This window comes from Curtobacterium sp. MCLR17_045, assembly GCF_003234405.1.
Classification (GTDB): Bacteria; Actinomycetota; Actinomycetes; order Actinomycetales; family Microbacteriaceae; genus Curtobacterium; species Curtobacterium flaccumfaciens.
Genome location: NZ_QKTB01000001.1, coordinates 168,809 through 223,682 on the forward strand (window position 1 = coordinate 168,809; position 54,874 = coordinate 223,682).

Sequence of the window (54,874 nt, forward strand, 5' to 3'; positions counted from 1 at the left end):
TCGGTGCCGCTCCCCCACGACTGGACGACCCCGCCGGCGACGAGGACGATCGCGAAGACGAACGCGCCGGGCAGCAGCAGACGGCCGAGGCCGCGCACGATGTCCACCCACACGTTGCCGAGCGTGCCGGACTTGCGACGGGCGAACCCACGCACCAGGGCCACGGCGACCGCCAGGCCGACGGCCGCGGACAGGAAGTTCTGCACCGCCAGGCCGGCCATCTGCACCGTGTAGCCGAGGGTGACCTCGGGCGAGTACGACTGCCAGTTCGTGTTCGACACGAACGACGCCGCGGTGTTGAACGCGAGCGACGGTCCGACGCCGGGCAGCCCGAGGTCACCGGGCAGGACGACCTGGATGCGCTGCAGCAGGTAGACGAGCAGGAGCCCGGCGACGCTGAAGAGCAGCACGCCGCGCAGGTACACGGGCCACGACTGCTCGGCGTCCGGGTCGACCCCGATCAGCCGGTAGACCCCGCGCTCGACCCGGTTGTGGCGGACGGGCGTGAAGACCTTCGCCATCCAGTCACCGAGCGGGCGGTACGCGACGACGAGCAGCAGGACGAGCGTGGCGACCTGGGCGATGCCCGCCCAGACGTCCGCGGCGCCCACTAGAAGCGCTCCGGACGCACGAGCGCCCAGACGAGGTACACGACTGCGGCGATGCCGAGGACGGCGGCCGCGATGGTGATGCCGATCACAGCCGTTCCACCCCCTTGGCGATCAGTGCCACCACGCCGAACACGGCGAGGACACCGGCGACGACGAACACGTCGAACACGAGGGACTCCAGAAGATCTGCGGTGTCCGCGCCGGGTGACGCGGACCGGCACCACGAGTGGTGCCGAACCGATGCTGCGTCCTGCGCCGGGCCTCCAGGCCGCTCCTAACGGATCCCTGACGCCGCCCTGGCGGACGCATGCACGCTCCTAACGCGAGTGACCGACGCGGCTCAGTCAGCCGCGGTCGCGAGTCGAGTCGACAGGTCGCGGACTGCGCCACGCAGCGCCTCCGGCCCCTCGACCCGGATCGGCACGGCCAGCCCGGCGACGACTCCCGCGAGCCCGTCCCACGACCACGATCCGAGGGTGACGCGGGCCCGGTCGTCCTCGAGCTGCTCGACCACGGCATCCTCGGGCAGGTACGGCGCGATCCGCCGCGCATCGTCCGCCGTCGTGGTCACCGAACCGGTGCACGGCCACACGTCGTCGACCGCCGATCCCTTGAACCGCGCGGACACGAACGCGGCCGCATCGCCACCGGGGATCGGTCGCGGCGTGAAGGGGACGCGGGTGCGCATCCGCGGCGTGATCCGGTCGATGCGGTGCGTGCGCCAGTCGTCGCGATCGGCATCCCAGTCGAGCAGGTACCAGCGGCCGTTCCGGGCGACGACGGCGTGCGGTTCCACCCGGTGCGGGGTCTCGTCCTCGCCGTACCCGAAGCGGAAGACCTCCTGCAGGTGGACGGCCTCGCTCACCGCCACCAGGACCTCCGGGTCGGTGGTGGTCCGGCTCGTCGCGGTCACGGCCTGCACCGCGTCGACCCGGGACCGCAGCCGCGCGGGCATCACCTGCCGAACGGTCGCCAGGGCGCGGGCCGCCGACTCGGCGACGTCCGCCCCCGAGGCCGGTGCCACGGCGAGCGCCAGGGCGATCGCCACCGCCTGGTCATCGTCGAAGAGCAGCGGGGGCAGGTCGGATCCGGCCTCGAGCCGGTAGCCGCCGGCCGGTCCGCGGAGCGCCTCGACCCGGTACCCGAGCCCGCGGAGCCGATCGACGTCGCGGCGGACGGTGCGGGGACTGACGTCGAGCCGCCCGGCGAGCTCGTCGCCCGGCCAGTCGCGGTGCACCTGGAGCAGGGAGAGCAGCGCGAGCATCCGTGCGGAGGGTCCGGCCATGGCGTCCATCTTCGTCCGAGAAGCGGACATGATCTGACCGCATTGCCCGAGATCCTCGTCCCATGAGCATCGAAACGACAACCCACCTCAACTTCGACGGCGACGCCCGCGCGGCGCTCGACTTCTACGCATCGGTCTTCGGCGGCGAGGTCACCGCCGCCACCTACGGCCAGATGGGCGCCCTGGACGACCCGGCCTGGGCGGACCGGATCGTCTTCGGTCAGGTCGCCACGGCCGCCGGCTTCCGCGTCATGGCCTTCGACGTCTGGCCCGGGCAGCCCTACGACCAGGGATCGAACGCCTTCTACGTGTTCGTGCACGGCGACGACACGGCCGAGATCGAGCGGTACTGGGCCGCACTGTCCGACGGAGCCGAGATCCGGCAGCCCCTGGAACCCTCGGCCTGGGCACCGTTGGCCGGGCAGCTGCGCGACCGCTTCGGCGTGGTCTGGCAGCTCGACGTCGCCCCCGCTGGCGACTGATCCGTCCTGACGGTCGCGGTCAGCGCGTCGGCGACCACGTCGACACGGTGACCGCGGCCGTCACCGTCGCCGGCTCGAACTCCGTCTCCGCCGCGACGTGGTGGTGGCTCGGCCCCATGTGCACGACGTCGTGGACGTCCTCCGCCGACAACTCCATGGTCCACGTCAGGTCCTCGGAGGACCGCAGCGCGAACGACGGCGTCAGGGAGTCGTGCAGCCGGCGCTCCTTCTCCGGGTCCACGCTGATCGTCGCCTCGGCGAGCTCCACCAGGTGGCCGGTCCGCGGGGTCACCACCGCGAGCACGCCGTCCGCGTGCAGGACGCGGGCGTACTCGGTCTGGTTGCGGGGTGCGAAGACGTCGAGCAGGACGGCGGCAGCGCCGTCGACGACCGGGAGGCGCTCGGTCACGTCCCCGACGACGGCCCCCGCGCGCTCGTGGGCGCGTGCCGCACGCCGGATCGCGACGGCCGACAGGTCGAGCGCGACCCCGAGCCTCCCGTCCGCCGCGCGCAGCGCATGCGCCAGGTAGGTCCCCGGGCCGGAACCGACGTCGAGCACGATGCCGGGCGCGGTCGCGTCCGCGACGATCGCGGCGAGCGCCCGCTCGACCGGCGCGTAGTGGCCGCGCCCCAGGAACCGCAGCCGCGCGTCCACCATCTCCGGGGTGTCCGCGGTGAGTGCGCGGCGCTTCGCGGGCAGGAGCGTCAGGTGGCCCTGCTTCGCCTCGTCGAACCGGTGACCGTTGGGGCAGCCGACCTGGCCGCCGTCGACGCGGCCGAGGGGCTCGGCGCACACGGGGCAGGCGAGCATCGGCAGCAGGTCGTCACGCACCGGCCCAGCGTACGGGCCTCGGTACCCTGACCGGATGTCGCTGCAGCAGCTCTTCGGCCTCGACGGCCGCACCGCACTCGTGACGGGAGGCAGCTCCGGCATCGGCCGAGCGATCGCCACCGCACTCGCCGACGCGGGTGCCCACGTCCTCGTCGCCGCCCGGACGCCCGCGACCATCGACGCCACCGTCGCCGGCATCCGCCACGCGGGCCGCTCGGCTGACGGCATCGTCGCGGACCTGTCCTCCCGCGCTGGCGCACACGCACTCGCGGACGCCGCCGGGGACGTCGACGTGCTGGTGAACTCCGCCGGGATCAACCTGCGGCCGCCGATGCCCGAACTCGACGAGGCGACCTGGGACGCCACGATGGCCGTCAACCTCGACGCGCCGTTCGTGCTCGGGCAGCGGCTCGCACCCGGCATGGCGGCCCGTGGGTACGGACGGATCGTGTCGATCAGTTCGCAGCAGGCCCACCGCCCCTTCGCCGCCAGCGGCGCGTACGGGGTCTCCAAGGCTGGTCTGGAGGCGTTGGCCCGGTCCCAGGCAGAGGCCTGGTCCGCGCAGGGGGTCACCTCCAACGTCCTCGTCCCTGGTTTCGTGCGCACCCCGCTCAACGAGCGACTCGGGTCCGACCCGGCGACGGTGGCGGCCCTCGCCGCGCGGACGCTGGTCGGCCGGAACGGGCTGGCGTCGGACTTCGCCGCGGCGGCGGTGTTCCTCGCTGGACCCGGGTCGGCCTACGTCACCGGGCAGTCCATCGCGGTGGACGGCGGGTTCTCCGTCCACTGACCTCGAGGGACGCCGACGGCAGTGTGCTGCGCAGCAGTACGGTCGGGTCATGGCAGTCATCGAGCAGGCAACGCTCCGCCCCTCCAAGGCCGAGGCGCTCGCCGCCTGGCTCCCCGACCAGGCGTGGAGCGGCGTCGTCGCGGGATCGCCGCTCCAGGTCGTCGGGCAGTTCCGGTTCGACGACCCCGCTGGCGAGGTCGGCGTCGAGGTGCTCCTCGTCCGCACCGACGACGGCCGGGTCCTGCAGGCGCCACTGACCTACCGGGACGCACCACTGCCCGGCGCCGACGCGTTCCTGGTCACCGAGATGGACCACTCCGTGCTCGGGCGACGGTGGGTCTACGACGCCGTGGGCGATCCCGTCCACGCTGATGTCCTGCGCCGGGCGATCGTCACCGGCGGACACGAAGCGGAGCTCGAACTGGCCAACGGTGCCGGACAGCGGCCCAAGGACGCCTGGGCCAGCGGGAGCGGCTCCGCACCCGCCTCCCCCAGTGTCACCTCGGTGCGAGCGACCACTGCGGACGCCCTGACGTCGATCGCGACCCACCACGGCACGATCGTCATCGCTCGGGTCGTCGGTACGGCCCTGCCCGAGGGCGAGACGCTGACCGGGACGTGGACGGACGGCTCCGAGGTGCTCGCCGTCCTGCTGCCCGAACGCGCCTGAGGTACTGGCAGGGCCTGCCTGTGCCGGGGACCGGCTGGCAGGATCGACGGCGTGAAGACACTGGAGTTGCCACAGACAGACCTCACCGCCTCCGACGTCGTCGTCGGACTGATGCGGATCAACGACATGAGCGACGAGGACATCCGTTCGCTCTACAGCGCCTCGCGTGATGCGGGCGTGAACATGTTCGACCACGCCGCGGTCTACGGCGAGTGGCACGGCTGCGAGGAGCGGTTCGGCGCCGCCGTCACGCTGACGCCCGCGGAACGCGCCGAGATCGTGCTGCAGACCAAGGTCGGCATCCGACCGACGCCGAAGGGCGCCTACTTCGACTTCTCGTACGAGCACATCCTCGAGTCCGTGCACGAGTCGCTCGAGGCGCTGCAGACCGAGTACGTCGACGTCCTGCTGCTGCACCGCCCCGACGCCCTGGTCGAGCCGGAAGAGGTCGCGAAGGCATTCGACGAGCTGCACGCCGCCGGCAAGGTGCACCACTTCGGCGTCTCGAACCACACCCCCGGCCAGGTCGACCTGCTCAAGAAGCACGTCCGCCAGCCGCTCGCGTTCAACCAGGTGCAGCTGAGCATCACCCACGCCAACGTCATCTCGCAGGGCCTGACCGCGAACATGGGCGGCCTCGAGCAGTCGGTCGACCGCGACAACGACATCCTCAACTACTCGCGCATGAACGACATCACGCTGCAGGCCTGGTCGCCGTTCCAGAAGGGCTTCTTCGACGGCGTCTTCCTGGGCGACCGTAAGCAGTACGCCGAGCTGAACGACGTGCTCGAGGAGGTCGCCGCCGCACACGGTGTCACCCCGACCGGCATCGCGGTCGCGTGGATCACCCGCCACCCCGCGCACTTCCAGGTCGTCCTCGGCACGACGAACCCGCAGCGCGTGCGGGACTCGGCAGCCGGCTCGGACGTCGAGCTGTCGCGCGAGGAGTGGTACCGGATCTTCACCGCGGCTGGACACACTGTTCCCTGAGCAGGAACGGCTCGGTCGGGTCGGGCAGGGTGGGGTCGTGCTCCACGATCTCGCCCTGCCCGTCCGCCTGACCACACGCTCCGGCGAACTGACGCTGCGGAACGCGGTGGACGAGGACCTCGATGCGCTCATGGCGCTGCTGTCCGACGACCCGATCAGCGCCGCACGGGGTGACGTCGCCGCGCCGGAGGACCGCCCGCAGTACGCCGAGGCACTCCGGTCGATCGTGGACGACCCGGCGAACGCGCTGCTCGTCGCCGAGGACGCCGACGGGCGGCTCGTCGGGACGCTGCAACTCACCCGGATCCCCGGGATGGCTCGTCGTGGTGCCACCCGGCTGCTCGTCGAGGCGGTGCGGGTCAGCAGTGCGCTGCGCTCCGGCGGCATCGGGAGTGCGCTGATGCGCTGGGTGACCGACGTCGCGGCGCCGGCCCTCGGGACCCCGCTCGTGCAACTCACCTCGGACGCTGCACGGACCGATGCGCACCGGTTCTACGAGCGCCTCGGCTTCACCGGCTCGCACGTCGGGTTCAAGTACCGGGTCCCCGACCCTTCCGCCATCCCGCCTGATATGTCACACTGAGACCAGTCGCCCCATCGAGGTGGGTGCGGAAGTGATCCCCGGGAGCTCCTGCGGTATAGCGGGGCCCGGGGATTCGCGCGTTCACCGGAGTTCCAAGATCAAGTGCTCAAGAGCGAGACGGCGACGACGCTCGCTCCGGACGGATGGGTCGGTCACGCTCACGACCCCGATGGCTGCAAACGGATGGTCGCACAGCATCCCGACGATCCCGGTGCGGTGCCGGGCGTCGCTCTCGGACCAGTGCAGCTTCCGCGCCGATCGTGGCTTGATGGCGCAGAGCGAGTCCCGGAACCGCTCAGCATCGCTGTCGGCAACTGTGACCGCCCCGAGGATGTACGCGCCGGGGTCACGTTCGTCTCCGGGCTCGGATTCGTCCACGTACGCCGTCGGTACCATTCCGGAATACTACCGGTCGGATGGGACCGCGCGGCCGCTGCAGCCGGGCGCGCGCTAGTCGTCGGAGTCGGCGCCAGCAGACCTCGGCGTCGGCACGTTCACGTCGACCGGGGACACCCCGGCGGGATCGGCCGAGGCGCCACCCACGACGTCGAACGAGATCCCCAGCATCGCCGGGTCCTCGTCGAGTTCGAGCCCGTCCTGACGGACCTGGTCCTCCGGGATTGCACGGCCACCGGACGGGTCCCACGAGTTCGCGATCGACATGCGCACGAGCATGCCCGAGCCGCTTGGCAATCGCCCAAGAAAGCCCGGAGGACCCCCGGAACGGTCAGAGGTCGTCCGGGTGGAGCCGCTCACCGGCGTGCGGACGCCGGAACACCGGGCCGCCGCCGGCCTCGTCCTCGTCGTGGTGACTGACGGGCGAGACGCTCGGGTCGGCGGAGTCGTCGCCGACGTCGGCGCCGCGGTCCTCCTCCATCTCGAGCTCGGACTCGTCACTGCCGTCCACGGGGATGGACCGGCCCTGCTGATCGGGATCGAACGGTGCGCTCATCGACATGGGGCGAGCATGCTCCCGCTCGGTGAACGCCGGGTCAACGCTGTCCGTCGGCCGCGATGAGCTCGAGCTGCGTCAGCGTCAGGTCGGTGCCGGCGGTGAACGTGAACGACGAACCGCCGCCGAGGATCCGGAACACCCGGGTCTGGCCGGCCCACGAGAACTCGGCGCCGTCGACCGCCGTGACGGCGTCGTCGAGGCCGACCTGCCACGAGTAGGACCCCGGCGATGCCACCGTCACGGTGTACAACGAGGCGGCGGGGCAGGACACGTCGAAGGACACGGACTCCCCCGCGGCGAGCGCCGTGACGGTGCCGCCGGTGTCGTCGGTGAGCGCCGAGGCTCCGACGGGCAGGACGTCCACCGGGGCGTCCCGGTAGCCGTGCACGTCGGAGGCGGAGACGGGGCGGGTGTCCGACGCCCATCCCTGCGGTTCGTCGGACAGCGTGAACTCGATCCGCGACGCGGCCACGACCACGCTGTGCGGGATGGTGACCGAGGTCCAGGGCGAGCCGTCGACCGTCACCGACGCCACGTACGAACCTGCGGAGCCCGCGGCGATCTCGATGACCGTGGCCGCGCCTCCAGGCTGTCGCAGCACCGTCCTGCGGACCGACGGCGGCACGAGTACGTAGGTGCCGGTCGACGGCGCCAGCGGGTACAGGCCGATGGTCGCGAAGACGTACCAGGCGCTCATCTCGCCGTTGTCCTCGTCGCCGGGGTACCCCTGGCCGAGGTCGGACCCGACGAACAGGCGCTCGAGCGACTCGCGGACGATGCGGTGCGCGTCGTCGTGCCGCCCGGTGAACATCGGGAAGAAGGGGATGTGGTGCGCGGGCTGGTTCGACAGCCCGAGCATGCCCATCCGGACGTCGCGGGCCTCGGTCATCTCGTGGATCGGGAAGCCGTACGAGCCGGAGCGCGCCAGCGCGCCGGTCTCGGGTGTGGCGAAGAACGCGTCGAGAGCGGCATCGAACCGCTCCGGCCCGCCGTGCAGGTCGACGACGCCGGCACCGTCGTGCGGCGCCGTGAACGCGGTGCCCCACGCGTTCGTCTCCGTGTAGTCGTCGCCCCAGTCGCGCGGGTCGAACTCGGTGCCGACCCGCCACGAGCCGTCCGGGTCGCGGCCGATGAAGAACCCGCGCTCGGAGTCGAAGACGTGCCGGTACTGCAGCGACCGACGGGCGAACCACTCGGCCTCGGCCTCGTAGCGGGACAGGTCGGCGGGCGTCCGCGCCCGTGACGCGAGCAGGCCCGCCATGACGGCCAGACCCCAGTCGTTGATGGCCGCGTCCAGGGTCCACGACATCCCCTCGTGGGTCGCCGTGTCGACGTGGCCGCGGAAGGCGCCCGGGAGGCTCCCCTTGCGTCCGACGCGCTCGTCACGCGGCGGGACGGTCGCGTTCCGCACCGCGCTCCGGTACGCCTCGGCCAGGTCGAAGCCGCGCACGCCCTTCACCGCGAGGTCGGCGAAGACGGTGTCGCTCGTGGTGCCGGTCATGCAGTCCTCGGCGCCGGGGGCACTCCAGCGGGGCGTCCACCCGCCGTCGTGGTGGTGCTCGACGAAGCCCTGCGCGAGCTCGCCAGCGGTCTCGGGGGTCAGGAGTCCGAGGAGCGGCCAGGCCGTGCGGTAGGTGTCCCAGAAGCCGTTCGTGGTGGTGAACGGACCCTCGACGATCTCCGGCCCGGGCTCGTCGCGGATCGGGTCCGCCAGCACGTCGCCGTACGGGGAGCGGTGCCGCGGGGTGCCGGTCAGGGCGGTCTCCCCGGCGCGGTTCGGGTAGAGGAACAGCCGGTACAGGCCGGAGTACAGACTCGTCAGCTGGTCGGGGGTCGCGCCGTCGAAGGACAGCGTCGCGAGCTTCTCGGTCCACAGCGCCTCGGCACGGGAGCACATGGCGTCGAACGAGCCGGCGGCGTCGAGGTTCGCGCGGGCGTCCTCGATCGAGACGGTCGAGATGCCGAGCAGGACGTCGACCGGGCCGGCCGTGCCCCCGGCCTCCCCCACGGACAGCCAGCCGCGCAGCTCGTGCTCGCCGATAGTCGTGTGGTCGGCGGTGACGCCCGCGACCCGCAGGTGCACGTGGTGCGGCGGGGTGCCGGGGCGGTCGTCCAGGAGAGCCTCGACCACGACGGTGCCGTCGGTGATCGTCACGGAGACGTCGGACACCCGGCCGTGGTGGTCGAGCACGATGCTGCGGGTGCCGGTGAACCGGAACCCGAGGGCGAACTCCCCCGCGGTCAGCTCGGCCGTCACACCGTGTTCGAGGGCGACCCGGTAGCGGTGCGGGCCGTCCTGCTCGTCCTCGTGGTCGAACCCGAGCGCGCGGGCGGACCGGTCGACATCGGGGGTGTCGAGTGGCGAGGGCATCACCTGGAACACCCCGCGGTCGCCCATCCACGGCGACGGGATGTGACTCGTCGCGAAGGCCTGGATCGCCGGACGGAGTCGCCCCTGGTCGTCGAGCCGGTCGTGCTCCTGGTACGCGTACGGCCAGCGGTTGCTCGAGGCGTCCGTCATCGGCAGGCCGAACACGCCTCCGTGCGGGACGCCGACGAGCGGGGCGTTGTTGCCGCGGGAGAACCGGGAGGACGCGTGGGTGCCACGGGTCGTCCGGACGTGGCCGAGCGGGGTCGTCGGGGCCGGACGCGCGGGACCGATCCGGACGGCGTCGAGCCAGCCGCGCAGTGCGGGACGCTCGCCGTCGGCGGCCGCAGCCGGTGCGTCGGAGCCGAGCCGGGCCTCCAGGCGGTCGACGACCAGCCCCGCGAACGGCGTGAGGTCGACCGCGCGGCGGTTCCACTGGTCCACCCACTGCTTGCGGGCCGCGTCCTGCGCGTCCGGGGTGACCGCGTCGCCGTACTGGTCGCCGACCGCGGCGTCGTCACGCAGCCGCGAGCCGTCGGTGAAGACCACGTCGACGGCGAAGGCCGTGGCGTCCCAGAAGTGCGGCAGGTCTGCTTCCGTCGGTTCCGACGCCCCGTCGGGCAGGGTCCGCTCGGGGAACCAGACCCAGGACAGCTCGTCGCCGGTGGTGATGGTGCGTCCGGTGCAACCGGGCACGATCGCCTCGGCCACGGACGCTCCCGCTGGTCGTTCGACGAGCCAGGCCTCTGCCGAACCGAAGCCGACACCGTTCCGAGCGGCCACGGCCGTCGTCGGACCACCGCTCCGTTGCAGTTCTCGCACGGGGCGAGCCTATTGCTCCAGGGACTGGACGAAAACCCGGCGTGTCAGTCCTTGTTCTGCCCGGGAGCGCTGCCGGACTTGCCGGGGGCGGTGTCCGACGTGGTGTCGACCGCGCCGGTGTCGGCCGCGCCCGTGCCGTCCTGCGGCTCCTGCACCGGGTTCGATGCCGGAGTGCTCGGCTCCGGGCCGACGGGCGGGTCCTGCGTGGGCTGCTCCGGCTCGGTCGGTTCGCTCGGCTGCTCGCTCGGTTCCTCGGCGGGCTGCGACGGCTGCTGCTGCTCCTGCTCCTGCGAGGGCTGCTGCTCGGCGGGTTCGCTCGGCTGCTGTTCCTCGCCCGGCTCCTCGGACGGCTGCTGCTCGGTCGGCGCGGTCGACGTGGTGTCCGTCGGGGCCGGGGTGCCGTCGTCGTCGCCGTTCAGGGCGAACACCGCGACTCCGATGCCGATGAGCACCAGGACGATCACGATGATCGCGGCGATGAGCGGTCCGCGCTTCTTCTTCTCCGGCTGGTCGTCCGGCCGGTCGGCCCGGACCGGGCGGGGCGTGACCGGCGGCGGGGTCGGCCCGCTCGGGCCCGATGCGCCGCGGCCGTTCGCCTGGGCGCCGAGGACGGTCGTCGAGACGTCGTCGGCGGCGTTCGGACGCTGGGTGTCGAGCACGCGGGTGGCGTCGTCGCCCGGACGCGCGCCGCCGTTCGGCAGTTCGCTCGCCGGCATCGCCTGCGTCCGGTCGTCGGCGTTCGCCGCTGCGGCGGCACCGGCGCCGACCGCGGCACCAGCCGCACCGGCGGCCGCGGACGTCACCGCACCGGGCGTGCCGGGCAGCAGCTGCGTGGCGCTCGTCGGCTCGTCGCGGCCCAGCGCACGCAGGCGCTCGGCGGCCTCGGCAGCCGTCGGTCGCTCCGCCGGGTCCTGCGCGGTCATCACGTGCAGCAGGGTGCGCCAGGCCGTGGGCAGCTGCCGGTCGATCTCGGGCGAACGGGTGAGCCGGGCGGTGGCCGACTCGACCGCGCTGCCCGGGAACGGCTGGCGGCCGGTCATGCACTCGAGCAGCACGAGCCCGAGCGAGTAGACGTCGGCCTTGCCGGTGATCTCCTTCGCCAGGACCTGCTCCGGGGCAAGGTACGCGGCCGTCCCCATCACGGTCCCCGTCCCCGTCACGCGTGAGGCGTCACGGAGCAGGGCGATCCCGAAGTCGGCGAGCTTGACGTGCCGGCCGTCGCTCTCGAGCAGGACGTTCGCGGGCTTCACGTCACGGTGGACGATCCCCTGCGCGTGCACGGCGGCCAGGCCGTCGGCGACCTGCGCACCCAGGCGGGCAGCGGTCGCGGGGTCGAGCGGGCCCTCGCGCAGACGGGTCGCCAGGTCACTGCCCGGCACGAGTTCCATGACGAGGTACGAGTCGCCGTCGACGTCGTCGAGAGCGGCGTCGTAGAGCGTGACGAGCTCGGGGGCGCGCAGCGTCGCGAGGGTCTGGATCTCCGCCTCGGCGCGGGCGCGCTCACCGCGGTCGACGGGGCCGATGCGGAACACCTTGACCGCGACCTCGCGACCGAGTTGCTCGTCGACCGCCCGGTACACGGACGCCATGCCACCGTGTCCGAGCGTGCCCGTGACGCGGTACCTGCCGCCGAAGACCCGTTCTTCCATGCCCGGCAACCTACCGGTCGCGGCTGACGGCGCTCTGCCGTTCGGGGGGCCCGGCGACTTCGTGAGCAGAAGATGTCGGGTGCGGGCGAGCAACCCGACGTCTTCTGCTCACGAAGTGATGCGGTCGACGTCCGGCGCGGGCTCGGCACCGTGGTGGAGCGCCGTCAGGTACAACCGGTGCGCCGTGATCACGAGGGCGAGCCAGGCGAGTCCGAGCGCCCACGCCGCCAGCACGTCGGTCAGCCAGTGGTGCCCGAGGAACACCCGCGACGCCCCCACCGACAGCACGAACAGGGTGCCGACGACGATCGTCCACACCCGGGTGACGACGCGCGACTGCCGCAGGAGCAGGAGGTACACGATCGTGCCCACGATCACCGTGGAGTTGAGCGTGTGGCCCGACGGGAACGACGGCGACGTCTCGTACGGCGGCACCGCGTCGGACAGCGGCGGACGGGCGCGACCGATCAGGTCCTTGCCCGCGATCGTCATGAGCAGCGAACCACCGCTCGCGGCGACCAGGAGCACCAGTGGCGTCCACGCACGTCGTTGGATCGTGAAGCCGACCAGGAACCCGAGCGCGACGATCGGCATCCCGATCGTGCCCGCGATGTCGGTCCACCAGGTGACGAGCGTGTCCGCCGTGGGTGATCGGAGGGTGAGCGCCCAGTCGAGGACGGGTCGGTCGAGCACCGCCACGTCGTCGGCTTCCCGCACGGCGTCGTAGACCTCGGAGGCGATCCACGTGGCGAGGACGGCGACGCCGAGACCCACGGCGAGGGTCAGCAGCAGGACGGGCATGGCGCCGAAGCGCTTGCCGAGCGCGGTCCACGCCTCGGCGACACTGCGACCGGCACGGGAGCGCCAACGGGTCAGGTCGACTTCGCCGACGGTGCGGTCGGCGGCGTCCCCGTGTTCGGTGTGCATCCGTCCACCCTGCCCGAAGCCGCCGGGAGCCGTCCCGGCTGCCTGGCTACGAGCGCCGAGCGACCACGCGACCGATCGCGCTGGCCACACCGTCGGCATCATCCGAGGTGGCGAGGAAGACCTGTCCGTTCAGTCGAGCAATGCGCACGGCGCGCTGGCCGTCCGCTGCCAGGAGCAGACCACCGCGGCGGCTCCTGCCCTTGATGCCCCACCCACCGAAGTCCTCCATCGGTCGCACGTCCGCGCTCGCCACCGACGCGACGTCGTCGATCTTGACCCGGACGCCCCAGAACGGCGCCGCAACGAGCCAGAGGGCGTTACGGGTCGCGATGATGGCGACCGCCGGGGTGCTGAGCATCAGCACGATCGACGCGGTCCCGATGCCCAGCATCCACCAGCCGCTCGCTTCCGGGAACTCGGCCAGTGAGAACACGCAGATCAGCACGGGGCCACTGCAGAGGATGAGCCGCAACCCGATGTCGAACCGTTGCCAGGAGAGGACACGCATCGATCCGTCCGATCGTTTCTGGGCACTCGGAGGGAGAGCACCGGACAACAGCTGCTGCTGGAACACTGACATACGTGTTTCAGTGGCACAACTCGGCGGCACGTGAGCCCCGGCCGCCTCAGTCCTTCGCCTCCGAGTACGCCCCCACCACCCCGACCGACAGCGGGAACGTCACCGGGAAGTCCTGGAACAACAACCGTCCGGCATCGACCGCAGCCTCCCGGATCTGCTGCGCCACCCACTCCGCGTGCTCCGCCGGGGCGTGCACCACGATCTCGTCGTGCACGAAGAACACCAGGTGCGGCCCGTCCGTCACGGCTCCGGGGAAGCGCGCGATCAGCCGCGAGCGCAGGGACCCCATCCACGCGAGCGCCCACTCGGCCGCGGTCCCCTGCACCACGAAGTTCCGGGTGAACCGCCCCCAGCTCCGGGCGCGGGACTCGACCGCACGCTGCATCGCCGGGGTCCCCTCGACCGTGTAGGCCTGGTTCCGGGCCTCGAACCACGAGTCCTCGGGCACCGGTGACGTCCGCCCGAGCAGCGTCGTCACGGGTTCGCCGCGCTCCCCCGCACGGGCCGCCCGTTCCACCATGTCGAGCGCCTGCGGGAACGCCCGGACCAGGCGCGGCACGAGCCGACCGCCCTCGCCCTGGGTCGCCCCGTACATCGCACCGAGCATCGCCACCTTGGCCTGCTGCCGGGTCTCGACCGCCCCCGACGCCACCACGCCGTCGTACAGGTCGCGCCCGTCGCCGGCCGCGGCCATCGCCCGGTCGCCGGACATCGCGGCGAGCACCCGGGGCTCCAGCTGTGCGGCGTCCGCCACGACGAGCTTCCACCCGGGGTCGGCGATGACCGCCCCGCGGATGCCCTTCGGCAACTGCATCGCTCCCCCGCCGTCGGCCGCCCAACGGCCGGTGACGACACCGCCGACGACGTACTTCGGGTGGAACCGTCCGTCGCGGATCCAGTCGTCGAGCCAGGTCCAGCCGTTGGCGGTGAGCAGTCGCGCCAGGCGCTTGTACTCGAGCAGCGGCTCGATGACGGGGTGCTCGATCTCCTGCAGCTCCCACTTCCGCGTGCTCGTGACCATCAGGCCGGCCCGGCGCAGCGACTTCAGGACGTCGGCGGGCGAGTCCGGGTTGAGACCGGGGTCGTCGAGGCGCTCGCGCACGACGGCGGCGATCTCCTCGAGGCGTCGCGGCCGCACCCCGTAGGGCACGCGCGGCCCGAGGGCGTCCTCGAGCAGCCGTTCGTGCACGTCGGCACGCCACGGCAGCCCGGCGTGCAGCATCTCGGCCGCCACGAGCGCACCGGCCGACTCCGCGGTGAGCAGCAGGCGGAGCGCACCGGGAGCGCTCGACCCCGCCACCGCAGAGAGCTGCGCCCGGAACTCCGCCACCGGGTCGACCTCGTCGTCGGGCGCGGCGGCGGTGAACAGGGCGTCGTCGAAGAGCTGGGCCTGCGTCGGCCGGACCACGCGGGCTTCCGCGACCGGGGCGTCCAGGGCGTCGGCCGGCGCGGCCGCGAGCGCGGATCCCCGCGCCGCCAGCGCGGCCCGCAGGACACGACGGCCGAGGCGCAGGTCGACGCAGCGACCGACCCGACCGCCCGCGGCGAGCACGGCCGGGTACCAGCGGGCGGTGTCGTCCCACACCCAGCGCACGCCCGGTGCGTCGTGGGCCGCGACGAAGGCCGGGAGGCCCGGCTCGTCCAGGCGGATCGGTTCACCCCCGGCGGTCCCCGCGTCGGTCAGGGGCGTCGCGAGGACGCCGCCGTCGACGCGGCGGAGGACGAGGTGCACGACACGATCATGCCGTGCCCCACCGACCCCGGCGGACCAGGGCCGGAACGGGTGTCACTCGCCGGGTCGGACCGCCGCGGTGTCGGCGACGTCGATGCGGACGTCGCCGTCCTCGGCACGGGAGACCTCGACCCGCGGATCGGCGTCGTGCTCGTCGGATCCGGACATGCGGCGGAACGTGTCCTGTCGGCGTTCCTCGAACGTCATGTCGACGCCGTCGTCGAGGTGGTCGTGGTCGGGCTTCGTCATGCCGTGCACGGTACGCGGCCGCGGCTGCGGGCGGTCACGCGACCGGCGCCGTGCCGGTCCGCTCGGTCCAGTGCCCACCGCTCGCCCACCGGTCGAGCACGGCCGCGCGCAACCGACCGGACGGCGCCGCGGACCGCGCGGTCGCCAGCGGCACCCCGAAGACGAACTTCGCGACGCTGGCGTCCCCCTCGGTCGCGTCGCGCTCCCCCGGCGGGACGAGACGGAAGCGCCGGGCGAAGCGCACGAGGTTGGCATCGGGGCCGAGCGCGGCGGGCAACCCCGGATCGAGCATCCAGGAGCGGCACTGCCACCGATCGGCAGCGAGCTGCGGTGCGAGGCCGCGCAGGACCTCGGGTGCGCGGGCGAACGAGCGGTCGCAGGCCACCGGGTCGAGCGGCCCGGTCTCCGGCACGTGCACACCCCAGGCCGGCGTGCCGTCCGCCAGGTGGTCACCGAGTTCGAACTGGAGGCGCCCCACGGCCACCACACGCCCGGTCACCACGGCGACGAGCCACTCCACCCCGGTGCCGTGCAGCCCGTAGCGTGCGAGCTTGCGGTCAACGTCGGCGACGGAGGCCTCGGCGAGCGCGCGCGGGAGGCCCCGCTCCGCGAGCGCGTCGGCGCTGTCCGGCACCGCGGCGCGGAGCGCCGCGACCAGCAGCTCGTCCCGCTCCGCGGGCCCGGCGTCGGCGACGGTGGCGGCCAGTGCAGCCGCCACCGTCGCGGAGTCGTCCGGTGACCCCACGGCGGCGGCGAGGACCGCGACGGACGCGGGGCGGGCCTCCAGGCCGGGGGTCGCGGTGGTCACTTCAGACCGGACGACGCGAGCCCGTCCATCACCCGACGCTGCAGCACGACGAACATGATGAGCACCGGTGCCATCGCCATCAGGCTGGCGGCCATCAGCACCGGGTAGTCGATCGTGCGGTCACTCGACAGCGTCGCGAGGCCGGCGGCGAGCGGCATGTCCTCGGCCCGGGTGGAGACCACGAGCGGCCAGAGCAGCTCGTTCCACGACCACAGCACGGTCGTGATCGCGAGCACGCTGATCGAGGGACGGGCCAGGGGCAGCATGATCCGCCAGAACGTCTGGAACGGGTTCGCGCCGTCCATCCGCGCTGCCTCTTCCAGCTCGGGCGGCATGTTCAGGAACGCGGTCCGCATCAGGAACGTGCCGAAGGCGCTGAACAGCCCGGGTGCGACGATCCCCATCAGGGTGTCGAGCCAGCCGAGCCCCTGCACGATCTGGTACTGCGAGATCAGGTAGACCTGCGAGGGCACGAGCAGGATCGACAGCACGATCGCGAGCAGTGCCGCCCGGCCGCGGAACCGCATCCGGGCGAAGGCGTACCCGGCGAGCGTGCACAGGACGATCTGCGCGATCGTGCGGATGATCGTGACGTACACCGACGTGCCGAGCTGGCTGAGGAACGGCAGGCGTTCGAACACCTGCGCGTAGTTCTGCCACTGCAGCTCCCCCGGCCAGAAGACCGGCGTGACGGACTGCACCTGCGCGTTCGACGACAGCGACATGATGATCTGCCACAGGAACGGGAAGGCCATCGCGAACCCGCCGATGCCGAGCACGACGTGGATCCACCAGTGGCTGCCGCCGCGACGGCCGGGCCGACGCGCGGTCCGAGGCGGTGTGACGGTGGCGGTCATCCCTGCACCCACTTCCGTTGGACGCGGAACTGCACGAGCGTGACGATGCCGATGAGCAGGAAGATCACCATCGCGATCGCGGCCGCGAAGCCCTTGTCGTTGTCGATGAACCCGGCGCTGTAGAAGTAGAAGACGAGCGACATCGTCTTCGGGATCACCGGGTTGGTGCTGCCGAGGATCGCGTACAGCAGGTCGAACAGCTGGAAGCTCGAGATCGTCGTGACGATCACCACGAAGAAGATGCTCGGGCTGAGCAACGGCACGGTCACCGAGCGGAACTGCCGCCACCGGCTCGCGCCGTCGAGCTCCGCGGCCTCGTAGAGCTCCGGCGGGATGTCCTTGAGCCCGGCGCCGAGGATGATCATCGAGAACCCGAGGGACGACCAGAGGCCGACCAGGCTCACCGCGATCAGCGCGAAGCCGGGGGTCGAGATCCAGTACGGGCCGTCGATGCCGAAGTTCCCGAGGAACCAGTTCACGATGCCGTAGTCGCCGTTGTACATGATCCGCCAGACCAGGGCGATCGCCGCGGGCATGGCGACGTACGGCAGGAAGAAGAGCACCCGGTAGAACTGCGCGAACCGCAGCCCCGGGGTGTTCAGCAGGCTGGCGAGCCACACCGCGATCGGGATCCCGGCAAGGACGATCACGGTGTAGATCACCGTGTTGAGCAGCGACTGGTACAGCTGCGGGTCACCGACGAGCCGGACGTAGTTGGCAACGCCGGTGAACGTGGCGCCCCCGAAGACGCCCCAGCTGGTGAACGAGTACCAGAACGTCTGGATGATCGGCCAGATGTAGAAGGTGCCGACGCCGACGAGCAACGGGAGCACGAAGAGCCACGGCCACCAGCCGTCGGTCCGTCGTGGCGCTCGGCCGCCGTCGGCTCGCGGAGCGGGGGCACCCCGCCCGGACGAACGTGTCGTCCGGGCGGTGGCGGCTGCGGCCGGGGGCCGCTCGGTGTTGATCGTCACGCGCGGGTCCTACTTTTCCTTGGCGAGGGCGGCGTCCATCTTCTGTGCGAGGTCCTCTGCCACCTGGTCGACGGGCTTCGATCCGTCGAAGGCACTCGGCAGCAGGGTGGTCTCGAGGGTGTTCCAGGCCGCGGTGTTCTTCGACACCGGCAGCGGCTTCGCGTAGTCCACCGCGTCGAGGAACACCTGCAGGTCGGCGTCGGGCATCGTCTTCGTGAAGGCGCTCTGCGTGCCCTCGTACGCCGGGATGACCGCGCCCATGTCGCCCTGCTGCTGCTGGGCCGTCTTGCCCGCGAGGTAGACCTGCAGCGCCTGGGCGGCTGCCTTGTCCTTGCTCGCCTCGGACACGACGTTCGAGACGCCGTGGATGACGGTCGCCTGCTCCTTGCCCTTGGGCAGCGGGTAGGCGACGACGTCCTTCTCGAGCTCGGTGCCGGTCAGCGCGGAGCGGAACCAGCTGCCGCCCTGGTACATCGCGAGCTTGCCCGAGGTGAACCACTGGTCGGCCGTGGTGTCGGTGAGCTGCTTGATCGAGGGCGATGCCCCGGAGTCGATCAGGTCGGTCCAGAACTGCAGGCCGTCCTCGGAGGCCTTCGTGGCGTACTCGGACTCGGTGCCGTCCGCGTTCACGACCGATCCCCCGGCCTGCAAGATCGTGTTGTAGTACGTCGTCTGGCCGTCCATGCCGCCGGCCGCCCCGTAGGCGCCCTTCGACTCGAGCTTCTCGGACAGCTCGGCGCCGGTCTGCTGGAAGTCGTCCCACGTCCAGTCCTTGGACGGCAGGTCCATGCCGGCCTGCTCGAACAACGACTTGTTGACCCAGACGCCGATGGTGTCGAAGTCCTTCGGCACGCCGTACTGGGTGTCGTCGTACGTGTACAGGTCGTTGAGTGCGCTCGAGTACTTCGACGCGTCGACGTCACCCGACTCGACCTCGCCGGTGATCGGCGCGAGCTTGCCGTTTGCCGCGTACAGCTGGAAGTTCGGGCCGTTCATCCAGAACAGGTCGGGCAGGGTGTTGCTCGAGCCCTGGGTCTGCAGCTTCGTCCAGTAGTTGGCGAACGGCGTGACGTCGACGCTCACCTTGATGTCCGGGTACTCCTCGTTGAAGCCCTTCAGGTTGGCCTTGATGGCCTTGACCTGGTTCTCGTCCCAGACGGCGTAGGTCAGGGACGCCTTGGTGTCCTTCGGCGCGGCTTCGTAGTCGCCGCCGGAGCCGGACGCGCCGGACGACGAGGAGCAGCCGGCCAGGAGTGCTGCCGCGCCGAGTGCGGCGACGGCGCCGAGGAGGACGCGGCGCACGCCGGTTCCTCGGGTGGGGATGTGTGCGGTCATCGGGGTGTCCTTTCGCACGGCCGTCAGGAGCCGACGGTCTGGGCGGGATGCGGGGTGGAGGGGGTGGAGTGCGGGGCGTTCGACGTGAAGTGCGCGATGGTCTCGGCCGGCAGGGGCGGGACGTCGATGGGGACGGACCCGTTGCGGAGCGAGCGCGTGGCCAGCGCGCCGGCGGCGACCGCGGCACGGGCCGCGATCGGGGAGAGCTCCGACGGTTCGCCGAACGCGACGGACCGCAGGAACTCGGTCATGGTGAGCAGGTCGGCATCGGCGTGACCGTCCTCGACGCCGTCGATCGGGTACTCGCGGTCCCCCGCGGTGTCCCAACCCCGGCGGTGCGTCCAGACCTTCACGACGCCACCACCGGTGTCGCCGATGTTCTCGAGGCGTCCCTCGGTGCCGATCACGGTGTAGTTCCGCCAGTAGTCCGGAGTGAAGTGGCACTGCTCGTAGCTGGCCTGCACCCCGTTGTCGAGCGTCATCATCACCATCGAGACGTCCTCGACGTCGACGACGGGGTTCAGCCCGGTCTGCGCGAGCGGCGGCCAGTTGTCGTGGGAGAACCAGTCCCCCATGAGCTCGCCGCTGCGGTCGCGCCGGTCGGTGACGTCGCCGTAGACCGACAGCGAGCCCATCCCGACGACCCGGGCGGTGTCGCCCCCGCCGAGCGCGTGGATGACGTCGAGGTCGTGGCTCGCCTTCTGCAGGAGCAGGGAGTTCACCTTGCTGCGGTCGGCGTGCCAGTCCTTGAAGTAGTAGTCGCCACCGTTGCCGACGAAGTGCCGGCACCAGACGGCCTTGACCTGGCCGATCTCGCCGCGAGCCACGATCTCGCGCATCAGGCGGACGACGGCGGCGTGCCGGAAGTTGTGCCCGACGTACAGCGGCGTGCCGGTCTCCGCCGCGGTGTTCAGGACGGCGTCGGCGTCCTCGACCGTGATGGCCAGCGGCTTCTCGAGGTAGACGGCGATGCCCGCGCGGAGCAGGTCGATCGCGATCTCCGCGTGGGTCCAGTCCGGCGTGGTCACGATGGCCGCGTCGACGTGGCCGGTGAGGTCACGGTGGTGTTCGACCACCAGGGCGTCCGGGTACTCGTCGCGCCCGCGGTCCCGGCCGGCCGCGGTGACGTCCGCGACGGCCACGACCCGGGCCTGCAGCGCCGGGTCGTCCGCGGTCGCCTCGGCCACGTGGCGGGCGATGGCGGACCGCTGGCCCATCCCGATCACCGCGACGCGGAGTCCTGCGTTGTCAGCGCCCATGCTCATCGCTCCCTTGCGTGAATGTGACGCCCATGATGCCGAATCGATCATGAATGCACAATATGCGCTCACGGATCGCTCACGCATCCGTGCCGGGGAGGGTTTTACACGATCGAAACGTCCGGACCGCTCCGGGGTGGCCGCAGGGGGTGCTCAGTCGGCGACGACGAGCTCCACGCCGGCGCTGGCCAGGTCAGCAGCGAACGAGGCAGGCACCGGCTGGTCGGTGACCAGGACGTCGATGCGGTCGAGCGGGCAGATCCGGGCGAAGGTCGACCGTTCGATCTTGGTCGAATCGGCGACCACGACGACGCGTCGTCCGACCGAGGCGAAGTGGCGGCTGACCTCGGCCTCGCCCTCGTGCATGGTGGTCGCGCCGTACTGGCCGGTGAGACCGTCGACGCCGAGCACCACGAGGTCGAGGGCGAACTCGTCAAGCGTGTCCCGGACGAGCGGCCCGACGAGCTCGTAGGACTGCCGCCGCGCCACTCCACCGGTGACCACGATCTTCACGTTGGCGCGGACGGACAGCTCGTACCCGACGTTCAGCGCGTTCGTCACGATCGTGATGCCGAACTCGCCGTCGGCGCGGATGAACCGCTCGCTCTTGCCGAGTTCACGCGCGACCTCGGTCGTGGTCGTCCCGCCGTTGAGGCCGACGGTCTCCCCCGGCTGCACCAGTCGGGCGGCCGCGCGGGCGATCGCCGTCTTCGCCTCGGCCTGCCGGGCGATCTTGTACTGCAGCGGGAGCTCGTACCCGGCCCCGAGTGCTGCCGCTCCCCCGTGCGTGCGCGTGACGAGCCGCTGGTCGGCGAGGGTCGCGAGGTCACGGCGAGCCGTCGCGGCGGAGATCCCGAGCAGCTCCCCGATCTCGGCGATCGACACGTTGCCGCGTTCGCTCACCAGTTCGAGCAGGGCGTTCAGCCGCTGTTGGGGGGTCATGACGGTCATCCTACGGCGTCACCACCGTCCCCCGGTGATCGGAAATGACGTTTTCCCCTTCCCTTGCGCACGATCGCTCGCTACGCTTCCTGATCATCGATCACCCGGATCGATCCGGACCCGGAAGGCTCCCATGACCGACACCTTCGTGAGCGCTGAACTGGCCTCGCAGCCGGAGACCTGGCGTGCAGCCGCCGCGCTCCTGCCGACCTTCGCCGACGCGCTCCCCCAGCCGGGCGAACGCGTGGCCGTGATCGGCTGCGGCACGAGCTGGTTCATCGCCATGAGCTACGCCGTCGCCCGTGAGCAGGCGGGCCTCGGTGTGACCGATGCCTTCGCCGGATCCGAGTACCCCGCATCCCGCGAGTACGACCGCGTGCTCATGATCAGCCGCTCGGGCACGACGACCGAGATCGTCGACCTGCTGCAGGCCCTGCCGTCGCAGCGGACCGTCCTGATCACGGCCGTCGCCGACAGCCCTGCCGCGGCCGTCGCCGACCAGGTGGTCGCCCTGCCCTTCGCCGACGAGCGCTCGGTCGTCCAGACCCGCTTCGCCACCACGACGCTCGCACTGCTGCGGGCGTCCATCGGTGACGACGTCGACGCGCTCGCAGCCCAGGCCGAGACCGCGCTGACGGTGCCGATCGACGACCTGCTCGACGCCGAGCAGGTCTCGTTCGTCGGTCGTGGGGCCGCAGTCGGCCTGACGTTCGAAGCCGCGCTCAAGACGCGTGAGGCCGCGCAGTTCTGGGCTGAGTCCTACCCGGCGATGGACTACCGGCACGGTCCCATCGCGATCGCCCAGCCCGGCCGGCTCGTCTGGTCGCTCGGCACGGCACCCGAGGGCCTGGCCGACGAGGTCGCCGCCACCGGCGCCCGCTTCGTCCAGCACGACCTCGACCCGATCGCCGGGCTCGTCGTGGTGCACCGGTTCGCCGTCGCCCTGGCTGAGGGACGCGGGCTCGACCCGGACAACCCCCGGTCGCTCACCCGGTCGGTCATCCTCACCTGATGGGTGGCGCAGGCGCGGTGCTCGGGGTCGACGTCGGCGGCACGGGCATCAAGACCCGGCTGACGACGGCCGACGGACTCGTCCTCGACGAGACCCGGGTACCGACGCCGCGCGACGACCCGGGCGCCGAGCGCCTCGCCGCCGTCGTCGCCGAACTGGCCGCACAGGCCACCCGACGGGCGCCGCTCGGAGCCATCGGGGTGGTGACCCCCGGCGTCGTCGACGAGACCCGCGGCACCGTGGACCTGTCCGTCAACCTCGGGTGGCGCGACGTCCCGGTGCGTGACCTCGTCCGTGCCGAGCTCCTGCGTCACGGGATCGACGTGCCGCTCGCCTTCGGCCACGACGTCCGCGCCGGCGCCCTGGCCGAGGTCCGGGCCGGTGACCCGGCGCTCTCGCGGGGGTCGGTCTCGTTCGTGCCGGTCGGCACCGGGCTCGCGAGCGCCCTGGTGGTCGACGGCGTCGTCGTGTCCGGCGGTGGCTGGGCGGGGGAGATCGGGCAGGTCCGCATCCAGACCGGTCCGCACGCGGGCCACCGCGTCGAGGAGATCGCGTCCGCCGGGGGAGTCGCACGTCGTTCCGGCGCGCCGTCCGCGCACGCCGCCATGCTCCTGGTCCGCCAGGGCGACCCCGCTGCCCGTGCGGTCTGGGACGACTGCGTCGCGGTCCTGGCCGACGCGCTCGCCTGGACGACCGCGGTCGCCGGGGTCCACACCATCATCGTCGGCGGGGGACTCGCCGAGTCGGGGCCGCTGCTGCTCGACCCGCTGCGCGACGCCGTCACGGAGCGCCTGCAGGGCGTCCGTGTCCCCGTCGTCGTCCCCGCCCGGCACGGCGACGCAGCCGGCGCCATCGGAGCGGGGACCCTCGCACGCGCGCTGCTCGAGACCGAGACCGGGGTCCTGCTGTGACCACCCTCGTCCGGGCCCATCGCATCGTCACGGCCCAGGCAGACCTGCACGACGGCTGGCTCGTCATCGGTGACGACGACACCGTGCTGGCGACCGGCACCGGGTCCCCGATGCGCACGGACACCGCCGTCACCGTTGACGGCGCAGTCGTGCCCGGGTTCGTCGACCTGCACGCCCACGGCGCGCTCGGGCACGACTTCGCCGGGTGCTCCGCCGAGGACGCCCGTGCCGCCGCTGGGCACCACCGGTCACGGGGCACGACCACCCTGGTCGGGTCCATCGCCACGGGCGAGCGCGCGGACACCGTGGCGGCCCTCACCCGGCTCCGGCCGCTCGTCGCGGACGGCACGCTCGCCGGACTGCACCTGGAGGGGCCGTGGCTCGCGCCCGCCCGTCGCGGGGCGCACCGCGTGGACCTGCTGCACGCCCCGGACCCCGCCGAGGTCGACGCCTACTGCGACGCCGCGGGTGGCGCGATGCGGATCGTCACGCTCGCGCCGGAGCTCCCGGGTGCACTCGACGCCGTCGCCCGTTTCGTCGACGCCGGGGTCGTCGTCGCCATCGGCCACACCGACGCCACCGCCGAGCAGACCCGCCGCGCGGTCGACGCCGGGGCCTCGCTCGTCACCCACCTGTTCAACGGGATGCCCCCGCTGCACCACCGTGCGCCCGGGCCGGTCGGGGTTGCGCTCTCCGACGACCGTGTGCTGCTCGAGTGCATCGTCGACGGCCACCACCTCGACCCGGTCGCCGTCGACATCGTCCAGCGCAGCGCTCCGGGCCGGATGGTCCTGGTCTCCGACGCCATGGCGGCGACGGGCTGCCCCGACGGGGCGTACACGGTGGCCGGATCGGCGGTGACCGTCCGCGACGGGCTCGCCGTGCTCGCCGACGGTTCGTCGCTGGCGGGCAGCACGATCACGGTCGCCGACGCCGTCCGCCGCCTGCTCGACGCGGGGATCGACCTGCCCGAGATCGTCGCGGCGTCCGCGGGGCGTGCGGCACGCCTGCTCAGGGCCCCGGCACCGCTCAGCGTGGGCGCCCCCGCCGACCTGGTCGTGCTCGACCCGGAGCGCGGCAGCGTCCGAACCCTGCCGACGGCGGTGGTCGCGTGATCCTCGTCGTCACCCCGAACCCGGCCGTCGACGTGACCTACCGAGTCGCCGAACAGCGCATCGGCGAGACCCAGCGCGTGCTCGAGGTCCAGCGGTGCCCCGGCGGCAAGGGCTTGAACGTCGGACGGGTCCTCGCAGCCACCGGTGTCCCGACCCACGCCGTGCTGCCCCTCGGCGGCGACGGCGGGCACTGGATCGCCCATGCCCTCGACGACCTCGGGCTCGTCCACACCGACGTCGCTGTCCGTGGCGAGACCCGCACGACCGTGACGGTGGTGGACGACCTCGCGCACCCGACGATGTTCGGCGAGCCCGGGCCCGTGCTCAGCTCCGACGAGTGGGACGCGGTCACCACCGCGGTCGAGACACTGCTCGACGGCGATGTCGGCCGTACTGGCGGTGCCGACGGCGCCGCCGGTACCGCCGGTGCCCCGGTTGCCGCGGCCCTGGTCGTGTCGGGCTCACTGCCCCGCGACACCGACCCCACGGTCGTCGCCCGCTGGGTCACCGCCGCCCGCCGCCGCGGTGTGCTCTCCGTGGTCGACTGCTCGGGAACGGCACTGCTGGCTGCCGCCTCGGCCGGGGTGACGGTCTGCAAGCCCAACCGCGAGGAACTGCTCGAGGCCACGGGCACCGACGACGAGCGCTCGGGGGCACTCCGGCTCCTCGGACTCGGCGCGACGGTCGTCGTGGTGTCCCGCGGATCCGACGGCATCGCCGCCCACACCGCCGAGCACGTGCTCGAGGTGCCGGCCGTCCCCGGGGTCTCGGGCAACCCGACCGGCGCCGGGGACGCCGCCACCGCCGGGCTCGTCAGTGTGCTCGTCGATGTCCTCGTCGGTGCTGGTCTCCCCGGGCCTGACGGCAGCGTCCCGGCCCCCGACGACGCCACCCTGCTCCGAGCCCTGCGGTCCGCCGCCGCACACGGTGCCGCGGCCGTCCTCCAGCCGGTGGCCGGCGTGGTCGACCCGGCAGACGTCGACCGCTTCCTGTCCACCCCGCCCGCTCCCGCCCACGACCGAACGAGGACCCCCGCATGATCACCGACCTCGCCCTCACCGGCCTGCTCGACACCGCCCGCACGGCACGCCGCGGGGTCGGTGCGTTCAACGTGGTGCTGCTCGAGCACGCCGAGGCGATCGTCTCCGGCGCCGAGCTGGCCGGTCTGCCGGTGATCCTGCAGATCAGCGAGAACTGCGTCCGGTACCACGGCGGCCTCGCACCGATCACGACCGCGACCCAGGCGGTCGCTCGTGCCGCCGACGTCGAGGTCCTCGTGCACCTCGACCACATCGAGGACCCGGAGCTGGTGGCGGCCGGCGTCGACCTGGGCGTCGACTCGGTCATGTACGACGGTTCGCACCTGGACTTCGCCGCCAACGTGGCAGCGACCCGCCAACTCGCCGCTCGGTGTCACGCCGCGGGGGTCGCGATCGAGGCCGAGCTCGGCGAGGTCGGCGGCAAGGACGGCGTGCACGCCCCGGGCGTCCGCACCGATCCGACCGACGCCGCCGCGTTCGTGACCGACACCGGGGTCGATGCCCTGGCGGTCGCGGTGGGGACCTCGCACGCGATGCAGACCCGCGAGGCCTCGGTGGACCGTGACCTGGTCGAGCGCCTCCGTGCCGCGGTGCCGGTGCCGCTCGTGCTGCACGGGTCCTCGGGCCTGTCCGACGACGAACTCCGTGGCGCTGTGCACGCGGGGATGACGAAGATCAACATCTCAACGCACCTGAACGGCCTGTTCACCCGTGCGCTCCGTACCGTGCTCGACGAGCGGCCGGACGTCGTCGACCCGCGCAAGTACGTGTCGGCAGGCCGGGACGCCATCGCCACCGAGACGGCACGGCTGCTGACGCTCCTGCACGCCTGACGCGCGAGCGGGCGCGAGCTGGCGCTCAGCAGAGCGGGACGTTCACCGCGAGCCCGCCCATCGCGGTCTCCTTGTACTTCGACGACATGTCCGCCCCGGTCTGCCGCATCGTCTCGACGACCTGGTCGAGCGACACGTGGTGCACCCCGTCGCCGCGCAGGGCCATCCGGGCGGCGTTGATCGCCTTGTTCGCCGCGATCGCGTTCCGCTCGATGCACGGGATCTGCACCAGACCACCGATCGGGTCGCAGGTCAGCCCGAGGTTGTGCTCCATCGCGATCTCGGCGGCGTTCTCGACCTGCTCCGGCGTGCCCCCGAGGACCTCGGCGAGCCCCGCAGCCGCCATCGACGCCGCAGAACCGACCTCGCCCTGGCAGCCGACCTCGGCACCGGAGATCGACGCCCGTTCCTTGTAGATCGACCCGATCGCCCCGGCGGTGAGCAGGAACCGCACGACGGCGTCGTCCCGTTCGGCGGCGGGAGCGTCGGCGACCGTGGGCACGTAGGTGAGCGCGTAGTACAGGACCGCGGGGATGATGCCGGCTGCGCCGTTCGTCGGGGCGGTGACGACGCGGCCCCCGGTGGCGTTCTCCTCGTTGACCGCCATGGCGACGAGGTTCACCCACTCCATCGCGAACAGCGGGTCGTGGTCGGGGTCCTCGCGGGTGAGCTGCTCGTGCCAGGTGGCCGCGCGACGGCGGACGTCGAGCCCACCGGGCAGGCACCCGCCCCGGCGGACGGATCGGTCGACGCACGACTCCATCACGCCGTGGATGCCCAGCAGTCCGGACCGGATCTCGGCGTCCGTCCGGGCGACGGCCTCGTTCGCCAGGGCGATACCGCTGATCGGCAGGCCGGAACCGGCACACGCGGCGAGCAGCTCCGCGCCGCTCGAGAACGGGTACGGCACGGCGTCGTCGACCGGGATCGCGGCACCGGCGACGGCAGCGGATGCGTCGGCCGCGGGCTCCGCCGCCTCGTCCCGTGCGATGAACCCACCACCGATCGAGTAGTAGGTCTCGTCCGCAAGGTCGGCACCGGCGGCGTCACGGGCACGCAGCCGCATGGCGTTCGGGTGCCGGGGCAGCATCGTCAGGGGGTGCAGGACGATGTCGGCGAGGCGGAACGGCACGCTCGCACCGCCGTCGAGCCGCAGGACACCGTCGCGTTCCAGGGCGTCGAGCGCGAGGACCATGGCATCGGGGTCGACGGTCTCCGGGTGCGACCCCATGAGCCCGGCGACGACGGCACCGAGCGTGCCGTGACCCTGCCCGGTCGACGCGAGGGACCCGTACAGGTCGACCACCACGGACGCGACGGGCAGGCCACGGACGAGCGTGGCGAATTCGGCACCGGCCCGCATCGGGCCGACGGTGTGCGAGCTCGAGGGGCCGACACCGACGCTGAACAGATCGAAGACGGAGACCGGCACGCCGCCACACTAACCCGTCCGGACGGACCGGTGCTCAGCGCCGCCGACCACCCTCGGGCGGCATCACGAACCACAGCACGACGTACGCGATCCACAGCGGCCCGGGGAAGAAGCTCAGGATGACCCAGACCACCCGGACCAGGGTGCGGGACAGGTTGAAGCGGTCGGCGAGACCGGCGCAGACGCCGGCCAGCAGACGACCGTTGCGGGGACGGGAGAGTGTGCTCATACCGACGACGCTACGCAACGCCACCGGTCGAGCGCATCCGGGACGCACCCCGAGCGTGGTGGGGAAAACCCCCGGACCGGCCCTGAGCGGCCCTGGGATCAGGGGATGAGGACGATCTTGCCGCGGGTGTGGCCCTGCTCGAGCTCCTCGAAGGCGTCCTGCACACGGTCGAGCGGGTAGGTCGCGGCGATCGGCACCTCGATCGCGCCGTTCGCCACCTCGAGAGCGAGCGCCCCGAGGATCTCCGGGTCGGCGGTGTCCGCGCTACCCGAGGCCTTCGCCCCGACCTCGGCGGCCTCGTCGAACGCGATGATCGTCTCGATGCGGTCGACCGGCACCCCGAGGGCGATGCCGAGCCGGACGTACTCGGCGCCGTGGGTGTCGATCACCGCGTCGATGCCGTTCGTCGCGAGTTCGGTGATGCGCTCCTGCAGGCCGTCGCCGTACGCGACCGGCCGTGCACGCTTGGAACGGAGCCACTCGTGGTTCGCCTCGGAGGCGACGGCGATGACGTCGATGCCCTCGTTCGCGAGCAGCTGGGTGACGAAGCCGCCGACCCCGCCGGCGGCGCCGGACACCACGACGGTCTCGCCCGGACGCGGGTCGACCGCGCGGACGGCTGCGGCCGCGGTGGTCGCGATGACGTCGAGGCCACCCGCCACGGTCCAGTCGAGCAGGCGCGGCTTCTGGACGACCTGGACGGCCGGCACGGAGACGTACTCGGCCTGGCTGGCGCGGTCCCACGACCAGCCGATGACCTCTTCGCCCTCGTCGACGCCGTCGACCTCGGCCCCGACGGCCACCACGATGCCGGCGAAGTCGGTGCCCTGCCCGGACGGCAGGTCGCCGCCGAACGCACCCTGGCGGATGGCCGACTCACCGGGGTTGATGCCTGCGGCGCGGACGCGGACGAGCACCCGCCCGGGCGTCACCTCGGGAACGGGCACCTCGGCGACGTGCAGGACCGATCGGTCACCCCACTCGTCGAAGCGGACAGCGCGCATGGTCTCCGGGATCTCAGTCATCTGCACTGACGCTACCCCGGCGCGCGGCACCCGGTCTGTGTGGACCGCTCCATCCCTGCGAGGACGCGAAAGGGAGAGGGTGCGAGACTGGGGGCATGCCCATCCTGAACAAGGACATGCAGGTCTGCATGTCGCTGGCCGCGCGCCCGAGCAACATCGGCACCCGGTTCCACAACTTCCTGTACGACGAGCTCGGCCTCAACTACCTGTACAAGGCTTTCACCACGACCGATCTGCCCGGCGCCGTCGCCGGCATCCGTGCGCTCGGGATCCGCGGTTGCTCGGTGTCGATGCCCTTCAAGGAGGCGATCATCCCGCTGGTCGACCACATCGAGGACTCCGCCGCCGCGATCCAGTCGGTCAACACGGTCGTGAACGACGACGGCGTGCTCACCGCGTCGAACACCGACTACGAGGCGATCGCCGCCCTGCTCGGGTCGCACCAGGTCGACCCGGCTTCGCGGGTGCTGCTCCGCGGCTCGGGCGGCATGGCCAAGGCCGTCACGGCGGCGTTCCGCGGCGCCGGCTTCGACCGGTTGACGGTCGTCGCCCGCAACGAGCAGACCGGCCCGGCCCTGGCCTCGCAGTACGGCTACGAGTGGGTCGCCGACGAGCGCGAGGCGGGGGAGACCGACCTGGTCGTCAACGTCACCCCGCTCGGCATGCGCGGCGACCAGCAGGACGCACTCGCCTTCGCGACGGAACGGATCGAGGCGGCGCACACCGTCTTCGACGTGGTCGCGTTCCCGTCGGAGACTCCGCTCGTGCGGGCGGGGCGCGACGCCCGCAAGCACGTCATCACCGGCGCCGAGGTCATCGCCCTGCAGGCGGCCCGTCAGTTCGAGCGGTACACGGGCGTCGCCCTGACCGACGACCAGGTGGCGCGGGCCAGCGAGTTCTCGCGCGCCGAGTAGTCGACGCACCCACAGGGCGGACGGGAGGCCGTGGCGGCGCCGCCACGCGCCTCCCGTCCGTTCGTGGGGACGTCTCAGGCGTTCGCCGCGCGCCCGACGGCCACCCACTCGAGGCGGCGGAGGGTCTCGCGGTTGCGGATACAGATGAGCGGCTGCATGAGGAAGTCGGGCACGTACGAACCCGGCCCGGCCACCGCGTTCTCGGTGATCGTGACCTTGCTGCCGTGCCGGTGCGGTTCGACGGTCAGCTCGACGCGGGCCTCGCCGATGGGCCAGCCCTTCGGCTGGATGACCATGCGGTGCGGCGGCTCCCACACCAGCGACGTCGTGACGTCGTTGATGACGATCGGCCACGCGCCGAACGAGTGGTGCAGGTGGGTACCGACCTGCGGCCAGCCGGACTCTTCCTTGCGCATGCGCGAGGCCCCGACCACCCAGGTCGTGTAGAGCCACCCGTCGCCGAGCACGTCGAACACGGCTCCGGGACGGCAGTGCAGGATGCGGACGTTCTTCGCCATGGTGATCAGCCTTCCGGGGTGAGGTCGACGTCCTCCGGCAGGCCGAAGGTGTGCCGGAGTGCGCTCTTCGCCGCGTGCCACCCGGCCATGCCGTGCACGCCGGGGCCGGGCGCGGAGGACTCGGAGCACAGGTACATGCCGCCGCCCATCCGCCACGGGTCGCTGGACAGGACGGGGCGCTTGACGAGCTGCCAGAAGCTCGCGGCACCGGCGGCGATGTCGCCACCGACGTAGTTCGGGTTGTACTCGCCCATCTGCACGGCGGTGCGGGAGCTCGACGACAGGATCGCGTCGCGGAACCCCGGCGCGAACCGCTCGATCTGGCGGGTGACGGCCTCGGTCGGGTCGACGTCCGACCCCGCGGGGACGTGCGCGTAGGCCCAGAAGACGTGCTTGCCCTTCGGGGCGCGGGTCGGGTCCACCACGGTCGGCTCCGCGCCGAGCACGTACGGGCGCTCGGCGTGCTGCCCGTGCGCCACCGCCCGTTCGGCCTCCGCGATCTCCTGGCGGGTCCCGCCGATGTGCACGGTCCCGGCCTTCCGCAGCGACTCGTTGGTCCACGGCACCGGGTCGGACAGCGCGAAGTCGACCTTCGCCGCCGCGTTGCCGAACCGGAAGCGCCGCAGTGCACCGTGCTTCGGGGTCGGGATCTGCTTGCCCGCGATCCGGAGCATGCCCGGCACGCTGGTGTCGAACAGCACCGCCTTCGCCGGGGTGAGGTCACCGAGCGACCGGACCTCCTGCCCGGTGACGATGCGGCCGCCGTGCGCGACGAGGTCCGCGGCGAGCGCGTCGACGATCGCCTGGCTGCCACCGATCGGCACCGGCCAGCCGCGGGCGTGCGCGTACGAGCCGAGCGACAGGGCAGCCGCCGCGGTGGACAGGGACGGCAGGTGCTGGATCGAGTGCGCGGCGACGCCGGACACCATCGCCGGGGCGGCCTCACCGCGGAAGCGCAGGTTCCACGCGGCGGTGCCCTGTTCGAGCGCCCGCAGGCCGAAGCGCAGGACCGTCAGCGGGTGCCGCGGCACGTGCAGCAGCGCGTCGGTCGCGAAGTCGGCGACCTGGTCGGCGTTCTCCGCCAGCGGGGCCATCAGCTGCTTGAAGGCCGGCCCGTCCACCCCGAGCTCGGCGGCGGTGCGGTCGAGGTCCTGGTAGGCGATGCCGGCGCGGCCGCCGTCGAGCGGGTGGCCGTACTGCACCTCGGGCAGGCGGAGCTCGATGCGCTCCTCCATCCGGAACAGCCGGAAGAACTCGGACTGCAGGGCCATCGGGTGCACGGCGGAGCAGACGTCGTGCAGGAAGCCGGGCAGGGTGAGCTCGGCCGTGCGGGCGCCGCCGCCGATCGTGTCGTTCCGTTCGACGACCTCGACCGACAGTCCGGCGCGTGCGAGCGTCACCGCTGCCGCGAGCCCGTTCGGTCCCGCTCCGACGACCACCGCATCAACCATGCACCGAGCCTAGGGACTCGTGACTGCGTGTGGTGTCGGTCAGGTGCGCGAGGTGTCGGGATCGGCCGGGTCCGACTCGTCCTGGTCACCATCGGCGTCGTCGGGCTCGTCGGCGTCGACCGGGGTCGATCCGACGGGGTGCTCGGCGAGCAACTCGGCGAAGTCCTCGTCGAGCATCTGCTGCAGCCGGTCGTCACGGCCGATCTCGTAGTCGTCGGCCGGACGCTGTGCCCACCCGAGGCGTCCGACGACGGTGGTGCCGATGTCGTCCCAGGCGCGGGCCCGCGCGGCGAGCACGATCCCGTCGACGAAGTGCTGGTCGTCGCGCCGCTTGTCGAGCATGGTGGCGAGCTGCTCGTACGTGGCCTCGCGCATCCGGAGCTTCAGGTCGTCGCCTCGCCGGTAGTCGTGCTGGTGGCGAGAACGGCCCTTCTGCTTGCTCGAGGTGGAGCGGATCTCCCGCATCCGTGCGGCGTCGCCCCGCTGTTCCTCGGCCATGCGGTGGAGTTCCTCGCGCGTGGCCTCGGCGATGAGCGCGTGGTCGAAGTACCCCTGGTCACGCAGGGCGTTCGTGATGATGCGGTTGGCCACCGCGATGGTGACGGCGGCCTTCGCGATGAGGAAGCCCTCGTCGACCGCCCGCTTCAGTTCGACCTGGCTGATGGGTCGATCGCGCACGTCGTGGTTGCGTCGTCCGAACAAGGCCATGCTCCGACGATACCGGCGACCGGTGTCGGTCGGCCTGCACGACGGCGACGGGCGTCAGAGCAGCAGGCCGTACACCGCGACGTCGACACGCTCGGGCCCGAGGGGCAGCGCCCCGCGCAGGGTGCCCTCGTGCGCGAAGCCGAGCCGCTCGGCGAGCCCCCGGCTCCGCGCGTTGTCGACCGCCGTCCGGATCTCCATCCGTGCGCACCCGCGCGCCCGGGCGACCCCGATCAACACGGTGGCCGCCCGCCGGACGACACCACGGCCCTCCTGTCCGGCGTCCACCCAGTAGCCGAGCGATGCCTGGCCCAGGTACGGGTCAAACGTCAGCGAGGCCACCCCGACGATCCGGTCGTCCTGGCGGATGACGCAGGGCAGCGCGCGGTCCATCGCGAACTGGCCGAGCAGCCGCTCGGTGTGCAGGGCGATGGCCTCGCGGGTCTGGGGGTCCCAGGCCCAGGGCTCGGCGGCTCGCAGACGATCGGTGTTGGCGTGCACGAGTGCGAGCACGTGATCGACGGTCGTCAGGTCGCGCAGCGTCAGCGTGTAGCCGTCACCGAGGTCGCGTCCGAACGTCGTCACCGTTCCGACACTAGGCAGCCATGCCTGTCACTCGTACCGGAGCGCCTCGATCGGGTTCTGCCGTGCCGCTCGTCGTGCCGGCAGGGTGCCCGCCAGGAACGCGATGAACATCACGACGAGGATGATCGTGGCGACGGACCCCGGCGCGAACTGCATGATCTGCAGCCCCGGCAGGTCCTTGAGGAGCGTGCCGGCCAGGACGTTCGAGATCCCGGTGCCGAGCAGGATCGCGACCCCGGCACCGATGGCGCTGCCGAGGAACCCGATGAACACCGCCTCGAGCGAGAACAGCGTGTAGACCTTGCCGCCACCCATGCCCATCGCCTTCATCAGGCCGATCTCGCGGGTGCGCTCCTGCACGCTCATGAGCAGGGTGTTGATGATGCCGAAGCCGGCAGCGACGAGCGCGATCACGGCGAAGGCGTTCAGGACCCCGACGATGCCGCTGATCACGGTCTGGAACTGACCGAGCTGGTCCTGGATGGTCTGACCGAGGAACCCGTCGTCGGCCAGGGACTTCTTGACCGTGGTGACGGAGGCGTCGGCGTCGAGCGTCGCGGTGGCGCTGGCGTAGGACGTCGCGATCGAGTCGGGCTTGCCGATCTCCTGCGCGGCCTGCATGGCGTCGGTCAACGCGGCGTTCGCCCCCGCACCGCTGCCGAACAGCGACTCGTTCTGCACCCCGACGACGGTGGCGGTGAGCGTGTGCGCCTTGCCCTGGTAGTCGTCGACGGCGAACGTGAGCTCCTTGCCGACGGCGGCCGAGGCGCTGCCGAGGCCCATGTTCTTCAGGTAGTCGGTCGGCAGCATCACCTGGTTGGCGTCGGTCTCGTCGTCGAGCTGCTTGCCGCTCGCCAGGTCGGCGTCGAGCTCGCCGGCGTTGGCCGTGAGCGACACGACGTACTTGCCCTTGTCCCCGTACTCGGCGTACTTCGGTGCGAGGGCGACCGCGGGGCGGAGGCTCTTGATGCCGTCCGTCTTCTTGATCGCGTCGACGTCGGACTGCGACAGGTACGAGAACGACGCCGGGCCACGGTCGACGCTCTGGCCCGAGGCCTCGGGGTCGTACTTCGCCGGGCCGCTGTCGGTCGAGGTGGAGTCCACGGCCTTCGTGACGACCAGGGTGCCGTCGTCACCGATCGAGGAGACCTGGCTGTCGATGTAGTTGCTGACGCCCGTGCCGATCGCCGAGGTCAGGGTGATCGTGAAGGCGCCGATGAAGATTGCGATGACGGTCAGGGTCGTGCGCAGCTTCGAGCGGAAGGTGTTCGAGACCGCGGTGCGCAGGAGGTCGAGGATGTTCATGCGGAGTGCCTTCCGTGCGTGGCAGACGCGTCGACCGCGTCGTCGGGTCCGCCGACGATCAGGCCGTCGCGGACGTTGACGCTGCGGTCGCAGCGCGCGGCGAGCTCTTCGTCGTGCGTGACCACGACGAGCGTGATCCCCCGCTCGCGCTGCAGCCCGAACAGCATGTCCTCGACCACCTGCCCGGTGTTCGTGTCGAGGTTGCCGGTCGGCTCGTCGGCGAAGATCACGCTCGGCTCACCGACCAGCGCCCGGGCGATGACCACGCGCTGCTTCTGGCCACCGGACAGGTCGTTGGCGTCGTTCTTCGCCTTGTCGGCCAGGCCGAGGGCGTCGAGCGCCGCCATGCCCCGGCGCTTCCGCTCGGCTCCGGAGACGCCTGCGATCTTGAGCGGGAGCACGACGTTGTCGAGCACCGAGGTCTTCGGCGTCAGGAAGAACTGCTGGAAGACGAACCCGAAGGTGCTGTTCCGGGTGCGGTTGACCTGGCGGGCACCGAGCGTCGCCGCGTCGGTGCCGTCGAGCAGCACCTGTCCGGCCGACGGCTTGTCGAGCAGTGCGAGCAGGTGCATCAGCGTCGACTTGCCGGAGCCGGACTTGCCGACGATCGCCAGGCTCTCGCCCTGGTGCACCGCCAGCGACACCCCCTTGAGCGCGTCGAACCGCGTCGCGCCGCGGCCGTAGGTCCTGGCGAGGTCACGGGCCTCGAGCACGGGAGTGGTCATGGGTTCACCGTAGTGTCCGGTGCACGACTGCAAGTTTGCGTTTGCTGTAGATCATGTGACGTTCCGGTTACAGTCGGGCCATGCCCGACTCCGCGACGCCGTCAGAACTCGGTCTCCGTGACCGCAAGCGCATCGAGACCCGCAACCGCATCGCCGAGGCGGCTCGGTCCCTGGCCCTCGAGCAGGGCGTCGACGGCACCACGATCGAGCAGATCGCCGCGCGGGCCGACGTCTCACCGCGGACGTTCTTCAACTACTTCGAGAGCAAGGAGGACGCGGTCCTCGGGCACACCGAGCTCGACCTCGAACCCGCCACCCTCGAGGCGCACCTGGCCGCCGTCGCGGGGGAGCCGGCGGCGCAGGCCGTCGTGGACCTGGCGTTCCTGGTGTTCGGGTCGTCGTTCGGCGACGAGCACGAGCGGCTCGAGCGCAAGGCCGTCATCGTGCGGTTCCCGCAGCTGATGCGTCGGCAGGTCGCGCGGATGACCACGGTCGCCGAGGCGATGACCGGCGCGGTGCGCACGATCCTCGAACGCGACCCGGCCTGGGGGCCGGAGGCGGCGACCCCGCAGGCGGCGGAGATGCTGCTCGGCATGTGCATGACGGGGCTCCGCAGTGCCGCTCGGCACGAGGGTTCTGACCCGGAACAGGTGCGGGCGGCGGTGGTCGCGTCGATCCGCGACACGGCTGCGCGCATCGCCGCGGCCTGAGACGCGACCACGAACGGACGGGAGGCGTGGTGCCGGCTGGCACCGCGCCTCCCGTCCGTCGGTGCGCGCGTCGAGAACGGTCAGGGCTTCGTGATGAAGCCCTCCTTCACCATCCAGTCGAAGGCGACGTCCGCCGGCTCACGCCCCTCGACGTCGACCTGGCGGTTCAGCTCCTGCAGCACGGCGTCCGTGAGCTTCGGTGAGATCTGGTCGTAGATCCCCTCGAGCTGCGGGTACTCCTTGAGTGTCTTCGAGTCGATGACGGGCGCGACGTTGTACGCCGGGAAGAACCCCTTGTCGTCCTCGAGCACCGTCAGCCCGAGCGACTTGATGCGGCCGTCGGTGGTGAAGACCTCACCGAAGTTGCACTTGCCGCGGTCGGTGGCCGTGTAGACCGTGCCGGTGTCGAGGATGCTGACGTTGCTGCTCGGCACCCCGTTCGACCCGGAACCGCCGAGCTCCAGACCGTACTTCTTGAGCATCGGCTTGAAGCCGTCGGCACGGGAGTTGAACTCCGACTCCACGCAGAACGTGCGCTGGTCGACCGGCAGCTTGGTGATGTCGGAGAGCGTCTTGACGTCCCCGAGCTCCTTGACGGCCTCGTTGCGGACGGCGAACGCGTAGGTGTTGTTCATCGGCGCCGGTTCGAGCCAGGTCAGCCCGTTGCCGGCGTCCTCCTTCTTCACCGCCGTCCACTGCTCGGTCTTGTCCGGGATCCCCTTCGTGTGGCCCATGAAGGTCAGCCAGGCGGTGCCGGTGTACTCGTACGTGAAGTCGGCCGCGTGCGAGGTCATCAGCTCACGGACAGCGACGCTGCCGGGCACGTTCGTCTCGTCGGTGACGTCGAACCCGGCGGCCTTGGCGGCGAGCACGGCGATCTTGCCGAGCACGAGCTGCTCGGTGAAGTTCTTCGACGTCACGGTGAGGTGGGCGCCGGCCGGCAGGTCGTCGATGCGCTGGATGGAGCCGGCGCCGGCCTCGGGCACGAACGACGTCGCGGGCTGCAGGCCGCACCCGGTCAGGACGAGGGCGGTGGCACCGGCGACGAACGCGGCGGCTCCGACCCGGGTGCGGGTGCGGCGGGTGCTGCGGGTGCGGCGGGTGCGGCGGGTCATCGGAGTCCCTTCGGTCGTGCGACCGTCTCGACCACGCGGCCGAGCCAGTCGATGGAGAGGGCGAGCAGGGCGACGAGCAGGGCCCCGGCGACCAGGAGCTTCGGCAGGAACAGCGTCACGCCCGTGGTGATGAGCAGACCGAGTCCGCCCGCACCGACGAAGGTGGCCAGGCTCGCCGTGCCGACGAGCAGCACGAGCGCGGTCCGGATGCCCGAGAGCATCACGGGCACCGCGAGCGGCAGTTCGACGCGCATCAGCACGCTGAAGGCGCTCATGCCCATGCCGCGACCGGCCTCGACCAGTCGGGCGTCGACGCTCTGCACGCCGATCATGGTGTTCCGGAGCACCGGCAGGATCGCGTAGAGCACGAGCGCGACGACTACGGACCGCGAGTTCAGACCGAGCCAGGCGGCGAGCAGCACGATGAGGCCGACGGCCGGGGCCGCCTGCCCGAAGTTCGCGACGGCGAGCACGTACGGGCTCGCCCGGCGCAGCGGCCCGCGGGTCAGCACGACGCCCAGCGGGATGCCGATCACGAGCACCAGGACCGTCGACTGCAGGGTCAGCACGAGGTGCTGGCCGGTCAGGGCCAGGATGTCCGCCGGGTTGAGCGTCGTGCGCTCCGTCGGGGTCAGGTCCGCCGTCGCGAGCCACACCGCGAAGCCGGCCAGGACGACCAGGATCGCGATCGGCTGGAACAGCAGGCCCTTCCACGAGGTGCTCGCACCGGTGGCGGGGCCGGCAGCGGCGACTGCGCTCACAGGTCTTCTCCGGTGGGCATGGCCGACACCGGTGACGACGGCATGGTCTCGATCGGGTTCGTGTTCGTGCCGACGGGCGTGTAGGCCTGGTCGCCTGCGGCGGTCGCGCGGGAGCGGGTGATCGCCTCCATCACGGTCTCGACGGTGATGACCCCGCGGAACGCGTCACGACGACCGGTGACGAGTGCGGCGCCGGCGCTCGAGACGAGCATGGTGTCGAGCGCGTCGTTGAGCGTCGCGGCCTCGCCCACGACGGGCAGGCCGGGCTCGACGCCGTCGGGGATGCGGTCGAGACGCTCGAGCTGGCGGCGCGACGGCCACCCGATCGGGCGCTGGCGGTGGTCGACGACGACGGCGTGCTGGTGCCCGCCGGCCTCGTTCATCCGCTGCAGCACGGCCTTGACCTCTTCGCCGGGCGAGCAGGTCACGGCCGACTCGACCTCGACGTCGCGCACGCGGTTCAGCGTGAGCTGCTTCAGGCCCGCGCCGGAGCCGATGAAGTTCTCGACGAACTCGTTCGCCGGCTCGGCCAGGATCCGCTCCGGGGTGTCGTACTGCACGATGTGCGCACCCTCGGTGAAGATGACGATCCAGTCGCCGAGCTTCACGGCTTCGTCGAAGTCGTGCGTGACGATGACGATCGTCTTGTGCAGTTCCTCCTGGATGCGCAGCAGCTCGTCCTGCAGGCGCTGGCGGGTGATCGGGTCGACCGCACCGAACGGCTCGTCCATGAGCAGGACGGGCGGATCCGCCGCGAGCGCCCGGGCCACGCCGACGCGCTGCTGCTGGCCACCGGAGAGTTCGCGGGGGAACCGGTCGCGGTAGGTGTCGGGATCGAGCGAGACCAGGTCGAGCAGCTCGTCGACACGCGCCGCGATCTTCTCCTTCGACCAGCCGAGCATCTTCGGCACGATCGCGATGTTCGCCGCGACCGTCATGTGCGGGAAGAGCCCGCCGGCCTGGATCACGTAGCCCATGCGGCGGCGGAGCTCGTCGCCGTCGATGCCGGTGACGTCGTCGTCGCCGACGACGATCCGGCCCTGGGTGGGCTCGATCAGGCGGTTGATCATCTTGAGGGTCGTCGTCTTGCCGCAGCCGGACGGGCCGACGAGCATGACGATCTTGCCGGCCGGGATCTCGAGCGTGATGCCGTCGACGGCGGGCTTCGACTGCCCGGGGTACCGCTTGGTGACCTCGTCGAGCAGGATGCTGCGCCCGGTGACGTCCCCGTCGAGCGCGGTGGTGGTGGCGGAGTCAGTGCTGGACACGGATACCTCTCGAGATGGTCAGGCGGCCGAGGCCGATGAGGAGCAGGTCGAGGACCAGGGCGAGCAGGACGACGCCGACCACCCCGACCACGACGGAGAACAGGGCGTTGGCGCCGCCGAGGCGGGACAGCCCGGAGAAGATGAAGCCGCCGAGCCCGGGGCCGAGCGCGTACGCGGCGATGGCGGCGATGCCCATCACCATCTGCGCGGCCACGCGGACACCGCTCAGGATGATCGGCCACGCCATCGGCAGCTCGACCTGCAGCAGGGTGCGGAACCGGCTCATGCCGATGCCACGAGCCGACTCGACGACGGCAGGCGGGATCTCGGCGAGACCGACGACCGCGTTGCGCAGGATCGGCAGCGCGGCGAAGAAGACGACCGTCACGACCGACGGCAGGACGCCGAAGCCGAGCGGGACGATGAGCAGGCCGATGACGGCGAACGACGGCAGGGTGAGGCCGATGGCCGACACCCCGTTCGCGAACGCGGTCAGGCGCGGGCTGCGGTAGACGAGTGTGGCGAGCACCACGGCGATGACCGTGGCGAGGACGACGCACTGGACGACCAGTGAGAAGTGCTGCCACGATGCGAACCAGATCTGGTTCCATCGCTCCACGACGTACTGGAACACGGGTGGGCGCTCCCCTTCCGGTCGGCTGAACTGCCCACAGATCGGGGCACGAGCTCGGCCAAAGCTACGCAGCAGCTGGACCGGTTGTACAACGCAACCCCACCGAGACGACGGTTTCCCTTGCGGTTGCGAGGATGACAACCCCTGATCAGCAGGGGTTCACCAGGGCGAGCCTGGGAGAACGGTAACGATCGGTCTGCCTGCTCGGCTATGCGCCGAGGCCGCGCAACCCCGCTCGCTCCGCGATGTCGACGAGCTGCTCGCGCCACCGGACCCATTCGTCCGGGGACTTGTCGGCCAGGTTGCCGTCACCGTCGCCGGCCAGGCCGTCGAGCATCTCGCGCACGATGTCGGCGTGACCGGCGTGCCGGGCGGTCTCGTACGCCATGTGCACCAGGATCCGGTGCAGGGTGACGTCCCGGTGCCCCTCCGGCCACCACGGCACGTTCCCGGTGGCGGTGAGGTCGAGCGCCTCGATCGTGGCGTCGGCGTGGGCGGCACTCCGGTGGTGGAAGGCCACGATGTCGGCCATGGTCTCGTCGAGCGAGGCGTACATGTCCTCGCCGTCCTCCGACTCGAGCCAGGCGGGCTGGTCCGGCAACGGCCGCCCGAACACCTCGCCGAAGTAGCCGGCCTGCACCCCGGCGACGTGCTTCACCAACCCGAGGACGTTCGTGCCCGTCGGCGTCACCGGCCAGCGGGCCTGCCGCTCCGCGAGCCCGTCGAGCTTGGCCAGCAGGGCCGAGCGGTGCTTCTGCAGGTACCGGTGCAGCGTCCGCTTCACCGCGGCGTCGGCGGCAGCGGCGTCGGCGACCGCGCCGTCCGCGGCCGTCGCGCCGTCGGGGTTCCGCGTGGACCCTTCGTCCGACAGCAGGGCGTTGCCGCTCGCGGCCAGGGTGCTGGTGCTCGCGGGGTGCACCTCGGGGACCGCTTCGACGTCGCTCATGCCCCCGATCGTGCCACCCGGAGCTCCTGCAGGCGCGTCGACTCCTGCACGGCGACCCGTTCGGCCGTCAGGAGCAGCCCGGCGACCTCGGCGCCGGAGCGTGCCGGGGCGTCGTTCCAGCTCGTCAGGTCCCGTACCCGCCCCATCCGGATGTCCGGCGCGGGGCACCACAGCACGGGCTCGCCCTCGTCGCGGGCGAGGGCGTGCCACACGACGTCGAGCGCGTGCTGCACCCGGGGAGCGTGCACCGCGTGCGGGCCGCCGGCGGCGGACACGACCGCGCCGACCAGGCAGGCACCGACGAGCGGCCGGCCCTGCACGTCCATCGCGGCGGCACTGGAGGCCTTGCGCTCGCGGCCGTGCTCGTCGAGGTAGGCGAACCAGGCGTGCTGGACCCACCCGCGTTCCACGACCGCGCGGGCATCGGAGAGCAGGTGGACGAGTTCCCCGAGTTCGCGGACCCGGTCGTCGACCCGTCGCGCGCGGGCGGCGGCGCGGCGGTCCGAGAGACGGTCGAGCAGGCCGCGGAGACCGCGTCGCTCGGGTCGGACGGGGGCGGGGGAGGCGTCGGTGGCGACGTCGTGCTGGACGCGGAGCTCGAGGGTCATGGTGGCCCCTCCGATCGGCTGTGCACGGATGGTGCGGTCACGATAGCCCCGCGGGGACTCAGTCGTCCAGCACCGCGTCGATGCTCCGTCCCGCGACGCTCCGGAAGGCGCGTTCGTCGGCGGTCGCCAGCGCGGACGCGAGCGCGACCACCCACCCGCGGGCGCGCAGCCAGGTGGCGTCCGGGGCCGCGACGCGCGCCCGGAACGCGGAACGCCCCGGCACGTCGAGCGTCAGCCAGGCGGTGGCGAGGTCGACGGCGGGGTCGCCCGCGGTGACGTCCCCGAAGTCGACCACGGCCGACAGGCGGTCGATTCCGTCCGACGAGTCGACGAGCAGGTTGAAGGGGTGCAGGTCGCCGTGCACCCAGACGGGAGGCCCGGTGTGCGCGGGCGCGGCGGCTGCGGTCCGCCACAGCGTGGCCAGCTCTCCGGCCCGGTGCACGCCGTGCTCGTCGAGTCGCGTCAGCACGGCGTCGCTCCGCGACGCGAGCGGCACCGCACGGAACGGGTTCGCCGGGGCGTCGGCCGGCGCGGGGACGTGCAGGAGCCCGACGAACGCGGCGAGCGCCTCGGCGACGCGGACCCCGGCCGCGCGTTCACCGATCGCCGTGCCGGGCAGCCACGGCACGATGCTCCACGACCACGGGTAGCCGAGGGCGGGGCGTCCGGTGCGCACCGGGGCCGGCACCGGGACGACCGATCCGACCCGGGCGGCGATGTCCGGCAACCAGCGCTGTTCGTGCTCGACGAGCCGTGCGGCCAGCTCCCGACGGGGGACCCGGACAGCCAGGTCGTCGCCCAGGCGCAGCACCACGTTGTCCCAGCCGTTCGCGACGACCTCGAGCGGGAGCCCGGCCAGGTCGGGGTGCTGGTCGCGCAGCAGGGACCGGACGAGCGGGACGTCGACGTCGACCTCGGCAGCGGGTGTGGGCACCGCGTCAGGCTAGTGGGCCGCCGGACACATGCCCGCGAACTGGGGCCGGTGGCGCGACACCCTTCTCGGTAGTCTCAGAGGTGAGGTGACGTGGGTGTTTCCCTGGGGGGACCCGCGTCACTCCGGAGCGATGAGTGCGACGAGCCGCGGGATCTCCGGACGCAGCCGTTCGGTGACGAACGCGTCCAGCAGGACCGTCCAGAGTTCCCGCAGGCCCGCGAACAGGTCGGCCCGACGAGTCATCACGTCCGAGACGGTCTGCACGCCGGTGTAGGCGCGGACGACGACCCGGCCGACCAGGTCCGGGTCCCACCGCGGGTCGATCTCGCCCGCGTCGACGGCCTGCCGCGCGAAGTCGGCGACCACCGTGGTCCAGTCGGTGTACGGGTCCTGCCGGTCGACGTCGCTCGCGGCCACGTCGGTGGACAGCCGGACACCGGCGCTGACCACCACCTCGGTCGTCATCTGCACGGCCAGCCCCTGTGCCAACCACAGGATCCACTCGAGCGGGGTCGTCCCCTTCGACACCGCCGCCTCGCCGTACCGCCGGGAGATCGCGTGCTGCTCGGCGATCACGGCACCCGCCATGTCCGCCTTCGACGTGAAGTGGAAGTACAGCGCGCCCTTGGTCATCCCGATGCGCTCGGCGATGCCGTCCATCGAGGCACCGACGTACCCGCGTTCGTCGAACTCCGCGGCCGCGCCCTCGATGATCGCCGTGCGGGTCGCGAGCGACCGCTGCTGCCGGGTCGGTCGGTCCTGCGCCATGGGGTCCGATCGTAGTCAGCGCACGCTGCCGCCGGGGCCCACTGGCCGCATTCGGCAGGCGTTCGGCCGGGTGCCCTACGGTCGGTCGCCATGGACGGATGGCGGAACCCTGCGCGCTGGGCACGGACGGGTCGGTGGCTGCTGCTGCCGATCGCGGTGCTGGACTGGGTCGCGCTCGCGCCGCAGACCATCGTGGTGCTCGCGTTCCTGATCGCCGTCGTCGGGCTCGCCGGCATGGGTGCGGCCCTCGTCGTGCACATGCTCCGTCGGTCCCGTGGGGCGATGGCCGGCCTCGGCGTGGTGCTGCTGCTCGGCGGGCTCGTCGTGTTCGGCCTCGACCCGTTCCCGGGCTCGTTCCCGCTCATCCAGTCGTGGTGGCCGGAGTCGATCACGCAGCCGCAGCACGTCGGCAGCGCGTACTGGCAGCTCGCCGGCCTGGGCATCGAGCTGGCTGGCTTCGCCCTGCTCGCGACCCTGCTCGTGGTGTCGCTGACCGGGACCCCGCGCCCACGGCAGGACCGCTTCCGCTCCTGATCTGCTGCGGGCGGCGGTCCGCACCCCGGGCGCCGCCTGGGCGGCGGATCCCACTCAGTGCCGGGTGAGCACCACCAGCGTGACGTCGACCACGGCGTCCGTGGGGACCGCCGTGCGCACCCGTTCGACCACGGTGGCCCCGTCCGGAGCCGAGCGCACCAGCGCAGCGAGGTCGTCCAGGTGCCGGAGCCCCTCCAGCGACAGGACGCCCTGGGTGCAGATCGCCAGCCGGTCCCCGGGTTCCAGGTCGAGCGCGCCGGGCGACCGGGGGATCGACTCCGGTTGCAGCCCGAGCGGCAGGTCGAGCGGGTGCAGGACGCGAGCCGGACCGTCGGCGGGGACGAGCACGGCGAGGCCGTGGCCGGCGTCGCCGAAGTCGACGTGACCCGACGTCGGGTCGAGCCGCAGGTGGAAGAGCGAGCCGACGGCGTCCGCAGCCGACAGGTCGGCGGTGACCTGCGCCTCCAGGCCGACGATCGCGTCCGACATGGCCGAGCCGGTCCGTGCCGCCACGGCACCGCGGACCGCCGCGGCGAGCAGGCCCGACGCCGGGCCGGCCGCGCTCACCCGGCCGACGGTGACGTGCAGGGCACCGTCCGGTGCGACGCGCCAGTCGGCGACGTCACCCCCGCCGTCGTCGTGCTGGGCCACCAGGACGTCGAGGTCGTACCCCGGCACCGCGACCGGGTCCGGCACCAGGCCGTCGAGCACCCGACGGACCCGCCCGCGGTCGATGGCGACGCCGAGCTCGCGCTCCGCCCACCGGGCCAGTTCCCCCAGCAGGGCGACGTCGTCCGGTGAGAACGTGCGCGGCACCGCGTCCATCAGGCAGAGCGTCCCCACCCGGGTGCCGTCGACCATGGTCAACGGTGCGCCCGCGTAGAACCGGATGCCGTGCTCAGCCACCGCCGCCGTGTGCGCGAACCGGGCGTCGAGCGACGCGTCCGGGATCACCATCGGTTCGCGGGTGAGCACCGTCGACGCGCAGAACTGCTCGCTGGCGGGGACACTCGACCCCTGGTGCCAGCCGAAGGTCGACTGCGTGGTGACGAGGTCGTGGTGGACGAGGTTGAGGAAGGTCAACGGGACGTCGAACGCCTCGTGGGCCATGCGGGTGATGCGGTCGAAGCGCTCCTCGGGTCCTGATCCCAAGATTGCGAGCGCCTCGATCACCGCGGTGCGCCTGTGCGCACCGTCGAGATGGTTGGTCACCCGGCCTGTCTACCCCCATCGTCCGTCAGGAACCAGTCCCGTGGGTGGGGGTCAGCCGTCAGCTCGCGGCGCTCGGACACCGGGGCGGCCCAGGCGGCGGCGTTCGACAGCACACGCTGGATGTCCGGGTGGTGGTAGACGGGGTACTCCTGGTCGCCGGGCGAGAAGTAGAAGACCTTGCCGAGCCCCCGGCGGTACGCGACGCCGGAGCGGAAGACCTCGCCGCCCGCGAAGGTCGACAGGAACACCTCTTCGTCGGGGCGCGGGATGTCGAAGTACTCGCCGTACATCTCCTGCCGGTCGATGACGATCGGGTGCGGCACCCCGGCGGCGATCGGGTGCTCGGGCGCGACGGTCCAGACGAGTTCACGCTCGCCGTCGTTCCGCCACTTCAGCGAGCAGGTCGTGCCCATCAGGCGCTTGAACGGCTTGGAGTAGTGGCCGGAGTGCAGCACGACCAGGCCCATGCCGGCGTGCACGGCGTCGACGACCAGGTCGACGACGGCGTCGCTGACCTCGTCGTGGGCGGCGTGGCCCCACCAGAACAGCACGTCCGTGGTGGCGAGCCGTTCGGCGGTGATGCCGTGGTCGGGTTCCTGCAGGGTGGCGGTGGACACGTCGGCCCCGGGCTGCAGCTGTCGGAGCGCCTCGGCGATCACGGTGTGCATGCCGTCGGGGTAGTGCCCGATGACCGTCGCGTCACCGCGGGTCTCGTGCACGTTCTCGTTCCAGACGACGATGTTCAGGGGACGGTTCTCGGTCGACGGCGACATGGGACCCACGCTACCCGTGATCGCTTTGCGCAGGTCCTGGCGTTTTCTGATCGTTTGGCCTACCTTCAGATCACAATCGCGCAGGCGACGGTGCCAGGGGGTGCCGGTCACCGCCCGCGCCGAGGACAGGGGCTCGTCCGATGCAGCACCGCACCATCACCACCGTCGCACTCGCGGCGGTGCTCGCACTCGCCGTACCGACCACCGCGTGGGCATCACCCACCGGTCACCACTCGAAACGGACCGCGACCACCTCGACCGTGACCTACACGGCGAGCGACGCGGTCATCCCGAACCCCTCGCGCGGGTTCGACCACACCACCGAGACGCACTACCGCGCCGACGGCACCGGGTACACGCCGCTCGACGCCGCGACCCTCCGGGGCTACCGGGCCGAGGGCGTCACGCAGGTCGTCCGGGTGTTCTACATGGAGGCGTTCGTCCAGCAGCGGCAACTCAGCCCGGCCTGGCTCGCGCTCGTGCAGCACGACTACGACACCGCGCGCGCAGCCGGCGTGGGTGTGATCACCCGGTTCGCGTACGTCCAGGGTGGCTCGTACCCGTACTCGGCGCCGTACGGTGACGCCGACCTGCCGACCGTGCTCGCGCACATCGAGCAGCTCACCCCGACGCTCCGCCGGAACGCGGACGTCATCCCGACCCTGCAGGGGGGATTCATCGGGCTCTGGGGCGAGGGCTACTACACCGACCACTTCGCCAGCGACCCGGCGAACCCGGGTGTGCTGACCGAGGCCGACAAGGACGCCCGACGACAGGTCCTGCAGGCCGAACTCGCGGCCCTGCCGTCCAGCCGCTCGGTCCAGGTCCGCACGATGCAGATGAAGCAGGACGCACTCCGCACGCCGTCCGGCACGGCCGGGGCGCTCACCCCGGCGCAGGCGCACGACGGGTCGGCAGCGTCGCGCATCGGGCACCACAACGACTGCTTCCTCGCCTCGCCGGACGACTTCGGCACGTTCCTGAGCAACCCGCTGTCGCTCGACCAGGACTACCTGGCGGCGGAGTCGCGGTACGTCCCCGTCGGTGGTGAGACCTGCGCCGTGAACGCGCCGCGGTCCGAGTACCCGTCCGCCTCGGCCGAGATGGCCAAGTACCACTACAGCTACCTCAACCTCGACTACAACAAGGACGTCCTGGCGACCTGGGGTGCGGAGGGCATGACCGACGCCGCGAAGAAGCTCGGCTACCGCTTCACGATGACGTCGAGCACCGCCACCTCGGGCGCGAAGCCGTCGGTGGCGGTGTCGATCCGGAACGACGGCTGGGCGGCGCCGTACAACAGCCGCCCCGTGCAGCTCGTCCTGACCGACGGCGATCGCCGGGTGACCGTGCCCGTGGCCGCCGACGCGTCGTCCTGGCAGCCGGGACGGACCGTGACCGTCCGGGCGTCGCTGGCCGACGTGCCGAACGGGCGCTGGAGCGTCGCACTCGCCCTGCCCGCGCCGGAGGCCTCGGTGGCGGCGGACCCGGCCTTCGCGATCCAGACGGCGAACACCGGCACGTGGGACGCGAGCACGGGTGTGAACCGCCTCGGCCAGACGGTGGTCGTGCGGCACTGAGCGGACCTGCAGCGCGCCCCGGGTCGGACGATCCGGGGCGTTCTGCTGTCTGTCAACCGGGTCCGCCACGATTGACGGCATGACTCCGCGCTCCCTGTTCCGCGCCGCCGCGGTCGCCGAACTCGTGACCTGGACCCTGCTCATCCTCGGGATGGTGCTCAAGTACGGCCTGGACGCCGGCGACTGGGGCGTCCGCATCGGCGGCGGGGTGCACGGCTTCGTGTTCCTGGCCTACCTGGTGGTCACGACGGTCGTCGCGGTGAACCAGCGGTGGTCGTTCGGTGCCCTCGTGCTCGGCTGGGCCAGTGCCGTCGTGCCGTACGCCACGGTGCCGTTCGAGGTCGCGGTCGCCCGCCGCGGCATGCTCGAGGGGTCCTGGCGCCGCTCGCCGGACGCCCACTCGGGCTTCTGGGACCGCCTGCTGTTCTTCGTGGTGCGTCGGCCCGCCGTGGCCGCGGGCATCGGGGTCGTGGCCGTCGCCCTGGTTTTCACCGGGCTGCTCGCCGCCGGCCCGCCCGTGCCGTCCCGCGGCTGACCCGACGAGCGCCCCCGCGGCTGATCAACGAGTGAGCAGAAGACGTCGGGTTCGCAAGCGGGACCCGACGTCTTCTGCTCACTCGACGCGGCTGTGGTCGCGACCACGGACGCTGGTCGCTGCTAGAGCGCTGCCAGCGCCGCGTTCAACGTGGCGGACGGACGCATGACCGCGCTCGTCTTTGCGTCGTCGGGGCGGTAGTAGCCGCCGATGTCGGCCGGGTGACCCTGCACCGAGACGAGCTCGTCGACGATGGTGTGCTCCTGCTCACCGAGCTTCGCCGCGAGGTCCGCGAACGACGCCGCGAGCTCGGTGTCCTGGGTCTGCGCCGCGAGCTCCTCGGCCCAGTACTTCGCCAGGTAGAAGTGGCTGCCGCGGTTGTCGATCGAGCCGAGCTTCCGACCCGGGGACTTGTCCTGCTCCAGGAACGTCCCGGTGGCACGGTCGAGGGTCTCGCCCAGGATCTTCGCCCGCTCGTTGCCCGTCACACCAGCGAGGTGCTCGAGGCTGACCGCCAGTGCGAGGAACTCGCCCAGGCTGTCCCAGCGCAGGTAGTTCTGCTGCACGAGCTGCTGCACGTGCTTCGGCGCGGAACCACCGGCACCGGTCTCGAACAGGCCGCCACCGCCCAGCAGGGGGACGACGGAGAGCATCTTCGCCGAGGTGCCGAGCTCCATGATCGGGAACAGGTCGGTCAGGTAGTCGCGCAGGACGTTGCCGGTGACCGAGATGGTGTCCTCGCCGCGGCGGATGCGCTCGAGCGAGAAGCGCATGGCGTCCTCGGGCGCGAGGATCTCGATCTGCAGGCCCTCGGTGTCGTGCTCGCCGAGGTACTGGCGGACGAGCCCGATGAGGTTCGCGTCGTGCGCACGGGTCTCGTCGAGCCAGAACACGGCCGGCGTCGCGGAGGCACGGGCGCGGGTGACGGCGAGCTTCACCCAGTCGCGGATGGCGACGTCCTTGGTCTGGCAGGCGCGCCAGATGTCACCGGGCTCGACGTCGTGCTCGATGACGACGTCGCCCGAGGCGGTCGTGACGCGGACCACACCGGCGCCGGGCAGCTCGAAGGTCTTGTCGTGCGAGCCGTACTCCTCGGCCTTCTGCGCCATCAGGCCGACGTTGGGCACGGAGCCCATCGTTGACGGGTCGAAGGCGCCGTGGGCGCGGCAGTCGTCGAGCACGGCCTGGTAGATGCCGGCGTAGCTCGAGTCGGGGATGACGGCGAGGGTGTCGTGCTCGTCGCCGTCCGGGCCCCACATGTGCCCCGAGGTGCGGATCATCGCGGGCATCGAGGCGTCGACGATGACGTCGCTCGGCACGTGCAGGTTCGTGATGCCCTTGTCCGAGTCGACCATGGCGAGCTCGGGGCCGTCGGCGATGCCCTGCTTGAAGGCACGCTCGATCTCGGCGCCGTTCGGCAGCGCACCGAGGCCGGCGAGGATCGAACCGAGGCCGTCGTTCGGGGTCAGGCCCGCGGCGGCGAGGTCGGCGCCGTATCGCTCGAACACCGACGGGAAGAACGCCTTGATGACGTGGCCGAAGATGATCGGGTCGGAGATCTTCATCATCGTGGCCTTGAGGTGCACGGAGAACAGGACGTCCTCGGCGGCGGCGCGCTCGATCTGCTTGCGCAGGAACGACTCGAGTGCGGCCACGTGCAGCACGGTGCCGTCGACGACCTCGCCCTGCAGCACGGGGATCGACTGCTTGAGGACCTGCTCGCTGCCGTCCTCGGCCACGAAGGTGATCGTCAGGACGTCGTCGGCGGGGGCGATCCAAGACTTCTCGTTCGACCGGAAGTCGTCGACGCCCATGGTGGTGACGTTCGTCTTCGAGTCACGCGACCAGGCGCCCATGCGGTGCGGGTGCTTGCGGGCGTAGTTCTTGACGGACAGGGGTGCGCGGCGGTCGGAGTTGCCCTCGCGCAGCACCGGGTTGACGGCGCTGCCCTGGACACGGCCGTAGCGGGCGCGGACGTCGCGCTGCTCGTCGGTCGTGGCCTCGTCCGGGTAGTCGGGCAGGTCGTAGCCCTGCGCCTGCAGTTCCTTGATCGCGACCTTGAGCTGGGGGATCGACGCCGAGATGTTCGGCAGCTTGATGATGTTCGCCTCGGGGGTCTTCGCCAGGTCGCCGAGTTCGGCGAGGGCGTCGTCCAGGCGCTGCTCGTCGGTGAGCCGCTCCGGGAACTGGGCGATGATCCGGCCGGCGAGCGAGATGTCGCGGGTCTCGACGTCGACACCCGCGGTGCCGGCGAAGGCCTGGATGACCGGGAGGAAGGAGTGGGTGGCGAGGAACGGCGCCTCGTCCGTGAGGGTGTAGATGATCTTGGCCATGCTGGCGGGTACTCCCTTGTTCGACCGTCGGTACGTCCACGGTACTCGTGGCGCAGGATGTCTCGACATCAAGATACATGGCCTCCGCTTCCGCGCGGCAGATGCTCGGCCGACACCCTGGAGGCGCACTGTCGACACATAGGAACGGTGCGTGGACTGGTCTTCCGCAGCACCAGAGCGAGGGAGAGCGCGCATGACCACCACACGGCAGACCCCGGACGACTTCGGCTGGACCGCGGAGGACCTGCGGTCCGCCTACGCCTCGGACGGCAGCGGGCCCTACCGGTACGCGCCGGACGGCTCCGGCCCGTTCTCGTACGACCCCGACGGCTCCGGTCCCTGGCTCGTCGGCCCCGAACCCCGACGGAGCACGAAGCGGTTCGCACCGCGTCAACGTGGCAGCCGGTCGCAGTTGCGGCGGATCGGGACGGCCTGCACCGCCGGAGCGCTGGCGCTCGTGCTCGCCGTCGGCAGTGTCTCCGTCGTCGCGCACGCCGCTCCTCCACACCCGTCGGTGCAGGCGAGCGCCGCGCAGGGCCCCGGACCCGATGGAGCCTGAGCCTCAGTCGCCGATCGAGACGCGGAACACCCGGACGCCGGCGGCACGGAGCCCGGCGAGCCCGAGCCGGATGCGCAGGGGCCGGAAGGGCCGGCGGAACCCGGACGACGCCGACGCGGCATCGATCTGGTGCAGGACCTCGGACGTCAGGGTGCGCTCGAGCTTCGGCGCGAGCCGGGTCACCCCGGACACCGTGACGACGATGCGGACGGCGTGCGGCGCGAGCATCGGCGCGATGAGCTCGGCAGCCGCCTGCGCCCGGTGGAACGCGGGGTCGTCCCCGGGGCGACGGATCGCGATGACGGCCAACGCCGCGTCCCACGTCTCCTCAGGGTCCGGCAGGTCGTCGACCCCGATGACCCGCATCCGCGCAGCGTCGATCCCGGCGCGCACGGCCGCGGCCCGGAGCACGGGCAGGAGTTCCTGGGTACCGGCCAGCACGACGTCGGCCGACGCCAGGTCGACCGTTCCGTACCGCTCACGCGGCGATCGGGCCATGGTGCGGGTCCTTCCGTCGCTTTCCCCTGACCGTACCGATGCGGAGGGCCCGGGGAACGCTTCCGCCCGCGGTGATCAGGGGCCTCCCAGCGCACTCGGTAACGAAAAGATCACGAAAGGGCCTGTACAAAGCGACAGAGTCGTGCAGAATGGTGGGCGGCCATGACGACTGCACCCGAACTCGACCAGCACCCGGAGACCCCGGTGGTGCACCTGTCCCGTCGCGCCGCCCTCGAGGCCGAGCGTGCAGCAGCCCGCGGACCGCAGCGTCGCAGCAAGACGGCGCCGGTCGCGAAGGCCGCCAAGCCCGAGAAGCCGGCCAAGGCAGCGAAGGTCGCCAAGCCGGCGAAGGCCGCGAAGCCGGCCAAGGCGCCGAAGGCCGCGAAGGTCGCCAAGCCTGTGCAGGCCGTCGTCCTCGCGACCGCGTCCTCGGCCACCGAGCCGGCCGGCCGCCGCTCCGCAACCGCACGCGCCACCACCGAGCACGTCGACGACCGCATCCAGCGCGTCGTCCGTCGCCCCGCACCCAGGGTGACCCGCGTCGCCAGCGCACCCCGGGCCTCCCGGTCGGCCCGCGCCGGACGCATCACGCTCACCAGCGCCGCCGCCGCCATCGCGATGTTCGCCGCCTCGGCGATGCCCGCCCACGCGAGCGCCGGCACCTCGATGGCCACCTCGACCATCGCACCCGTCGTGCGCACCCAGGACTACGCCGTGACCCAGGCGGTCACGGCCGCGGGGTTCGACCGTGACGGGTTCACCGTCGGCGGCGGCTCGACCGTCACCACGAAGACGGCTGGTTCCGCCGACACCGCGGCGACCGCGGGTGGCGCCGTCTCGTTCGGCGGCGCGGTCCGCTCGCCGTTCCCCGGCCCGGTGCAGATGAGCTCCGGCTTCGGGTACCGCTCGGCACCGTGCGGCGCGTGCTCGTCGCTGCACCAGGGCCTCGACTTCACCCCGGGCATGGGTACGCCGATCGGCGCCGTCGCCGCGGGCAAGGTCCGGGTCTCGGGCACCTACTTCTCGTACGGCAACGCGGTCATCATCGACCACGTGGTCGACGGCCGTCAGGTCTCCACGCTCTACGGCCACATGATCCCCGGCTCCTCGCCGCTCAAGGTCGGCGACACCGTCGCGGCCGGCCAGTTCATCGGGCTCGTCGGGTCCTCCGGCGTCTCGACCGGTGCCCACCTGCACCTCGAGGTCCTGATGGACGGCGTCACGCCGATCGACCCGAAGGCGTGGCTCGAAGCCCGCATCGGTCGCTCGCTCACGCTGTAGCGACCGCTCCCGCACCGACCGCTCCCCGTTGCGACGCGGGATCCACAGCCGCTGTCGAGCGGCAGCACGGTGATGTCCCAGTCGGCCTGTGCAGACTCACAGGCATGGACGATCCCCACAGACCGCCCGCCCGTCGTCGATCCGAGGCGGCTGCCCGCTGATGGGCGCCGACACCTGGATCGCCTTCGGGCTCGTCATCCTCTTCGTGCTCGTCGGCGGGGTCTTCGCGGCCGCCGAGATCGCACTCGTCTCCCTCCGCGAATCCCAGCTGCAGCAGCTCGAACGCCGCGGCCCCCGCGGGATGCGGGTCGCCGAGCTCGGCCGTGACCCCAACCGGTTCCTGTCCGCCGTGCAGATCGGCGTGACCGTCGCCGGGTTCTTCTCCGCCGCGTACGGTGCATCCTCGATCGCACCCGACGTCGCGCCGCTGTTCCAAGGGCTCGGCCTCGAGCAGGGCACGGCCGAAGCCGTCGCGCTGGTGCTGATGACCCTCGTCATCGCGTACCTGTCGCTCGTGTTCGGCGAGCTCGTGCCGAAGCGCCTCGCCCTGCAGCGTGCCGAGGGCTTCTCGATGGCCGTCGCCCCGACCCTGGAGCGCTTCGCGGTGCTGATGCGGCCGGTGATCTGGCTGCTCTCGAAGTCCACCGACACCGTCGTGCGACTGCTCGGCGGCGACCCGAATGCCCGCAGCGAGTCGATGAGCACCGAGGAACTCCGCGGCCTGGTCGACGAGCACACCGGCGTCGACGAGCAGGGACGCCGGATCGCCCGCAGCGCCCTGGACGCCGGTGACCGCATCCTGCGCGAGTCGATGCGCCCCTGGTACGACGTCTCGACGCTGGATGCCGGCCTCTCCGTCGCCGAGGCCACCGACCAGGCCATCGCGGCCGGGCACACCCGGTACCTCGTGACCTCCGGCGGGCGCGACGAGGTCCAGGGCTTCGTGCACCTCCGTGACCTGCTGCGTCCGGTCGACCCCGCGGCACCGGTCGCCACGCTCGTCCGGCCGGTGCTCGCCCTGCCCGAGACGAAGTCGCTGTCGAGCGCGATCGCGGACATGCGCACCGACGGCCACCAGATCGCCCTGGTGGTCGACGAGTACGGCGGCAGCGCGGGCATGGTCACGCTCGAGGCGCTGCTCGAGGACCTCGTCGGCCGGATCCGCGACGAGTGGGACTCCACCGAGTACGACGAGTCGATGCTGGCGCACGACGGCGTCGACGGGGCCACGGTGCTCGAGGACCTGGCCGCGGACGGCGGTCCCCTCCTGCCGGACGGCGACTACGAGACCGTGGGTGGGCTCGTGCAGGTGCAGCTGGACCGCGTCCCCGAGGTCGGTGACGTCGTCCTGGCCGGTGGCCACCGCCTCGAGGTGACGGCCATGGACGGTCACCGCGTCGCGCGGGTGCGCATCGGGGCCGACACCGCGCCCTGACCGCGGCCCCCAGCGGTCGGGAGGCCCGTGGCGGCCCCGCCACGGGCCTCCCGACCGGCCCTGGTCGCGTCCACCCCGTCGAAGCGACTGAATCCCGCGAACGTTCGGGCACGATCTGTCGCTTTCGCGAACCGGACGGTAGGGCGACCCGCGAAGTGTCGCTTCTGCGCACCGGGGGCCGACGGGTACCGCCGGTGCCTGCCGGACGCACGGCCCGGGCACGTACGCTCGTCGCATGGGTATCGACGTGCGCAACGAGATCCGCGACTTCCTGTCCTCCAGGCGGGCGCGGCTCACCCCCGAGCAGGTCGGCATGCCGTCGTTCGGCGGTGGCGTCCGACGCGTGCCCGGGCTGCGTCGGCACGAGGTCGCCATGCTCGCCGGCGTGAGCGTCGACTACTACACGCGACTCGAACGCGGCTCGCTCAAGGGCGTCTCGGACAGCGTGCTCGAGGGCCTGGCGAGCGCCCTGCAGCTCGACGAGGACGAGCGTGCGCACCTGTGGGACCTCACGCGCCTGGCGAACTCCGGCGCGAAGGTCATGCACCGGAACGTTCCGACCCGCGTGCGCCCCGGCGTGCAGCGGCTGCTCGACGCCATCACCGGCGCACCGGCCTGGGTGCGGAACGAGCGCGGGGACGTCGTCGCGACGAACGAGCTCGGGCGTGCGCTCTACGCACCGCTCTTCGCCGGCCCCGGACGCCCGGTGAACACCGCACGCTTCACGTTCCTCGACCCGGCCGCGCGCGACTTCTTCCCGGATTGGGCGCAGACCGCGAAGGACGCCGTGGCCGTGCTCCGGACCGCCGCGGTGTCGAACCCCTGCGAGCCGGGGCTCATCACGCTCGTCGGTGAGCTCTCCACCCGGAGCGAAGAGTTCCGCGGCTGGT

General features: G+C 71.9%; 59 protein-coding genes (2 of these 59 cut by a window edge). 19 read left to right on the forward strand and 40 right to left on the reverse strand.

Features of this window, described 5'->3' with window-relative positions; all coding sequences use genetic code 11:
• The 3 genes from kdpA to DEJ05_RS00860 form a co-directional block, all read right to left on the reverse strand.
• Positions 1–611 carry the 5' portion of a potassium-transporting ATPase subunit KdpA gene (gene kdpA, locus DEJ05_RS00850; protein ID WP_111109472.1) on the reverse strand. It extends 1,072 nt beyond the left edge of the window, so only the first 611 of its 1,683 coding nucleotides appear in the window; its start codon is at positions 609–611; its stop codon lies off the left edge, out of view.
• Entirely contained in the window at positions 611–700 is a 90-nt protein-coding gene (locus DEJ05_RS00855) for a potassium-transporting ATPase subunit F (protein WP_017887940.1), read from the reverse strand. The genes kdpA and DEJ05_RS00855 overlap by 1 nt, the downstream gene beginning before the upstream one ends.
• 251 nt (positions 701–951) lie before the next feature.
• Positions 952–1,896 carry a YafY family protein gene (locus DEJ05_RS00860; RefSeq protein WP_111109608.1) on the reverse strand — a complete coding sequence of 315 codons (945 nt, stop codon included), beginning with the start codon at positions 1,894–1,896 and terminating at the stop codon, positions 952–954.
• A gap of 62 nt (positions 1,897–1,958) precedes the next feature.
• Between DEJ05_RS00860 and DEJ05_RS00865 the strand changes: the two genes are divergently transcribed.
• Positions 1,959–2,378 (forward strand): VOC family protein, encoded by a 420-nt coding sequence (locus tag DEJ05_RS00865; protein ID WP_111109473.1) that lies wholly within the window; start codon positions 1,959–1,961, stop codon positions 2,376–2,378.
• Between the two features lie 19 nt (positions 2,379–2,397).
• Here the strand turns inward: DEJ05_RS00865 and DEJ05_RS00870 are convergent, their stop codons facing one another.
• Positions 2,398–3,210 carry a putative RNA methyltransferase gene (locus tag DEJ05_RS00870; protein ID WP_111109474.1) on the reverse strand — a complete coding sequence of 271 codons (813 nt, stop codon included), beginning with the start codon at positions 3,208–3,210 and terminating at the stop codon, positions 2,398–2,400.
• 34 nt (positions 3,211–3,244) lie between these two features.
• Between DEJ05_RS00870 and DEJ05_RS00875 the strand changes: the two genes are divergently transcribed.
• Genes DEJ05_RS00875 through DEJ05_RS00890 form a run of 4 tightly spaced genes read left to right on the forward strand, consistent with a single transcriptional unit; the run spans position 3,245 to position 6,243 of the window.
• The gene (locus DEJ05_RS00875; protein WP_111104853.1) at positions 3,245–4,000 is read left to right on the forward strand and encodes an SDR family NAD(P)-dependent oxidoreductase; all 756 of its coding nucleotides are present in this window, start codon (positions 3,245–3,247) and stop codon (positions 3,998–4,000) included.
• A gap of 49 nt (positions 4,001–4,049) precedes the next feature.
• A complete protein-coding gene (locus DEJ05_RS00880) occupies positions 4,050–4,670 on the forward strand; it encodes a hypothetical protein (RefSeq protein ID WP_111109475.1) in 621 nt (206 codons plus the stop codon).
• A gap of 51 nt (positions 4,671–4,721) precedes the next feature.
• On the forward strand, positions 4,722–5,660 hold the full coding sequence (locus DEJ05_RS00885; protein WP_111109476.1) for an aldo/keto reductase family oxidoreductase: 939 nt from the start codon (positions 4,722–4,724) through the stop codon (positions 5,658–5,660).
• A gap of 37 nt (positions 5,661–5,697) precedes the next feature.
• Entirely contained in the window at positions 5,698–6,243 is a 546-nt protein-coding gene (locus DEJ05_RS00890) for a GNAT family N-acetyltransferase (RefSeq protein WP_111087696.1), read from the forward strand.
• A gap of 81 nt (positions 6,244–6,324) precedes the next feature.
• On the opposite strand, the gene DEJ05_RS00895 is transcribed toward DEJ05_RS00890, so the two are convergent.
• The 15 genes from DEJ05_RS00895 to DEJ05_RS00965 all read right to left on the reverse strand — a co-directional run bounded on the left by DEJ05_RS00895 (position 6,325) and on the right by DEJ05_RS00965 (position 21,700).
• On the reverse strand, positions 6,325–6,621 hold the full coding sequence (locus tag DEJ05_RS00895) for a hypothetical protein (RefSeq protein ID WP_111109477.1): 297 nt from the start codon (positions 6,619–6,621) through the stop codon (positions 6,325–6,327).
• A gap of 72 nt (positions 6,622–6,693) precedes the next feature.
• Positions 6,694–6,906: a hypothetical protein gene (locus tag DEJ05_RS00900; protein ID WP_138802103.1), complete on the reverse strand. Its 213-nt coding sequence runs from the start codon at positions 6,904–6,906 to the stop codon at positions 6,694–6,696.
• Between the two features lie 64 nt (positions 6,907–6,970).
• A complete protein-coding gene (locus DEJ05_RS00905; protein WP_111109478.1) occupies positions 6,971–7,201 on the reverse strand; it encodes a hypothetical protein in 231 nt (76 codons plus the stop codon).
• Between the two features lie 34 nt (positions 7,202–7,235).
• Complete coding sequence (locus tag DEJ05_RS00910; RefSeq protein ID WP_258376058.1) at positions 7,236–10,388, reverse strand: GH92 family glycosyl hydrolase; 3,153 nt, start codon at positions 10,386–10,388, stop codon at positions 7,236–7,238.
• Between the two features lie 44 nt (positions 10,389–10,432).
• Positions 10,433–12,037 (reverse strand): serine/threonine-protein kinase, encoded by a 1,605-nt coding sequence (locus DEJ05_RS00915; RefSeq protein ID WP_111109480.1) that lies wholly within the window; start codon positions 12,035–12,037, stop codon positions 10,433–10,435.
• A gap of 108 nt (positions 12,038–12,145) precedes the next feature.
• Positions 12,146–12,964, reverse strand: coding sequence for a phosphatase PAP2 family protein (locus tag DEJ05_RS00920; protein ID WP_111109481.1), 819 nt, complete (start codon positions 12,962–12,964; stop codon positions 12,146–12,148).
• Between the two features lie 46 nt (positions 12,965–13,010).
• Entirely contained in the window at positions 13,011–13,472 is a 462-nt protein-coding gene (locus DEJ05_RS00925) for a hypothetical protein (RefSeq protein WP_111109482.1), read from the reverse strand.
• A gap of 118 nt (positions 13,473–13,590) precedes the next feature.
• Positions 13,591–15,276, reverse strand: coding sequence for a bifunctional 3'-5' exonuclease/DNA polymerase (locus tag DEJ05_RS00930; protein WP_111099627.1), 1,686 nt, complete (start codon positions 15,274–15,276; stop codon positions 13,591–13,593).
• Positions 15,277–15,330: 54 nt separating this feature from the next.
• On the reverse strand, positions 15,331–15,525 hold the full coding sequence (locus DEJ05_RS00935) for a hypothetical protein (protein WP_017887924.1): 195 nt from the start codon (positions 15,523–15,525) through the stop codon (positions 15,331–15,333).
• Between the two features lie 34 nt (positions 15,526–15,559).
• Complete coding sequence (locus DEJ05_RS00940) at positions 15,560–16,333, reverse strand: hypothetical protein (RefSeq protein ID WP_111109483.1); 774 nt, start codon at positions 16,331–16,333, stop codon at positions 15,560–15,562.
• Complete coding sequence (locus DEJ05_RS00945; RefSeq protein WP_181440618.1) at positions 16,330–17,190, reverse strand: carbohydrate ABC transporter permease; 861 nt, start codon at positions 17,188–17,190, stop codon at positions 16,330–16,332. The genes DEJ05_RS00940 and DEJ05_RS00945 overlap by 4 nt, the downstream gene beginning before the upstream one ends.
• A complete protein-coding gene (locus tag DEJ05_RS00950; RefSeq protein WP_111109484.1) occupies positions 17,187–18,164 on the reverse strand; it encodes a carbohydrate ABC transporter permease in 978 nt (325 codons plus the stop codon). Before DEJ05_RS00950 ends, DEJ05_RS00945 begins: the two co-directional genes overlap by 4 nt.
• Positions 18,165–18,173: 9 nt before the next feature.
• Complete coding sequence (locus DEJ05_RS00955; RefSeq protein WP_111109485.1) at positions 18,174–19,499, reverse strand: sugar ABC transporter substrate-binding protein; 1,326 nt, start codon at positions 19,497–19,499, stop codon at positions 18,174–18,176.
• Between the two features lie 23 nt (positions 19,500–19,522).
• Complete coding sequence (locus tag DEJ05_RS00960) at positions 19,523–20,764, reverse strand: Gfo/Idh/MocA family protein (RefSeq protein WP_111109486.1); 1,242 nt, start codon at positions 20,762–20,764, stop codon at positions 19,523–19,525.
• Positions 20,765–20,911: 147 nt separating this feature from the next.
• Positions 20,912–21,700: a DeoR/GlpR family DNA-binding transcription regulator gene (locus DEJ05_RS00965; RefSeq protein ID WP_027466817.1), complete on the reverse strand. Its 789-nt coding sequence runs from the start codon at positions 21,698–21,700 to the stop codon at positions 20,912–20,914.
• A 133-nt stretch (positions 21,701–21,833) separates the two neighbouring features.
• Between DEJ05_RS00965 and DEJ05_RS00970 the strand changes: the two genes are divergently transcribed.
• Genes DEJ05_RS00970 through DEJ05_RS00990 form a run of 5 tightly spaced genes read left to right on the forward strand, consistent with a single transcriptional unit; the run spans position 21,834 to position 26,611 of the window.
• Entirely contained in the window at positions 21,834–22,712 is an 879-nt protein-coding gene (locus DEJ05_RS00970; protein WP_071406232.1) for an SIS domain-containing protein, read from the forward strand.
• Positions 22,712–23,623, forward strand: coding sequence for an ROK family protein (locus DEJ05_RS00975; RefSeq protein ID WP_111109487.1), 912 nt, complete (start codon positions 22,712–22,714; stop codon positions 23,621–23,623). The genes DEJ05_RS00970 and DEJ05_RS00975 overlap by 1 nt, the downstream gene beginning before the upstream one ends.
• Entirely contained in the window at positions 23,620–24,738 is a 1,119-nt protein-coding gene (gene nagA / locus DEJ05_RS00980) for an N-acetylglucosamine-6-phosphate deacetylase (RefSeq protein ID WP_111109488.1), read from the forward strand. Before DEJ05_RS00975 ends, nagA begins: the two co-directional genes overlap by 4 nt.
• A complete protein-coding gene (locus DEJ05_RS00985; RefSeq protein WP_111109489.1) occupies positions 24,735–25,778 on the forward strand; it encodes a 1-phosphofructokinase family hexose kinase in 1,044 nt (347 codons plus the stop codon). Before nagA ends, DEJ05_RS00985 begins: the two co-directional genes overlap by 4 nt.
• Positions 25,775–26,611 (forward strand): class II fructose-bisphosphate aldolase, encoded by an 837-nt coding sequence (locus DEJ05_RS00990; protein ID WP_111109490.1) that lies wholly within the window; start codon positions 25,775–25,777, stop codon positions 26,609–26,611. Before DEJ05_RS00985 ends, DEJ05_RS00990 begins: the two co-directional genes overlap by 4 nt.
• Before the next feature lie 25 nt (positions 26,612–26,636).
• Here DEJ05_RS00990 and DEJ05_RS00995 read toward each other — a convergent pair whose 3' ends face one another.
• The 3 genes from DEJ05_RS00995 to DEJ05_RS01005 all read right to left on the reverse strand — a co-directional run bounded on the left by DEJ05_RS00995 (position 26,637) and on the right by DEJ05_RS01005 (position 29,297).
• Positions 26,637–28,043, reverse strand: a complete 1,407-nt coding sequence (locus DEJ05_RS00995) for an L-serine ammonia-lyase (protein WP_111109491.1) — start codon at positions 28,041–28,043, stop codon at positions 26,637–26,639.
• A gap of 34 nt (positions 28,044–28,077) precedes the next feature.
• Complete coding sequence (locus DEJ05_RS01000) at positions 28,078–28,272, reverse strand: PspC domain-containing protein (RefSeq protein WP_027466823.1); 195 nt, start codon at positions 28,270–28,272, stop codon at positions 28,078–28,080.
• 98 nt (positions 28,273–28,370) lie between these two features.
• On the reverse strand, positions 28,371–29,297 hold the full coding sequence (locus tag DEJ05_RS01005) for an NADP-dependent oxidoreductase (RefSeq protein ID WP_071406237.1): 927 nt from the start codon (positions 29,295–29,297) through the stop codon (positions 28,371–28,373).
• A gap of 95 nt (positions 29,298–29,392) precedes the next feature.
• Between DEJ05_RS01005 and DEJ05_RS01010 the strand changes: the two genes are divergently transcribed.
• The gene (locus DEJ05_RS01010) at positions 29,393–30,211 is read left to right on the forward strand and encodes a shikimate 5-dehydrogenase (RefSeq protein ID WP_111109492.1); all 819 of its coding nucleotides are present in this window, start codon (positions 29,393–29,395) and stop codon (positions 30,209–30,211) included.
• A 74-nt stretch (positions 30,212–30,285) separates the two neighbouring features.
• Here DEJ05_RS01010 and DEJ05_RS01015 read toward each other — a convergent pair whose 3' ends face one another.
• The 6 genes from DEJ05_RS01015 to DEJ05_RS01040 are packed head-to-tail and all read right to left on the reverse strand — an operon-like array spanning position 30,286 to position 35,500.
• Positions 30,286–30,729, reverse strand: a complete 444-nt coding sequence (locus tag DEJ05_RS01015; RefSeq protein ID WP_111109493.1) for an SRPBCC family protein — start codon at positions 30,727–30,729, stop codon at positions 30,286–30,288.
• 5 nt (positions 30,730–30,734) lie between these two features.
• Positions 30,735–32,180, reverse strand: a complete 1,446-nt coding sequence (locus DEJ05_RS01020) for an NAD(P)/FAD-dependent oxidoreductase (protein WP_111028901.1) — start codon at positions 32,178–32,180, stop codon at positions 30,735–30,737.
• 39 nt (positions 32,181–32,219) lie between these two features.
• Complete coding sequence (locus DEJ05_RS01025; RefSeq protein ID WP_111028900.1) at positions 32,220–32,888, reverse strand: hypothetical protein; 669 nt, start codon at positions 32,886–32,888, stop codon at positions 32,220–32,222.
• Between the two features lie 54 nt (positions 32,889–32,942).
• Positions 32,943–33,470, reverse strand: a complete 528-nt coding sequence (locus DEJ05_RS01030; protein ID WP_181433002.1) for a GNAT family N-acetyltransferase — start codon at positions 33,468–33,470, stop codon at positions 32,943–32,945.
• Positions 33,471–33,497: 27 nt separating this feature from the next.
• Positions 33,498–34,775: an ABC transporter permease gene (locus DEJ05_RS01035; protein WP_111109494.1), complete on the reverse strand. Its 1,278-nt coding sequence runs from the start codon at positions 34,773–34,775 to the stop codon at positions 33,498–33,500.
• Positions 34,772–35,500, reverse strand: a complete 729-nt coding sequence (locus tag DEJ05_RS01040; RefSeq protein WP_031260145.1) for an ABC transporter ATP-binding protein — start codon at positions 35,498–35,500, stop codon at positions 34,772–34,774. Before DEJ05_RS01040 ends, DEJ05_RS01035 begins: the two co-directional genes overlap by 4 nt.
• A gap of 80 nt (positions 35,501–35,580) precedes the next feature.
• Between DEJ05_RS01040 and DEJ05_RS18245 the strand changes: the two genes are divergently transcribed.
• Positions 35,581–36,210 (forward strand): TetR/AcrR family transcriptional regulator, encoded by a 630-nt coding sequence (locus tag DEJ05_RS18245; RefSeq protein ID WP_111038413.1) that lies wholly within the window; start codon positions 35,581–35,583, stop codon positions 36,208–36,210.
• A gap of 80 nt (positions 36,211–36,290) precedes the next feature.
• Here DEJ05_RS18245 and DEJ05_RS01050 read toward each other — a convergent pair whose 3' ends face one another.
• The 8 genes from DEJ05_RS01050 to DEJ05_RS01085 form a co-directional block, all read right to left on the reverse strand.
• Positions 36,291–37,325, reverse strand: coding sequence for a glycine betaine ABC transporter substrate-binding protein (locus tag DEJ05_RS01050; protein WP_111109495.1), 1,035 nt, complete (start codon positions 37,323–37,325; stop codon positions 36,291–36,293).
• The gene (locus DEJ05_RS01055; protein WP_111109496.1) at positions 37,322–38,086 is read right to left on the reverse strand and encodes an ABC transporter permease; all 765 of its coding nucleotides are present in this window, start codon (positions 38,084–38,086) and stop codon (positions 37,322–37,324) included. The genes DEJ05_RS01050 and DEJ05_RS01055 overlap by 4 nt, the downstream gene beginning before the upstream one ends.
• Positions 38,083–39,354 carry an ABC transporter ATP-binding protein gene (locus DEJ05_RS01060; protein ID WP_111102675.1) on the reverse strand — a complete coding sequence of 424 codons (1,272 nt, stop codon included), beginning with the start codon at positions 39,352–39,354 and terminating at the stop codon, positions 38,083–38,085. The genes DEJ05_RS01055 and DEJ05_RS01060 overlap by 4 nt, the downstream gene beginning before the upstream one ends.
• Positions 39,341–39,988, reverse strand: coding sequence for an ABC transporter permease (locus DEJ05_RS01065; protein ID WP_071245638.1), 648 nt, complete (start codon positions 39,986–39,988; stop codon positions 39,341–39,343). The genes DEJ05_RS01060 and DEJ05_RS01065 overlap by 14 nt, the downstream gene beginning before the upstream one ends.
• Positions 39,989–40,196: 208 nt before the next feature.
• Entirely contained in the window at positions 40,197–40,934 is a 738-nt protein-coding gene (locus tag DEJ05_RS01070; protein WP_111109497.1) for a DinB family protein, read from the reverse strand.
• A complete protein-coding gene (locus DEJ05_RS01075) occupies positions 40,931–41,542 on the reverse strand; it encodes a hypothetical protein (protein WP_111109498.1) in 612 nt (203 codons plus the stop codon). The genes DEJ05_RS01070 and DEJ05_RS01075 overlap by 4 nt, the downstream gene beginning before the upstream one ends.
• Before the next feature lie 58 nt (positions 41,543–41,600).
• Entirely contained in the window at positions 41,601–42,476 is an 876-nt protein-coding gene (locus DEJ05_RS01080; RefSeq protein WP_111109499.1) for an aminoglycoside phosphotransferase family protein, read from the reverse strand.
• 117 nt (positions 42,477–42,593) lie between these two features.
• Positions 42,594–43,244, reverse strand: a complete 651-nt coding sequence (locus tag DEJ05_RS01085) for a ScbR family autoregulator-binding transcription factor (RefSeq protein ID WP_111109500.1) — start codon at positions 43,242–43,244, stop codon at positions 42,594–42,596.
• Between the two features lie 90 nt (positions 43,245–43,334).
• Here DEJ05_RS01085 and DEJ05_RS01090 point away from each other — a divergent pair, with 90 nt between their 5' ends.
• Positions 43,335–43,778 carry a disulfide bond formation protein B gene (locus DEJ05_RS01090; protein ID WP_111109501.1) on the forward strand — a complete coding sequence of 148 codons (444 nt, stop codon included), beginning with the start codon at positions 43,335–43,337 and terminating at the stop codon, positions 43,776–43,778.
• A 54-nt stretch (positions 43,779–43,832) separates the two neighbouring features.
• Here the strand turns inward: DEJ05_RS01090 and DEJ05_RS01095 are convergent, their stop codons facing one another.
• Complete coding sequence (locus DEJ05_RS01095; RefSeq protein ID WP_111109502.1) at positions 43,833–44,990, reverse strand: GAF domain-containing protein; 1,158 nt, start codon at positions 44,988–44,990, stop codon at positions 43,833–43,835.
• On the reverse strand, positions 44,987–45,763 hold the full coding sequence (locus DEJ05_RS01100) for a ThuA domain-containing protein (protein ID WP_258370454.1): 777 nt from the start codon (positions 45,761–45,763) through the stop codon (positions 44,987–44,989). Before DEJ05_RS01100 ends, DEJ05_RS01095 begins: the two co-directional genes overlap by 4 nt.
• 140 nt (positions 45,764–45,903) lie before the next feature.
• Between DEJ05_RS01100 and DEJ05_RS01105 the strand changes: the two genes are divergently transcribed.
• Together DEJ05_RS01105 and DEJ05_RS01110 are read left to right on the forward strand one after the other, a co-directional pair.
• Complete coding sequence (locus DEJ05_RS01105) at positions 45,904–47,343, forward strand: DUF4832 domain-containing protein (protein ID WP_111109503.1); 1,440 nt, start codon at positions 45,904–45,906, stop codon at positions 47,341–47,343.
• A 79-nt stretch (positions 47,344–47,422) separates the two neighbouring features.
• Entirely contained in the window at positions 47,423–47,878 is a 456-nt protein-coding gene (locus DEJ05_RS01110; RefSeq protein ID WP_035809287.1) for a DUF3817 domain-containing protein, read from the forward strand.
• 122 nt (positions 47,879–48,000) lie between these two features.
• Here DEJ05_RS01110 and DEJ05_RS01115 read toward each other — a convergent pair whose 3' ends face one another.
• Entirely contained in the window at positions 48,001–50,211 is a 2,211-nt protein-coding gene (locus DEJ05_RS01115) for an NADP-dependent isocitrate dehydrogenase (protein WP_111109504.1), read from the reverse strand.
• A 193-nt stretch (positions 50,212–50,404) separates the two neighbouring features.
• Between DEJ05_RS01115 and DEJ05_RS01120 the strand changes: the two genes are divergently transcribed.
• Positions 50,405–50,770: a hypothetical protein gene (locus DEJ05_RS01120; protein ID WP_111109505.1), complete on the forward strand. Its 366-nt coding sequence runs from the start codon at positions 50,405–50,407 to the stop codon at positions 50,768–50,770.
• A gap of 3 nt (positions 50,771–50,773) precedes the next feature.
• Here the strand turns inward: DEJ05_RS01120 and DEJ05_RS01125 are convergent, their stop codons facing one another.
• Positions 50,774–51,268 (reverse strand): hypothetical protein, encoded by a 495-nt coding sequence (locus DEJ05_RS01125; RefSeq protein WP_111109506.1) that lies wholly within the window; start codon positions 51,266–51,268, stop codon positions 50,774–50,776.
• Between the two features lie 162 nt (positions 51,269–51,430).
• Between DEJ05_RS01125 and DEJ05_RS01130 the strand changes: the two genes are divergently transcribed.
• From DEJ05_RS01130 to DEJ05_RS01140, 3 genes are all read left to right on the forward strand, one after another.
• Positions 51,431–52,549 carry a M23 family metallopeptidase gene (locus DEJ05_RS01130; RefSeq protein WP_111109507.1) on the forward strand — a complete coding sequence of 373 codons (1,119 nt, stop codon included), beginning with the start codon at positions 51,431–51,433 and terminating at the stop codon, positions 52,547–52,549.
• 160 nt (positions 52,550–52,709) lie between these two features.
• Positions 52,710–53,984: a hemolysin family protein gene (locus DEJ05_RS01135; protein ID WP_111109508.1), complete on the forward strand. Its 1,275-nt coding sequence runs from the start codon at positions 52,710–52,712 to the stop codon at positions 53,982–53,984.
• 235 nt (positions 53,985–54,219) lie between these two features.
• Positions 54,220–54,874 carry the 5' portion of a helix-turn-helix transcriptional regulator gene (locus tag DEJ05_RS01140; protein WP_071406260.1) on the forward strand. 257 nt of this gene lie beyond the right edge of the window, so the window shows 655 of its 912 coding nt (coding positions 1–655); it begins with the start codon at positions 54,220–54,222; its stop codon lies off the right edge, out of view.

Bases quoted from the DNA above. Each gene is read 5' to 3' on its own strand.
- DEJ05_RS00860 (WP_111109608.1), bottom strand. From the start codon at position 1,896: ATGGCCGGACCCTCCGCACGGATGCTCGCGCTGCTCTCCCTGCTCCAG.
- DEJ05_RS00865 (WP_111109473.1), top strand. From the start codon at position 1,959: ATGAGCATCGAAACGACAACCCACCTCAACTTCGACGGCGACGCCCGC.
- DEJ05_RS00875 (WP_111104853.1), top strand. From the start codon at position 3,245: ATGTCGCTGCAGCAGCTCTTCGGCCTCGACGGCCGCACCGCACTCGTG.
- DEJ05_RS00880 (WP_111109475.1), top strand. From the start codon at position 4,050: ATGGCAGTCATCGAGCAGGCAACGCTCCGCCCCTCCAAGGCCGAGGCG.
- DEJ05_RS00900 (WP_138802103.1), bottom strand. From the start codon at position 6,906: ATGTCGATCGCGAACTCGTGGGACCCGTCCGGTGGCCGTGCAATCCCG.
- DEJ05_RS00905 (WP_111109478.1), bottom strand. From the start codon at position 7,201: ATGTCGATGAGCGCACCGTTCGATCCCGATCAGCAGGGCCGGTCCATC.
- DEJ05_RS00915 (WP_111109480.1), bottom strand. From the start codon at position 12,037: ATGGAAGAACGGGTCTTCGGCGGCAGGTACCGCGTCACGGGCACGCTC.
- DEJ05_RS00920 (WP_111109481.1), bottom strand. From the start codon at position 12,964: ATGCACACCGAACACGGGGACGCCGCCGACCGCACCGTCGGCGAAGTC.
- DEJ05_RS00925 (WP_111109482.1), bottom strand. From the start codon at position 13,472: ATGCGTGTCCTCTCCTGGCAACGGTTCGACATCGGGTTGCGGCTCATC.
- DEJ05_RS00935 (WP_017887924.1), bottom strand. From the start codon at position 15,525: ATGACGAAGCCCGACCACGACCACCTCGACGACGGCGTCGACATGACG.
- DEJ05_RS00945 (WP_181440618.1), bottom strand. From the start codon at position 17,190: ATGACCGCCACCGTCACACCGCCTCGGACCGCGCGTCGGCCCGGCCGT.
- DEJ05_RS00955 (WP_111109485.1), bottom strand. From the start codon at position 19,499: ATGACCGCACACATCCCCACCCGAGGAACCGGCGTGCGCCGCGTCCTC.
- DEJ05_RS00960 (WP_111109486.1), bottom strand. From the start codon at position 20,764: ATGAGCATGGGCGCTGACAACGCAGGACTCCGCGTCGCGGTGATCGGG.
- DEJ05_RS00965 (WP_027466817.1), bottom strand. From the start codon at position 21,700: ATGACCCCCCAACAGCGGCTGAACGCCCTGCTCGAACTGGTGAGCGAA.
- DEJ05_RS00970 (WP_071406232.1), top strand. From the start codon at position 21,834: ATGACCGACACCTTCGTGAGCGCTGAACTGGCCTCGCAGCCGGAGACC.
- DEJ05_RS00975 (WP_111109487.1), top strand. From the start codon at position 22,712: ATGGGTGGCGCAGGCGCGGTGCTCGGGGTCGACGTCGGCGGCACGGGC.
- DEJ05_RS00990 (WP_111109490.1), top strand. From the start codon at position 25,775: ATGATCACCGACCTCGCCCTCACCGGCCTGCTCGACACCGCCCGCACG.
- DEJ05_RS01000 (WP_027466823.1), bottom strand. From the start codon at position 28,272: ATGAGCACACTCTCCCGTCCCCGCAACGGTCGTCTGCTGGCCGGCGTC.
- DEJ05_RS01005 (WP_071406237.1), bottom strand. From the start codon at position 29,297: ATGACTGAGATCCCGGAGACCATGCGCGCTGTCCGCTTCGACGAGTGG.
- DEJ05_RS01010 (WP_111109492.1), top strand. From the start codon at position 29,393: ATGCCCATCCTGAACAAGGACATGCAGGTCTGCATGTCGCTGGCCGCG.
- DEJ05_RS01015 (WP_111109493.1), bottom strand. From the start codon at position 30,729: ATGGCGAAGAACGTCCGCATCCTGCACTGCCGTCCCGGAGCCGTGTTC.
- DEJ05_RS01020 (WP_111028901.1), bottom strand. From the start codon at position 32,180: ATGGTTGATGCGGTGGTCGTCGGAGCGGGACCGAACGGGCTCGCGGCA.
- DEJ05_RS01025 (WP_111028900.1), bottom strand. From the start codon at position 32,888: ATGGCCTTGTTCGGACGACGCAACCACGACGTGCGCGATCGACCCATC.
- DEJ05_RS01035 (WP_111109494.1), bottom strand. From the start codon at position 34,775: ATGAACATCCTCGACCTCCTGCGCACCGCGGTCTCGAACACCTTCCGC.
- DEJ05_RS01040 (WP_031260145.1), bottom strand. From the start codon at position 35,500: ATGACCACTCCCGTGCTCGAGGCCCGTGACCTCGCCAGGACCTACGGC.
- DEJ05_RS18245 (WP_111038413.1), top strand. From the start codon at position 35,581: ATGCCCGACTCCGCGACGCCGTCAGAACTCGGTCTCCGTGACCGCAAG.
- DEJ05_RS01050 (WP_111109495.1), bottom strand. From the start codon at position 37,325: ATGACCCGCCGCACCCGCCGCACCCGCAGCACCCGCCGCACCCGCACC.
- DEJ05_RS01070 (WP_111109497.1), bottom strand. From the start codon at position 40,934: ATGAGCGACGTCGAAGCGGTCCCCGAGGTGCACCCCGCGAGCACCAGC.
- DEJ05_RS01075 (WP_111109498.1), bottom strand. From the start codon at position 41,542: ATGACCCTCGAGCTCCGCGTCCAGCACGACGTCGCCACCGACGCCTCC.
- DEJ05_RS01085 (WP_111109500.1), bottom strand. From the start codon at position 43,244: ATGGCGCAGGACCGACCGACCCGGCAGCAGCGGTCGCTCGCGACCCGC.
- DEJ05_RS01090 (WP_111109501.1), top strand. From the start codon at position 43,335: ATGGACGGATGGCGGAACCCTGCGCGCTGGGCACGGACGGGTCGGTGG.
- DEJ05_RS01100 (WP_258370454.1), bottom strand. From the start codon at position 45,763: ATGTCGCCGTCGACCGAGAACCGTCCCCTGAACATCGTCGTCTGGAAC.
- DEJ05_RS01105 (WP_111109503.1), top strand. From the start codon at position 45,904: ATGCAGCACCGCACCATCACCACCGTCGCACTCGCGGCGGTGCTCGCA.
- DEJ05_RS01110 (WP_035809287.1), top strand. From the start codon at position 47,423: ATGACTCCGCGCTCCCTGTTCCGCGCCGCCGCGGTCGCCGAACTCGTG.
- DEJ05_RS01115 (WP_111109504.1), bottom strand. From the start codon at position 50,211: ATGGCCAAGATCATCTACACCCTCACGGACGAGGCGCCGTTCCTCGCC.
- DEJ05_RS01120 (WP_111109505.1), top strand. From the start codon at position 50,405: ATGACCACCACACGGCAGACCCCGGACGACTTCGGCTGGACCGCGGAG.
- DEJ05_RS01125 (WP_111109506.1), bottom strand. From the start codon at position 51,268: ATGGCCCGATCGCCGCGTGAGCGGTACGGAACGGTCGACCTGGCGTCG.
- DEJ05_RS01130 (WP_111109507.1), top strand. From the start codon at position 51,431: ATGACGACTGCACCCGAACTCGACCAGCACCCGGAGACCCCGGTGGTG.
- DEJ05_RS01135 (WP_111109508.1), top strand. From the start codon at position 52,710: ATGGGCGCCGACACCTGGATCGCCTTCGGGCTCGTCATCCTCTTCGTG.